Origin of the sequence: Salinicola lusitanus (genome assembly GCF_038648475.1) — a bacterium.
GTDB lineage: Bacteria > Pseudomonadota > Gammaproteobacteria > Pseudomonadales > Halomonadaceae > Salinicola > Salinicola lusitanus.
On record NZ_CP151919.1, the window covers coordinates 3,880,558 to 3,936,361 of the forward strand.

Below are 55,804 nucleotides of genomic sequence, written 5' to 3' on the forward strand. Positions count from 1 at the left end.
GGGTGTCGGCGTGCGGCTGGTGCCGGAGCAGGAGCAGCGCCAGTTGGGCCTGTTCGACGGCGACCAACCGGCGACGCCTTGAACGTCAGGTGGCGCGGATCAGGAGAACACCACCGTCTTGTTGCCGTGAATGAGCACGCGATCCTGTAGATGCCATCGCAATCCACGCGCGAGCACGGCCTTTTCCACATCGCGCCCCAGCCGCACCAGGTCCTGGGGTGTATGGCAATGCGACACGCGCTGGATGTCCTGTTCGATGATCGGCCCCGCGTCGAGCTCCTCGGTGACGTAGTGGCAGCTGGCACCGATCAGCTTGACGCCACGCTCGAAGGCTTGGTGGTAAGGCTTGGCCCCGGCGAACGACGGCAGGAAGCTGTGGTGGATATTGATGACTCGCCCGGCGTACCGCTGGCAGAGATCGGGTGGCAGAATCTGCATGTATCGCGCCAGTACCACGCTGTCGGCTTCGGCCGCCGCTATCAGACGCTCGGTCTGGGCAAAGGCCGACGCCTTGTCGCCGGGCTCCACCGGAACGTGATGGAACGGAATCCCGTACCAGGCGACCATGGCGCGCAGATCGTCATGGTTGGAGATCACGCACGGGATGTCGCACTCGAGCTCTCCGGCCGACCAGCGATAGAGCAGATCGGCCAGACAGTGCGACTCCTTGGAAACCATGATCACCAGCCGCTGGCGTCGGTCGGAGTCGCTGAGGCGCCAGCTCATCTCGAACTCTTCGGCGATGGGCGCGAAGGCGATTCGAAACTCCTGGGCGCTCAGCGCATTGGCCTGAATGTCGTAGCGCATGAAGAAGCGCCCGGTAGCCAGGTCGGAATGCTGGTTGGCTTCGATGATCGAGCCTTCCTGGGAGGCGATGAAGCCCGACACCCGCGAGACGATACCGACGCGGTCGGGACAGGAAACGATGAGACGATAGTTGTGCGACATAACTCTGAGGACACTCTGTTAACGCATAAGCGCTTTAGGAAAGAGCTCGGGGTGTAAAAGCGCTCAAACCGACCATTCGGCCCGGTTGCGAAACCGAACCCGGCGCGGCGGCATCACCTCGGCAGCAACGACACATCGATGACCCGCCGCCCTGGCGACCCGCACGAGGAGCCGCCGACGGCAACACCAGCCCCGATCCCAGGTGACGCCGCTTCCCGACGAACGGCGCATTGTACCCTACTCGTCAGCGTCGACCAGCGTCTGCGCCCGTTTGAGCGGGTCGAGACGCATGACTTATAGTGGAACGAGATTTCCTCCTTCAAGGATGACGATGTTCCGTCCGCGCGCACAGATCCGCCCCCGTACTTATCCGCCGCTGCTATTCCATCCCCTGGGGGGATGCGGTGAAATCGGCATGAATCTGTCGCTCTATGGCTATGACGGCCACTGGATTGCCGTGGATTGCGGCATGACGATTCGCCAGGACCTCCCCGATCAGCCCCTGCAGATTCCCGATGTCGACCATCTGGCGGCGCATGCGATGGTCCCCTCCGCGGTGTTCATCACCCATGGTCATGAGGATCATCTCGGCGCCCTGGCCTGGATATGGCCTCGCTGGAACTGCCCGGTCTACGCCACGCCTCTGGCCATCGAGATGTTGCGGGCCAAATTCTCGGAGCAGGGCCTGAGAGTCGATGCACTGAAGCCCATCCAGCCCGGCGCTCGGGTGGCTGCCGGCCCTTTCGGCGTGACCTTCCTGCCAGTGACCCACTCGATCCCGGAGAGCTGCGCCCTCTCCATCATCACGCCGCGCCACAAGGTGCTGCATACCGGTGACTGGAAACTGGATGAACGCCCGCTCATCGGTGCGCCATTCTCCGCCGCCCAGTTCCAGGCGCTGGCACCGGTGGACCTCGTCGTGGCCGACTCGACCAATGCCGACGTCGAGGGGCACTCCCGAAGTGAAGCGGAAGCGGCCGAGGCGCTGGAGTCGGTCATCCGGGAGTGCCGGGGACGCGTCGTGGTCAGCTGTTTCGCCAGCAATATCGCTCGCATCAAGGCGCTGGGCGCGATTGCCGAGCGCACCAATCGTCGCGTGGCGCTGCTGGGACGCTCGATGGAACGCATGGTTTCCATCGCCACCCAACTGGGCTATCTCGACGATTTCCCACCACGGGTCCCGGCGAATGACCTGGGTTACCTTTATGCCGAGGAGGTTCTCATCATCGCCACCGGGAGCCAGGGCGAACCTCGCTCCGCACTGTCTCGCCTGTCCCAGGGACGACACCCGGCTCTCGATCTGCTGGCCGACGACGATGTCATCTTCTCGGCTCGCGCCATCCCCGGTAACGAGCGCCCCATCGCGCGTCTCAAGGCCGGCTTCAAGCGTCTTGGCGTCAATGTCCATGACGAGCACACCGATCCCGCGCTTCACGCCTCGGGGCATCCGGCTCGTGAAGAGCTGCGCCAGCTCTACCGGTGGCTTAGACCGAAAATGCTGTTACCGGTCCATGGAGAGGCTTCCCACCAGCAAGCGCACCGCGAGTTGGCTTCGACCATGGACATTCATGTTCCTCAACTGGCCAAGAATGGTGTCGTGCTATCTCTGGATGCAGAGACCCTGGTCCCCAGCGGCACCCACCATCTCAGACCTCGGTTGATTGCCTCAAGAATGCGCCCCGGGGAGCGCACCAATCCGGTGTCGGCCCGGCGCCATGACAAGTCACTGTCGATTGCGTTGAATGTCCTGCCGACGGCCACCGGATGGACCCGCATCGGGCAGATGATATGGGACAGCGAGATATCCCTTCCGCTGGATGAAGATGCGCTGGCCGACTGGCTGGATGAGCGCATAGACGCGATCACGGCGGAGACGCTGCTCCAGCTCCGCCAGCAACTCTTCGGCCCATTGCGAGAGTGGCTCCACGAACGCCTGCCTGTCTCGCTGGAGATCCATCTACAACTGATGCCCGCCGATCCGCAGCCGGAGTATGAAGTGCGCACGGCCCCCTAGTGCAATGGAGGCCGGTCGAGGAGAAAGACGCGTCGCAAATGCGTCGATTTCCCCGAGCCACGACACGCTTCGCGAAGCACAAGACGAGGGAGCCAGAAACGAAAAAGCGCGTCCTGCCATTTGGCAGACGCGCTTTTCAGGGAGTACCCGGGCGGAATGAATCCAGGTAGAGCCGTCCGGAGACCTTGACCTTGTCTCAGTTCTTGCTGGCGTTCTTGGGCGGCCGACCGCGACGCTTGCGGGGCTGCTCGCCAACCAGATCGTCCATCGACAGTCCGGCGTTGTTCATCGCCTCTCGAATCTCGGCCAACTTCTTCTGCTTGTCGGCTTCCTCTTTCTGGCGCTCATGATCTTCCTGCTGCTTCTGCTCGATCACTTCCCCGATGACTTCCGACAGTTTGTGCAGTTGCTCCATGCTCAACTGACGCGCGGCGGCACGAGCCACATTCTTATTGCGAGCGATGCGTTCCAATGACTCGGTGGACATCGTCCTCTCCTTGCTGGATTCCAATACGGCATTACACCGGTTGTTTTGATGAAAGTATATTCTCACCCCCCTTGTTGGCAAGAAATTAAATCAAAAAGGCACGCATAATTTGCGTGCCTTTATTCCCACAAATGACTCAAGGACCGATGCGAAAGCGTGTTAACCGCCCGTCATATTCATGAAGCGAACGACCTGTACATCGCCATCCGTGGAGAAATGATGCCGCTCCGGCTTCAAATCCATGGCCGCTACAATCTGCTCCTTGAGCGGCTGCAGTTGACCTGGATAGCGCCGCAGGGTTTCGCGTAGATCCACGGAATGCTCGTTTCCCAGACACAGTAACAATCGGCCTTCGACGGTGACACGAACCCGGTTACAGGTACTGCAGAAGTTGTGGCTATGGGGCGATATGAAGCCGACTCGACAATCGCTGTCGGCCATGCGGAAATAGCGTGAAGGACCCAGCGTCGTCTCGGGTGATGGCATGAGGGGATATCGGGATTCGATTCGCGCCTGAACCTCATCACTCGAATAGAAAGTTTCTCCCCGCGAGTGATCCGACACATCGCCTAACGGCATCTCCTCGATAAAGCTGATATCCAGCTTTTCATCCCGGGCGAACGCCACCAAGTCGAGGACTTCGTCGTCGTTACGGCCACGCAGCACCACCGCGTTGAGCTTGATTTTGTCGAAGCCGGCGTCCTGAGCCGCGTGAATCCCGTCGATGACCTTTTCCAGATCTCCGGTTCGCGTCAGTCGCTTGAATCTTTCGGGATCGAGGGAATCCAGGCTGACGTTCAGGCGGGTCATGCCCCCGCCATGAAGTGCCTGGGCGTGGCGGCGCAGTCCGGCGCCGTTGGTCGTCATGGCGAAATCCTTCAGTCCCGGCAAGCTGCCGATCTGGGCTACCAGCTCGTCGATGCCTTTTCGCACCAACGGTTCGCCCCCGGTCAACCGGACCTTCTCCACCCCGAGTTCGGTGAAGGCACGCGCTACCTGATAGAGCTCCTCCAGCGATAGCACTTGGTCACGGGGCAGGAACGTCATCTCTTCGCTCATGCAGTAGACGCATCGAAAATCGCACCGATCCGTTACCGAGATTCGGACATAACGGACGGGACGTGAAAACTTGTCGATCAAATCGGTCATGAGAGCTCCCAGCGATCCGCGGCCTCGTGATCGCTTTGCCGCTCGGACACCCAGTAAGAGCCACTGTCGGTGTGCTCTTTTTTCCAGAAAGGGGCCCGAGTTTTCAAATAATCCATGATGAAATCACACGCTTCGAAGGCGGCGCGACGATGCGGACTGGCCGTCATGACCAGCACGATGGCGTCCCCGGGTTGGAGACATCCGACGCGATGAATGATGGTGACAGCCTGAAGCGTCCAGCGCTCCCCGGCCTCGAGTGCGATTTCATGGAGCGACTTTTCCGTCATGCCAGGGAAGTGTTCCAGCGTCAGGGCGGTGACGCCGGGTCTCTCGTTGGTGTCCCTGACCCGACCCGTGAAACTGACGATGGCACCGATATCGAGACGCCCCGCCGTCAACCGACGCTGCTCCGCTTCGGTGTCGAACGTCGCCTTCTGCACGCTGATCGCAATCTTCATGGCGAACTCTCCAGCCTCAGCCACCGGTGACCGGCGGGAAGAAAGCGATCTCGTCTCCCGGGGAGATGGCGGTTCCGTCCTGACTCATGGCTTCGTTGCGAGCGCAAAGAACGCGCTGGCCCAGCAGGGCCTTGAACTTGCCGTCCCGCTCGATCAGCGCCAGCTTGACGCCGGCGATATCGGCCGAGGGGAGCTGCTCCCACGCCAACGTGTACTCGGCGGTCTCGAAACGCTCTCTGAGCTCTGCCAGGAACTGCACCTTCAATGTTTTGGCTGGCGAGATGGCGTCCTCATCCCCGGTCGCTGCCGGCGACGTTTCGGATGCAGCCTGTCGCGACCACTCTCCCGAGCGGCCGCCGCGCTTCTGCTCGAGGCGGACTCCATCGATGATCATCCCCCTGTCGACTGCCTTGCACATGTCATAGAGCGTCAGGCAGGCCACGGAAACCGCCGTCAGCGCCTCCATCTCCACGCCGGTGCGCCCATTGAGGCGGCAGAATGCCTCGACATGCACGCAGCTTTCCTCAGTGTCCAGGGTGAACTCGAGGCTGACTTTGGACAAGGCCAACGCGTGGCAAAGCGGAATCAACTCGTGGGTCCGCTTCGCCGCCTGAATGCCGGCGATTCTCGCCGTGGCCAGCACGTCGCCCTTGGGCAGATCGCCGTCGGCCAGCAGCGCCAGGGTCGAAGCCTGCATGCGAACCGCGCCTCGGGCTCGGGCCTCACGCCGCGTCTCCTGCTTGTCGGCAACATCGACCATGTGGGCTTCGCCACGCGCATTGAGATGCGTGAGTGTCATGCTGAACTCGCCTCGTTTTTCCATCATTGAATCAGATATCAAGTGTAGCGTGATCGCCGCCACGGTGCCTGCCGCACCGCCGACACCGGACACCGGCGGTGCAACGATAAGCGCGGTGACGACGTCGGTCGGTCAGGGTCGTGCCCTGGGCTGCCAGGCAGCGGCCCAATCGATGATCCAGGCCAGAATCGCCTCCGGATCGTCCAGATCCAGACGGGGCAGCCTCGACGGCAGGCGGGCGAGGGTTTCGGAGGAGATCAGGCCCGGCTTGTAAGCCACGGCCTGTATCCAGGGATCCTGTTCAGCCGCCCACGCTTGACCGGATTCGCCGCGATACAGTTCCAGCTTCGGAATCGGCCAGGTCTTGAAACCTTCGACCAGAATCAGCTTCGGCTTCAAGCCGGCGACCTGCGCCACCAGCGCCGGCAAGTCCGGCTCCTGCTGCCCGGGCGTTTCCATCATCAGCGCGAAACGCCGACCGGAGGCCACCACCATGGGGGTCGCTCCCGCCGCGCGCAGGCGATGACTGTCCTTACCGGGTTTGTCGATGTCGAAGTCGTGATGGGCATGCTTGATCACGGCTGCCGGCCAGCCCCGCGCTCGAAGCCGGGGCAACAGGGTCTCCAGCAGCGTGGTCTTGCCGGTTCCGCTCCAGGCGGCAATGCCCAGCAGGGGAATGTCGCAGGCGAGCGCGTCGACGGTCTCATTCATGGCAGCTATCCGGCGAGCTGGCGTGACCGGCCTGGACGCGCTCCGCCAGCGCCACCTCGTGGGGGGTGTTGAGGTTGGCGAACTGCGCCTCCAGACCGGGGAAATCGACCTGAACCCAGCGGTGCCGATCGTACCAGGTGACGACCCGGCCGCCGCCGGCCGCCAGCCACTCCGACAGGTCAGCGCCCAGGGAGCTGCGTATCAGTGCCACCAGGGGCTGCAATCGTCCGCCATCGTGGGCGACCGCGATATCCGCCTCGCCGATTCCGTCGGCAAGCCTGGCCAGGGTGTCGACGGGGAGCCAAGGCATATCCACCGGGATCAGCAGCATCCATGGCGTGGAAACCACCCGCAGCGCGCCCAGCGCCCCGGCCAGTGGCCCCGGATAGCCGGGGAGCGTATCCGTGACGACGGCGTGACCCAGTCGGCGATAGCGATCGAGATGGCGATTGGCGCTGATGACGATGCGATCGACCTGAGGCGATAGCCGCTGCACCGCCTGCGCGACCAGCGGCCGGCCATCGAGGTCTACCCACCCCTTGTCCACGCCACCCATACGCTGACCGCGGCCACCGGCCAGCAGCACCCCCGTCACATCGGCGCGTTCGATCACCGGGTACCGAAGATCTTGTCGCCGGCATCGCCCAGCCCCGGCACGATGTAGCCATTCTCGTCGAGCCGTTCATCGATGGACGCCGTATAGATCTCGATATCGGGATACGCCTTCTCGACCCGCTCGATGCCCTCCGGCGCCGCGACCAGCACGATGACCTTGATCTGCTGGCAGCCCCGCTCCTTGAGCATGTCCAGTGTGGCCACCATCGAGCCGCCCGTGGCCAGCATGGGATCGATCACGATCGCCAGGCGTTCGTCCAGAGCACTGACGAACTTCTCGAAATAGGGCACCGGCTCCAGTGTCTCCTCGTTGCGGTAGAGACCCACGACACTGATGCGCGCGCTGGGGATCAGATCGGTGACGCCATCCAGCATTCCCAGCCCCGCGCGCAGGATGGGGACGATGGTGACCTTCTTGCCCTTGATCTGTTCGACCTCGATCGGGGAACCGTTCCAGCCCTCGATCGTCGCCGGCTCCATCTCCAGATTCTGGGTCGCTTCGTAGGTCAGCAGCTTGGCCACCTCGCAGGCCAGCTCGCGAAAGCTCTTGGTGCTGATGTCGGCCGCCCGCATCAGTCCAAGCTTGTGTTTGACCAGGGGGTGGGAGATGGGGTGCACACTCATGATCGGCGCCTTCGTCAGAATGGGATAACCGCGATATTGTACGCGACCTGCCGGGGGTCAGGCGACGCTGGCGGGCAACTGCCAGTCGATGGGCGCGATGCCACGCTCGGCGAGGAAGGCATTGGCCTGAGAGAAGTGGCGTGTGCCGAAGAAGCCGCGATGGGCGGAGAGCGGCGACGGGTGCGGCGCGTGAAGCACGAGATGCTTGCCGCGATCGACGAAGCTCGCCTTCTTCTGGGCGTAGCTGCCCCAGAGTAGAAACACCACGCCATCGCAGTGCTCGTTGATGGTCTGGATCGCCCGGTCGGTAAACGTCTCCCAGCCCCGATTGCGGTGGGAGCCGGCATTGCCCTGCTCGACCGTCAGCACACTGTTCAGCAGCATCACACCCTGTTGCGCCCAGCTCTCGAGAAACCCGTGGTTCACGGGCGTGGTGCCAACGTCGGTGGCCAGCTCCTTGTAGATGTTCTGCAACGACGGCGGTGTCGGCACCCCGGGACGTACCGAGAAACAGAGCCCGTGGGCCTGACGGGGCCCGTGGTACGGATCCTGACCGAGGATCACTACCTTGACCCGCTCCAGCGGTGTCAGCTCGAAGGCGCGAAACCAGTGGGATGAATGAGGATAGATGACCTTGTGGGCCGCCTTCTCCTGGGCGAGAAACTCACGCAGCGCCTGCATGTACGGGGCGCGAAATTCGTCGCCAAGATGGGCGTTCCAGCTTTCGGGTAACGGCGACTGGGCCATGGATGCACTCTGCAGCGGTCAGGTTTTGGGTGGACGGACCTGATCGACCAGCGGCTCGACGTAGGCGTGCCCCAGATCCCACGGGAACTGGATCCAGCAATCCTGTGCCACCTCGGTCAGATACTGATCGACCATCGGTCGCCCCTCGGGCTTGGCGTAGACGGTGACGAAATGAGACTTCGGAAGCATGTCGCGCACGGCACGCGCCGTCTTGCCGGTATCGACCAGATCATCGACCAGCAGCCAGCCGTCGCCATCGTGCTCGACGCCCTTCATCACGTCCAGCTTCCCCTGCGACTGCTCGTCGTAGCTCTTGATGCAGACGGTATCGATCAGGCGGATGTTGAGCTCGCGGGCGATCAACGCCGCCGGGATCAGACCGCCGCGCGTGATCGCAACGATCCCCACGAAGTCGCGCTCGACGAGTCGATGGCAGAGCGCCCTGACGTCGCGGTGGATCTGGTCCCAGGAGACGGTGAAATGATGCTGGTAACGATTGGCGGTCATGGCGGGTCCAGTCAATGGGTCAGGCCGCCATCGGGCGATGACGGCGTCGTGGCTCGCGTTGGGTGACGAGCGGCCTATTCGTCCTCGGTGAAGCTGCACACCGCAAAGACGCTGTAGCCCGCTTCGCGAATCTTGGCCGAGCCACCCAGCTCCGGCAGATCGAGAATGGTCGCGGTCTCGACGACATGGCCACCGCTGCGCTGGATCAGCGATGCGGCCGCCAGCATGGTACCGCCGGTGGCGATGATGTCGTCGATCAGCACGATACGATCCTGCTCGCGAAAGGCATCGGCATGCAGTTCGACCGTCGATTCGCCGTACTCCAGCGTGTAGGTTTCGCTGATGGTCCGGAATGGCAGCTTGCCCTTCTTGCGCACCGGCACGAAGCTGCAGCCCAGCTCATAGGCCAGCGGCGCACCGACGATGAACCCTCGCGCATCGATCGCCGCGATCGCATCGACCTCGAGTTCCTGGTAACGGTGCACGAAACTGTCGATCAGCTTGCGGAAGGCCGCGCTGTTCTGGAGCAGTGGCGTGATGTCTCGAAAATTGACGCCTGGCTGTGGCCAGTCGGGCACGGTGCGAATGACCGACTTGATATAGTCGCCGTAGATGCTGCTGCTCATCGAAGAAACTCCATTGACCGAACACGGCGCGCCCGAGGGTGCCCCTCGCGGAACGGTAAATCCTGGCGCAAAGGCGCCCATGTTACCCAAGCCAACGCCGCGGCGCGACCTACTCGGGGCCAGCGACGGCATCGGCGCCGGGGGGAGTCGCCGTCAGCCAGGCCGGCCATTCAACGACGGCTGGCCAGCACTCGCTCCACCGTCTCCACGATCGCCTGGGTCTGGGGGTCGATCTCGATATTGACCCGGTCCCCGGGCAAGCGCTCGCCGATCGTGGTCCTCGCCAGGGTCTCCGGAATCAGATTGACGCAGAAGCGCCCGGCCTCGACCGCGCCGACCGTCAGGCTGATCCCGTCGATCCCGATATACCCCTTGTCGAACACGAATCGTGCCAGGTCGGGCGACAGCTCGAACCACAACCGGCGATTGTTCGGCGCCTCGTCGATCTCCACCAACCGGGCCATCGCCATGACGTGACCGGACATGGAGTGACCCCCGATCTCGTCGCCGAAACGCGCCGCCCGCTCGAGATTGACCCGATCCCCGGGAGCCAGCTCCCCCAGGTTGGTCAAGCGCAGCGTCTCGCGCATCAGATCGAAACTGACATTGTCGCCCTCGATCGCCGTCACGCTGAGACAGCATCCGTTGTGGGAGACCGACGCACCCAGCATCAGCCCCTCGCGCATCGCCGGCGACATCGACACCACGTGCGTGTGCAGCTGCTCACGCGTCTCGATCGCCACCACGGTTCCCACATCCTGCACGATCCCGGTAAACATGCCCCCTCCTGGCCTCAACGGATGACACGCCGACGGCGACAGATGCCTTCGCCCTCGGCGACAGAGATCGGGAATTCTAGCACGCCGTCCATGCCAGCCATGAAACTGACCACTCCCTAACGGGCTCCGGGTCACCCCGACCTGCATCGCACCGATCGGTTCCAGGCCGCAGACGGGCCGGTGGTCGCGCAGTATCACCAACAGGGTACGTTCAGCGTCGATGGCCACCCGAACGGGTGGCCTGGTTTGGCGCATGGTCCTCTCGACCGGAGGCCCCAGCCGCGCTAGCCCAGCGAGGCTCGATCCGCGGGCGGCGCCCCATATCCCACGTCGGGAGTCCTGTCCAACGCCCTGCCCGCCACGTAATAGACGAGCGCGCCCAGCGCCGAGCCGGTAAACCAGCCGTAGTCGTAGAACCACTGCCAGAGGCCGGTGGTCAACGAGACCAGGGTCAATGTCACGGGGATGCCGAAGGCGATGAAGCCGGCGATATTGATCGCGGGATAGCGACCGCCATCACGATAGAGACTGATCAGGTCCAACCGCTGGCGCTTGATCAGAAAATAGTCCACTGCCATGATCCCGGCGATCGGCCCCAGCAGGCTCGAATAGCCCAGCAGCCAGTTGGAGTAGAGGCTTTCGAGCGTCACCTCCGAGGTGATCACCCCGGCCTTCTGCAGCAGGTCGTAACCCATCAACAGCGTGCCGACCAGGCCCGTCAGCAGCACGCCGCCGGTGCGATTGATCAGCTTGGGCGCAATGTTCTGGAAATCGTTGGTCGGCGAGACGATGTTGCCCGCCGTGTTGGTCGAGATCGTGGCGATCACGATCAGCACCATCGCGATCGATACCCACACTGGACTATCGATATGGCCGATCAGCGTGACCGGGTCGGAAACCGTCTCCCCCACCAGCGTCGCGGAGGCGGCGGTCATCACCACGCCCAGCGCGGCGAAGAAGAACATGGTCAACGGCAGCCCGATCACCTGGCCGACGATCTGATCCTTCTGGCTCCTGGCGAAACGGCTGAAGTCGGGGATGTTCAGCGACAGGGTCGCCCAGAACCCGACCATCGCCGTCAGGCCGGACAGGAAATAGGTCGTGACCGACGCCCCCTCCGGCCGTGACGGCGGCTGCGCCATCAGCTCGCCGAGAGAGACGTGAGGCAGCGCCCAGACCATCAACCCCACCGCGACCAGCAGCAACAGCGGCGCCGACAGGGTCTCCAGCCACTTGATCGACTCCGCCCCGCGGATCACCACCCAGAGATTCATCGCCCCGAAGACGAAAAAGCCGACGACCTGGCCCCATCCGCCCAGCGCCTGCCACGGTGGCACGACCGTCGACAGCAGCAGATGAATCGCCAGACCGCCGAACAGGGTCTGGATGCCGAACCAGCCGCAACCCACCAGGGCCCGAATCAGGCACGGCACGTTGGAGCCGCGAATCCCGAACGACGAGCGCAGGAGTACCGGAAAAGGAATGCCGTAGCGCGTGCCGGGAAAGGCATTGAGCGTCAACGGGACCAACAGGATCGCGTTGGCGAGCAGAATGGTGACCAGCGCCTCGCCGACGCCGAGGCCGAAGTAAGCCGTCAACACGCCGCCTAGCGTGTAGGTCGGCACGCAGATCGAGAGGCCGACCCAGAGCGCCGCGATATTCCACTTCGACCAGGTACGCTCGCCCGCCGCCGTCGGCGCGATATCATGATTGAAACAGGCACTGTCGCGGACGTCGTCGCCGAGCATGAGCTCGACCTTGCCGTCACGTTCGACCATGCGAGAAACGGATGTCGTCATTGTTGTTCTCCCGATTCCGTTGGACTCTTTCACCGCTTGCGCTCGGCCCGGGACCGAGTCGCGACCGTCGAGGCGGCAGCGCCGTGTTCGATGCCGCCGCTCGAGCGATGGCCCGATGGCGCTACCGAGTCGGCAGCCGATGGTATTGGCGATCGAAGTAGAGCAGGCACTCGCGGCCATCGCAGCTCGCCATCGCCTCGATCTCGCAGAACAGCACCTCGTGGGTGCCGACCGCCACGCGCTGGCTGATCCGGCACTAGAAGTGAGCCAGCGCGTCGACCAGCACCGGCGCGCCGGTGGCTCGCGTGGTCCACTCCGCCCGCGCGAAGCGCTCCGCCATCGGCGTCTTGCCGCCGAAGGCGTTGGAGACCGCCTCATGCTCGGCACCCAGCACGTTGACGCAGAGCAGGGCATTGTCGGCGAAGACGGCGTAGGCCGAGGCGCGACGATTGATGCAGACCAGCAGTGTCGGTGGATCGTCGGTGACGCTGCACACCGCCGAGGCCGTGAACCCGGCCCGACCGCCCGGTCCGTCCGTGGTGACCAGGTTGACCGCGGTGGGCAGGCGGGACATCGCCTGGCGAAACGCAGCCGCCGAGACGGGCGGCGCCTTCTCCGAGTCGACATCGCGACGCTCGGCTTCCGTTGCGTGGGTCGATACGTGTTGCTGTCGTAATGCCATGGGCCTATCTCCGCTGGGCCGCCTGTCGCCGTGGCGGCAGAGTCACGCCGCCAGAAAACGCGTCATGGCGGCATTGAAGGCTTCCGGCACGGTCACCGTCAGACCGTGTCCGCCGTAGTCGAACATCTCCAGACGCGCATGAGGCAGCGCCCGAGCGAGACGTTCGGAGCGCAGGTACGGCACCAGCAGATCGTCCCGCGCGGCGATCACCAGCGTCGGCGCCTGGATTTCACCCAGTCGCGCGTCGATATCGAAGCGCGACAGCGCGCCGATACGCGCCAGCACGTTGTTCTCCCCCGGAAAATGCTTTAGCGCATGGGCCTCTTCCGCCAGCAGTCGATCATGGTTCGCCGAGAGCCAGTCCGCCGGGTAGAGAAACAGCGGCTGCGCGTGCAGATAAGGTTGCACGCCGCACTTCTCGAGCAGCGCGATACGCACGCGGAAACAGCGCTCGCTCTGCACGTCGACTCGGCCCCAGCCATTGATCACGATCAGCCGATGGAGACGAGCGGGCGCCAGCAGGGCCATCTGGAGCCCCACCAGGCCGCCCAGCGCGTGCCCCATGAAATCGACCCGTTCGATACCCAGACCGTCCAGCAGCGCCAGCGCCTCCCGCGCCATGTCGTCGATGGCGTAGCCGGCCGGCAGCTCGGCGGCGCTGTTGCCGGTACCCAGATGGTCGTAGATCACCACCCGGTGGGTGGCCTCGAGCGCGGCCAGCTGCGGCTCCCAGAAACGGCCGGCGCCACCCAGTCCGGCGGAGAGCAGAATCGTCGGCGCGTCGGAATCATCGCGTCCCAGAATTTCGTGGTGCATGGTCAGGCCTATGGTCAGCGCGGCAGTGGAGAGTGACTTCGCTTCATCGGGGCAGATGGGCCACCGAGGCGATCTCGATCAGTGCGTCCGGCTTCACCAGACCGCACTGAATGCAGTAGCGCGCCGGCTTTTCACCGGGAAAGAACTCCGCGTAGACCGCGTTGATCGCCGCATAGTCGTCCCAGTCGCGCAGGAAGATCGAGTTGAAGGTGATGTCGTCCATACTGCCGCCGGCGGTCTCGACCACGCTTCGGATCAGCTCCAGCACGTGACGGGTCTGGGCCCCGGCGTCACCGACGTGAACCACGTTGTTGTCCTTGTCGAACGGCAGCGTGCCGGAGACGTACAGAATGTTGTCGGCCTGACTGCCTGGCACGAATGGCGCCAGCGGTACACCGGAGCCGACGGGAATCACACTGGTCTTGGGCATGGTTACGATCCTGTTGTCGAAAGGGAGGGAGCGGGAGTCGTGCCAATCGGTTGCGTCGAGGCATGGTTGGCGCAAGCAGCTTCGAAGGCGTCCACGGAGGAAACCCAGCCGAAGAAAGTCTCGATGTTGAAGATGGCGGCGCTCTGCGCCGCCGGTGGGCCGGCCTGATAGGTGGCGTCCTCCAGCACGGTGCCGAAGTACTCGAGGAAGAAGCCATCCCGCAGCGTCGACTCGACGCAGACGTTGGTCGCGATACCGGTGAACAGCAGATGGTGAATGCCCCGCGAACGCAGGATGCTGTCCAGCGGCGTGTTGAAGAAGCCGCTGTAGCGGGGTTTGGGCAGCACGATGTCGCCGGCCTTGGGCTTCAGTGCGTCCACCAGCGCATAATCCCAGCCCCCCTTGGCCAGCAGCTTGCCGTGAAGTTCCGGGCGCTGGCGCATGGTCTTGAGCGCGTTGGACTTGTGCCAGTTGGGAGAGCCCGGCCCGCCCGCTTCGACATAGGCCGCGTCCCAGCCGTTCTGGAAGAAGATCACCGTGATTCCCGCGGCCCGGGCGATGCGAATCGCGCTGGCGATACGCTCGATCACCGGCCCGGTCGCCGAGACGTCGAAGCCGGCCAGATCGAGATAACCGCCCGGCGTGGCATAGGCGTTCTGCATGTCGACGACGATCAGCGCGGCTTCGGCGCGGGGCATGGCGATCGCCTCGGGGCGGCCGGCCAGCACGATCTCGTCGGCGGCGGCCACGCTGCCGCGCCGGACGACAGACGGGGAAGCGACAGTAGACTCGAGTTCGCTCATGCCAGCGCCTCCGGTACCGGCGCCGACGCACCGGCCACGCCCACCCGCGTCTTCATCAGCGGCTGCACCCGCTCACCAAATGTATCGAGCCCCTGGAGGAAGTCGTCGAACGTCAACATCACGCCGCCGACCCCCTCCACCGTGTCGATCTCGTCGAGCATGCGCGCCACGTTCTCGTAGGAACCGACCAGCGTGCCCATATTGAAATTGACCGCCGAGGTCGGATCGGTCATCTGGCGCACGTTGGTATCCTTGCCGGAGCTCTTGTCCTGGCTGCCCTGGTCGGCCATCCAGTCCAGCGCCTCCCGATCGGCACCCGCCTTGTAGTGCTCCCAGCGCGCCATGGCAGCGGCGTCGGTCTCGTCGGCGATCACCATGAACAGCACATAGCAGGCGACCTGACGACCCGTCTCTTTGCCGGCAGCCGCGAGACGCTCGGCCGTTGGCGCGAACGCGGTCGGGGTATTCAGCCCCTTGCCGAAGCAGAAGCTGTAGTCGGCGTGCTTGGCGGTGAACGCCATCCCGGCACTCGACTGCCCGGCGCAGACCATCTTCACCCCCTGCTCCGGACGCGGGCTCAGCCGGCAGTCCTCCATCTGGAAGAACTCGCCGTCGAGATCGCTGTGCCCCGTTTCCAGCAGCTCCCGCAGTACCGTGGCGTACTCATCGAGATAGGTGTAGCGCTTGGCGAAATAGTCATCGCCCGGCCATAGCCCCATCTGACTGTATTCCGGCTTCTGCCAGCCGGTCACCAGGTTGATGCCGAAACGCCCCGGCGCGATCGAGTCGATGGTCGCCGCCATCCGCGCGGTGATGGCCGGAGGCATCACCAGCGTCGCCGCGGTGGCGTAGAGATCGATCTTCGAGGTGACCGCAGCGAGCCCCGCCATGAGGGTGAAGGATTCCAGGGCATGCTCCCAGAACTCGGTCTTGCCGCCGAAACCGCGCAGCTTGATCATCGACAGCGCAAACTCGAAGCCGTAACCCTCGGCCTTCTGCGTCACCGCCTTGTTGAGCTCGAAGGTCGGCAGGTACTGCGGCGCGGTTTCGGAAATCAGCCAGCCGTTGTTGCCGATGGGAATGAAGACGCCTAGTTGCATGAGCCACCTCGTCGTCGTATCGGAGCGAGTTGTCGGCCATCGCGGCACTGCGATGCTGCCGACGCCTGACCAATCCTTTACAACCGACGTGCCAACCCGAGCTTATCCATCCGCTTTCAAGAGCTTGCCGGCCACAGACGACAAGCCACCGGACCAATTGGTCTGGAAAGGATCTCGGAATGCGCGACCATGATGCGGGACGCGTGGCGCCCGCGCCGTTTCAGTGCACGTGAAGAGGCCATTTCGCGCGTGAACCGGGAACATCGGGTAGATGACGCTAGCGACCTGGGGCGTGATAAAATCCCGGTCCCTTACGACCGCTCTCACATACGCAGCCGCGACATGCCAGCGAAATCCCGATGGCCGGTCGCGGGATTCACGAAGGTTGATCATGACGTCCATCACCCCCGCAGCCCCGACCGGCCATCGCGCCGCCGCCAGCGAAGCCCGCAAGCAACGGATTCGGGATGCGGCCCTGGCGCTGTTCTCGCAGTTCGGCCTGCGCGGCGCGAGCCTGGACGCCATTGCCGATCAGGCCGGCGTCTCCAAGACCAACCTGCTCTACTATTTTCCATCCAAGGAGAAGCTCTACGTCGCCGTCCTTCAACAGATCCTGGACACCTGGCTGGAGCCGATACGCGCCATCGATGCCGAGCAGTCTCCCGAGACCGCCATCGGCGACTACATCCGAATCAAGGTCGAACTGTCGCGGGATCACGCCCAGGCATCCCGGCTGTTCTGTCTGGAGATGATCCAGGGCGCGCCGCTGCTGCGGGAAGATCTGCAGAGCAAGCTGCGCCTGCTGGTGGAGGAAAAATCGAGAGTGATCGAGGGCTGGATCGCCCGGGGAAGCCTGCTGCCGGTCGATCCACACCACCTGATATACCTGCTGTGGGGAACCACCCAGCACTATGCCGACTTCGCCGTCCAGATCGAGGCAATTTCCGGCAGAACGCTCGCCGATCCGGCCTTCTTCGACGCGACGGTGGAGAACATCACGCGCATCGTGCTGGGCGGTCTACTCCCCCGGACGAATGCCGACGGCTGACTTGCGGCCCCCGTCCGGCGGTCGGCTTCAAGCCAGTTGGCACGCCTCCTCGAATGCCAGCCGTGGCAAGCGTGGCTTGAGACCCGCCTCATCTCCGTAGCCCAGGTTGACCAGCATGTTGGCGGTCCAGTCGGTGCCGGCGAAGAACGCCTGGTCCACCGCCTCGGAATCGAAGCCCGACATCGGCCCGGTATCCAGCCCCATCGCCCGCGCCGCCAGGATCAGATACCCGGCCTGCAGCGAACTGTTGCGCAGCGCCGTCTGCTCGGCAAACGCCTCGCTACCGGTGAACCAGCTACGGGCGTCGGTGTGGGGGAAGAGCGTCGGCAGCTGATCGTAGAAGCGCTTGTCGTAGGCGACGATGACCGTGCAGGGCGCCGTCGCCGTCTTGTCGGCGTTGCCGGCGGAAACGCACGGCAACAGCTTGTCCTTGCCCGCCGTGGAGCGTACGAAGACAAACCGCGCCGGACAGCAGTTGGCCGAGGTCGGCCCCATCCTGACCATGTCGTAGAGCCTGCGCAGGGTCTCCTCGGTAACGTCGCGAGGCTGCCACGCACTGTGCGTGCGCGCTGTCCTGAACAACTGATCCAGTGCCTGATCGTCCAATGTCTGCATCATCTGTCATCTCCCGGTGGCCATGCATGAAGGGGTGCCAATAGAAGCTTCGCGCGAGCGACGCTCGCGAGTGCGCCGCGCCCCACCGATACAAGCAATGCCCTGACGGAATGGCAACCTTTAACTGCACGGGGCGTCACGCCGGTCCGCTCTCCCGCCCTGGCCGTCGCCAGGTTTGCATGACGGCGGCTGCCATCGGCTCCGCCGCAGTGAGGTACGCTCCACGGCCGCGGTCGCTCCGGCGCCGCGAGATCCGTATACTATCGCGCTCATCGACGCGGGGCCGTTGCCGATGGCGCACTGCAGTCGCGCCGAACTGCCCCGCTGCCCCGACACCCCGACAGACGCTTTCGACACGCCCAATGATCACACTGGACAACGTTTCCAAAACCTACGGCAGCGAACCCGGGGCCGTGCAGGCGCTGAAAGAGATCGACCTGCAGGTTCCCAAGGGCACGATTCACGGCGTCATCGGCCTCTCGGGCGCCGGCAAGTCGACGCTGATCCGCTGCGTCAACCTGCTGGAGCGCCCGACCGCCGGCCGCGTCGTCATCGACGGGCAGGAGCTGACGGCGATGGATGCCGCCGCGCTGCGCCAGGCACGGCACCAATGCGGCATGATCTTCCAGCATTTCAATCTGCTGACCAATCGCACCGTCTACGACAATGTGGCTCTGCCGCTGGAGCTGATGGGCCAGTCGCGCCAGGCCATCCGCGAACGCGTGCTGCCGCTGCTGGACATGACAGGGCTGGCGGACAAGGCAAAGCAGTATCCCGCTCAGCTCTCCGGCGGCCAGAAACAGCGCGTGGCCATCGCCCGCGCCCTCGCCAGCCGGCCCAAGGTGCTGCTGTGCGACGAGGCGACCTCGGCGCTCGATCCGCAGACGACGGCATCGATCCTCTCGCTGCTGCAGGAGATCAACCAGCAGCTTGGGCTGACCATCCTACTGATCACCCACGAGATGGAGGTGGTGAAGACCATCTGTCATCGCGTGGGGTTGATCTCCGACGGACGTCTGGTCGAGGACGCCGACGTGGGTGACTTCTTCACCGCGCCCGCCACCCAGCTGGGACGGGAGTTCCTCAACGACTTTCTCAAGCTGGAAGCGCCGCAGGCCCTGATCGAGCGTCTCGAGCCGGAAGCCGGAACGAACACGCACCCGGTGGTGCGGCTGACGTTCTCGGGCGACAGCGTCGCCACCCCGCTGATCTCGCGGCTGGCGCGGGAACACGGCATCGACGTCAGCATTCTGCAGGCCAAGGTCGAGTCCATTCAGGGGCGCACGCTGGGCCTGATGATCGCCGAGCTGATGGGAAGCGACGTGCAGACCCGTGAGGCCCTGACGACCCTGGAATCCTTTGATCTGCATGTGGAGGTACTGGGCCATGTCCAGCGCACTGATTGATCTCGTCTGGCAGTCCACGCTCGAGACGCTTTACATGGTGGCCGTCGCCGGCATTCTGTCGGCGCTGGCCGGGGTCCCGCTCGGCGTGCTGCTCTACGTGACGCGCCCGCGCCAGATCCTGGCGCAGCCGGTGGTCAACACGGTGCTCGGGGTGGTCACCAATGTCGGTCGCTCGGTCCCGTTCATCATCCTGCTGGTGGCGATCATCCCCTTCACCCGGATGATCGTCGGCAGCTCCATCGGCACCAACGCCGCTGCCGTGCCGCTGACCATCGCCGCCATCCCGTTCGTCGCCCGCCTGGTCGAGGGTGCCCTGAACGAGGTTTCGCCCGGCCTGGTCGAAGCGGCCCAGTCGATGGGCGCCACGCCGATGCAGATCATCCTGAAGGTGCTGTTGCCGGAGGCCCGTGGCGGCATCATCAACGGCCTGACGATCACCATCGTCGCCCTGGTCAGCTACTCCGCCATGGCCGGTGCCGTGGGCGGCGGGGGTCTGGGCGACCTGGGCATTCGCTATGGCTACAACCGCTTCAACCCGACGGTGATGCTGATCACCGTGGTGGTACTGGTGGTCATGGTCCAGCTGTTTCAGAGCCTCGGGGATTATCTGGTGCGCAAGAGCGATCACAAGTGATCGTCGCGCCCCACTACTCTAATAACCAGAATGAATTACCGTGATTGCCTTTATTCCGTTATATTCCGGCATCACCGGGCGCAGGAGCCGCGCCCACGTCTCACTCAACAGGGGGAATTTCGCCAAATGCCGATTTCACTGACACGCACGCTGAGCGTCGCCGCACTCGGTCTCGGACTGGCCGCCGGTGCTGAACACGCCGCCGCCGATACCATCAAGGTCGGTACCATGGCCGGACCCGAGACCGACGTGATGCAAGTGGCCAAACAGGTCGCCAAGGAGAAGTACGGCCTCGACGTCGAGATCGTCGAGTTCACCGACTATGTGACGCCCAACGCCGCGCTGGCCGACGGCAGCCTCGATGCCAACGCCTACCAGCACGAACCCTACATGCAGTCGATGGTCAACGATCGCGGCTACGACTTCGCCATCGCCGGCAAGACGTTCGTCTACCCGATCGGTGCCTACTCCGCCAAGTACGACAGCATCGACGACCTGCCCGACGGTGCGACGATCGCCGTACCCAACGATCCGACCAACGAAGGACGGTCGCTGATCCTGCTCGACAAGCATGGACTGATCACGCTCGACGATGCCGAGAATCTGGAAGCGACGCCGATCGACATCACCGAAAACCCGCACGACTACTCGTTCAAGGAGATCGAGGCCGCCCAGATGCCGCGGGTACTCCAGGACGTCGACATGGCCTTCATCAACAGCACCTTCACCCAGCCGGCCGGTTTGACGCTGGATGACGCGCTGATCAAGGAAGGACCGGACTCCCCCTACGTCAACCTGATCGTGGTACGCGGTGGCGATCAGGATCGCGAGGCGATCCAGGATCTGGTCAAGGCCTATCAATCCGACGCCGTCGCCGACAAGGCCCAGGAACTGTTCCAGGGTGGCGCCGTTCCCGGCTGGAAGTGACCACGTCATTGTCACGCGCATGACGAGACCCGGTCATGACCACCAAGAAAACCAGCGCCGAGGCGCTGGTTTTCGTTTCCGCTCCGCCCTCGCCGCGCCTCTTCCCGCAGGAGACCCACGATGACCGATTACGCCTCCCTGGAACGTCAACTGACAGCGCTTCTGGACACCCGCGACTGGTTGACCAATGCCGCCCAGACCAGCGCCTTTCTGATGCAAGCGCTGGACGACCTGAACTGGGTCGGCTTCTATCTCCAGCGTCAGCCCGAGACGCTGATCCTCGGCCCCTTCCAGGGCCTGCCCGCCTGCAACCCGATTCCGTTCTCGAAAGGCGTCTGTGGTGCCGCGGCACGCTCGCGCCAGACCCAGCGCGTCGACGACGTCCACGCTGTCCCGGACCATATCGCCTGCGACGCCGCCTCACGTTCCGAACTGGTGGTGCCGATTGTCGTCGGCGAACACCTCTGGGGGGTGCTGGATATCGACAGCCCGCTGCCCGCGCGCTTCAGCCGCGAGGACCAGGCCGGCATCGAACGCCTATGTCGAGTGTTCGGCGCCGCCAGCGACCTGGCGAACAGCCCGGCTACCTGAGATCGCTCGCCGCCCTCGTGACTGGCACGAGAGCCGGTCTCAATCCAGGAAGACGCCCAATTCGTCGTCCGAGCGCACCAGCTGCAGGATATCCTCGTAGAGCGCCAACAGGTCCAGTGCCAAGGGCCGGCGAACCTCTCGCGGCATCTCGCCCAGGGCGTGCTCCTCCCGGCGCCCACTGGCGATGTTCTGGTAGAGTCCGATCGCCAGGTGCACGGCAGCGGCATACGGCGAGAAAGGCACGGCATCCAGCGGCTTGTCCTGGTAGGTCAGCGCGTTGCAGATGGTCTCCGGGAAGCGCCAGCGGCGGCCCAGCTCGGCCCCCACTTCACTGAACGTATAACCGAATCGATTGGCTTCCAGCTCGGTGCGGGGGGCCCCCTGGGCAACCAGCGCATCGATGCGCTGCATGACATCCGGATGGGCGATATGCATCAAGGCGGACCCCACGTGATGGAGGATGCCGCAGGTAAATGCCGTTTCCGGTGCCAGATCGCCCAACTGGCTATGACGAACGATCGTGCGACTGAGGTTGGCGACCATGAATGACTCGCGCCAGAATGCCTTGCGATCGAGCCCGGGCACTTCCTTGAGCATGCCGACCATGCCAGAGGCGATGACGAGCGTGCGCACGCGGTCGAAACCCAGCAACAGCAAGGCGTCGTCGATCGTCGCCACATTGCGCCCCACGCCGTATCTCACCGAGTTGGCAGAGCGCAGCAGCTTGAGGCTCAGGCTGGGATCCTTGTGGATGGTGGCCGACACCCGATGAATGCTGATCCTGTCGTTATCAAGGCTGGCGATCAGTTCGCCGACCACGGCGGGTACGCTAGGTAACTGATGGATGTGTTCGAAAAGCGAATTCAGTGACATGTTCCACTCCTGCTGTCCCCCCATGTTATCTATCGCCCGGCCAAAAGTCGTGAGGCCGGGCTCAGAATAGGCTTGCCACAGTTCGCAGCGACAAAAAATCCCGCCGGAGAACCGGCGGGAAGGTCGCCGCCCAGGCGACAGCAATCATCACTACGAGATATCGACCTCCACCCTCAGCTCTTCTGCCAGGATTTCACCATCTCGTCGTAGGGTACGGTCTTGCCTTGCGGCTTTTCGTTGTCGAGCTTGGGCTTGGGCGCGCCGGGCTGATCCAGCCAGTACTGCGCATCGCGCGGCTCGTTCAGCTTGGGCCCGCATTTTGGCTGGACATTGGCCCGCTCGAGACGCTCCATCATCCGGTCCTGAGCATCCGCCAGTCCATCCAGGGCTTGCTGCGCGCTGGTCTCGCCACTGACCGCCTGGGAAATATACTGCCACCACAGCTGGGCCAGCTTGGGATAGTCCGGCACGTTGGTGCCGGTCGGTGACCACTGCAGACGCGCCGGGCTGCGGTAGAACTCGACCAGACCACCCAGTTTCGGTGCGGCATCGGTCATCGCCTGGGAGCGAATGTCGGACTCGCGGATCGGCGTCAGTCCCACCAGCGTCTTCTGCAGCGAGACCGTCTTCGAGGTCACGAACTGGGCATAGAGCCAGGCGGCGAGTCGATTCTTCTCAGGGGTCGAATTCATGAAGGTCCAGGAACCCACGTCCTGGTAGCCCTTCTTCATGCCATCCTCCCAGTACGGACCCACCGGTGACGGCGCCATCCGCCACTTGGGCGTGCCGTCCTCGTTGACCACCGGCAGACCCGGCTGGGTCATGTCGGCGGTAAACGCCGTGTACCAGAAGATCTGCTGGGCGACATTGCCCTGCGCCGGTACCGGCCCCGCTTCCGAGAACGTCATGCCCTGGGCTTCCGGTGGCGCATAGGCGTGCAGCCAGTCGATGTACTTCTGGGTCGCGAAGACTGCGGCCGGGCCATTGGTGGCGCCGCCGCGGGTGATATTCGAGCCCACCGGCCGACAATCCTCGACCCGAATCCCCCACTCGTCCACTGGCAGGCCGTTGGGAATTCCCTTGTCGCCGGCCCCGGCCATGGAGAACCAGGCGTCGGTAAAGCGCCAGCCCAGCGAGGGATCCTTCTTGCCGTAATCCATGTGGCCATAGACACGCTGGCCGTCGATGTCGTGGACGTCGTTGGTGAAGAAGTCGGCGATATCCTCGTAGGCCGACCAGTTCACCGGCACGCCCAGTTCGTAACCGTATTTTTCCTTGAATCGCGCCTTGAGGTCGGGATCGTCGAACCAGTCCGCGCGGAACCAGTAGAGATTGGCGAACTGCTGGTCGGGCAGTTGATAGACCTTGCCATCCGGTCCGGTGGTGAAGGAGAGCCCGATGAAATCATCCAGATCCAGCGTCGGCGAGGTCACCTCGGCGGCATCCCCGGCAATCATGTCGGAAATCGGCACCACCTTGCCGTAGCGGAAATGGGTACCGATCAGGTCGGAATCGTTGACGTATGCATCGTAGATGTTGCGGCCGGACTGCATCTGGGTCTGCAGTTTCTCGATCACGTCCCCTTCCTGAATCAGGTCGTGCTTCAGCTGGATGCCGGTGATCTCGCTGAAGGCGCGGGCCAGGACCTCGGATTCGTACTTGTGGGTGGTGAGCGTCTCCGAAACGACGTTGATCTGCATGCCACGGAACGGTTTGGCGGCGTCGATGTACCACTGCATCTCGGCCATCTGCTGCTCGGGCGTGAGCGTCGAGGTCTTGAACTCGTCACTCAGCCAGCGTTTGGCGGCATCCTGATACTGGTCGGCGATCGCGGTTCCCGAGACGGCCATCAGCCCTGCAAGGCCGACTCCGATGCCGATGCCCAGTGGCGTCCGGCGTCGCGATCTGGCGTGCTTGATATCGAACATAGCGTTAACCCTCGTTGTTATGCTGCATTTGCTGTCTTGGCGCTATCCGAAGAGCAATGATCCCTGGTCGATGCGTTACCCCCATTTCATGATGATTGCCATGCCTGCCACGCAGATCGCCGTCGCGATCCAGAGCGGCCAATCGGTCAATGCCAGGACCAGCAAATGGCCATATGCCGCCGCCAGCAGACCAATGAACAGCCGATCGCCGCGGGACGTGGAGATCGGCAGGAAGCCCCTGCGATCCCGCCCGGGCGACACGGTCTGCCAGACCGTCATCGCGACCAGCAGCGCCGCGATTCCGGCGAAGAACAGCGCCGTCGGTAGTGTCCACGCCATCCAGCCCATGGTGACTCTCCCTCTCTCTGGACTAACGGATCAGACGCGCCCCAGGGCGAAGCCCTTGGCCACGTGATTGCGCACGAAGTAGATCACCGCGATACCGGGCAACAACGCGACCACCCCGGCCGCCGCCAGCACCCCCCAATCGATACCCGAGGCCGAGACCGTGCGGGTCATCTGCGCCACGATCGGCTTGGCATCGACCGAGGTCAGCGTCCGCGCCAGCAACAGTTCCACCCACGAGAACATGAAGCAGAAGAACGCCGTGACACCGATGCCGGGCCGGATCATCGGCAGGAAGATCCGGATGAAGAACTTGGGAAAGGTGTAACCGTCGATGTAGGCGGTCTCGTCGATCTCCTTGGGCACCGACGACATGAAGCCCTCGAGAATCCAGACCGCCAGCGGCACGTTGAACAGGCAGTGGGCCAGCGCCACCGCGATCGGCGTGTCGAACAATCCCACCGCCGAGTAGAGCTGGAAGAACGGCAGCAGGAACACCGCCGGTGGTGCCATCCGGTTGGTCAGCAGCCAGAAGAACATGTGCCTGTCGCCCAGGAAGCGATAGCGCGAGAACGCATAGGCCGCCGGCAACGCCACCAGCAGCGAAATCAGCATGTTCATCGAGACATAGCTGAGGGAGTTCAGGTAGCTCATGTACCAGGTCGGCTCGGTGAAGATGACCCGGTAGTTGTCCAGCGTCGGCGCCGTGGGCCAGAGCGACAGCCCGCCGAGAATTTCCCGGTTCGACTTGAACGACATGTTGACGAGCCAGTAGATCGGCACCAGCACGAACAGCAGATAGACCAGCATCACCAGGCTCTTGCGCAATCTCATGGCGGCGTCATCCCTTGTCGTCGTTGTGGGTCATGGCGGTGTAGAACACCCAGGTCACCAGCAGAATGATCAGGAAGTAGATCAGCGAGAAGGCCGCGGCCCGGCCCAGATCGAACTGGCCCAGTGCCATCTGGGTCAGCGTCTGGCTGAGGAAGGTCGTGGCGGTGCCCGGCCCGCCACCGGTGAGCACGAACGGCTCGGTGTAGATCATGAAACTGTCCATGAAGCGCAGCATCACCGCGATCAACAGCACGTTCTTGAGCTTGGGCAATTGAATGAATCGAAACACCGCCCAGTGCGAGGCACGGTCGATCCTCGCCGCCTGGTAGTAGACGTCAGGGATCGAGCGCAGGCCGGAGTAGCACAGCAGTGCCACCAGCGACGTCCAGTGCCAGACATCCATCACCAGCACGGTGATCCAGGCGTCCCGCGGGTTGGAGGCGTAGTTGTAGTCGAGCCCCAGGCTGTTGAGGATCCAGCCATACAGCCCGATGTCCTCCCGTCCGATGATCTGCCAGATCGTCCCCACCACATTCCACGGCACCAGCAACGGCAGTGACAGCAGAATCAGACTGAACGGCACGCCCAGCCCCCGCCGGGGCATCGATAGCGCCACGACGATGCCCAGCGGTACCTCGATGGCCAGGACGCAGAAGGAGTAGATGAACTGTCGCACCAGCGAGTCGTGCAATCTCGGATCCGCCAGGATCTCCCGATACCACTCGGTGCCCACGAAATAGCGCGTGCTCGGGTCGAAGATGTCCTGCACCGAATAGTTGACCACCGTCATCATCGGGATGATGGCGCTGAAGGCCACCAGCACGAATACCGGCAGGACCAGCCACCAGGCCTTGTTGTTATAGGTCTTCATCAGCCGCCTCCACCAGATGATCATCGATATAGAAGCGCTGCCAGGCTTCGGGGAAATGGAGGCCGATACGTCCATCCGGCACGGCCGCCTCCTCCTCCAGCCGAACCTTGATCACCGGCGCCGACGGCGTATCGAGTCGCACGTCGACGATCTTGAAGGTGCCCTGATCCTGGATCAGGTCGACGTAGCCGTGCAGGTCGGCGTCCTCCGGCGCCACGAGCTGCACGAACTCCGGCCGGATGCCCAACTGCAGGCGCCCCTCCGGGCGCTGCCGAAGCCGGGCGACGGCCGCCTCGGGTACCGCCAGCGCACGGCCTTCGAACTCTACGCCCGACGTGCCCAGCGCAATATCGAGCAGGTTCATGCCGGGGCTACCAATGAAGTAACCGACGAAGGTGTGTTGCGGGTTCTCGAACAGCTCCCGCGGGGTGCCGAACTGCACGATCTGGCCTTCGTACATCACCGCGATCTTGTCGGCGAAGGTGGACGCCTCCAACTGGTCATGGGTGACATAGACCATCGTCACGTTGAAGCGCTGATGGATCTCCTTGAGCTTGCGCCGCAGGCGCCACTTGAGCTGCGGATCGATCACCGTCAACGGCTCGTCGAACAGGATCGCCGCCACGTCGTCGCGCACCAGGCCGCGCCCCATCGACACCTTCTGCTTCTCGTCCGCCGTCAGATTCTGCGCCTTGCGATTCAATAGCGGCTCGATCTCCAGCGCCTCGGCCACCTCTCTCACCCGGGCATCGATGCGCTCCCGGGGCTGTCCCTGGTTACGCAGCGGGAACGCCAGATTGTCGTGAACGGTCATGGTGTCGTAGACCACCGGAAACTGAAAAACCTGGGCGATATTGCGCTGCTGCGGGGTGAGATCGTTGACCGACTTGCCGTCGTAGAGCACCCGCCCCTCCGAGGGCACCAGCAGGCCGGATATGATGTTGAGCAGCGTACTCTTGCCGCACCCCGAGGGCCCCAGCAGCGCGTAGGCGCCGCCCTGCTCCCAGACGTGGTCCATCGGCCGGAGTGCGTAGTCGGCCGGATTCGAGGGCGCGCCGTGATAGCTGTGGGCCAGTTGTTCCAGACGGATCTCGGCCATCTAGCGGTCTCCTCGCCCGTCGGGCACTGTCGATCGCGGTGAAGGAGGTGACAACACCAGGTCGCCTCCCGGCTCGAACACGAAGAGCTGGCGAAAAGAGGCGTGAACCTCCAGCGCCTGATCCACGCCGAATTCATGAATCCCGATCAGGTGCGCAACCAGATCGATTCGCTCGTGCGACAGGTGCAGAAAGGTTTCGGAGCCGCTGATCTCCGCCACCCGCAAGATCGTCGGCAAGCGCAAGGCCGGCTCCGTGAGCGGCTCCAGCGACCAGTGATGGGGGCGGATGCCGATCTGGTAATCACCTTCGGATAGCGACTTCCAGACCTCGGGCAGTGGTTGGCGCTGATCGGCGATCCGGCACTCACCGGCCTGGATCGTCATCGGCATCAGGTTGATGGGAGGCTCGCCGAACAGCGTCGCCGCCTCACGATTACGGGGATGGCGATAGACTTCGTCGCCGGGGCCACTCTGGACGATCCGGCCCTGGTGGAGCAGCGTCGTCGTGCCTCCCAGCGCCAGCGCCTCGGCCGGTTCGGTGGTGGCGTAGACCGCGATGGTATTGCGGGATTCGAACAGCTTGCGCATCTCCACCCGCAGCGCCTCCCGCAGCTTGTAGTCGAGATTGACCAGAGGCTCGTCGAACAGCACCAGGTCCGCTTCCTTGACCAGTGCCCTGGCCATCGCCGTGCGCTGCTGCTGGCCGCCGGAGAGTTCCTGCGGATAGCGTCCCAGCAGTTGCTGGATTCCCAGCATCGCCGCGGTCTCCTCGACCCGACGGGTAATCTCCTGCCGCGATACCCTGGCCTGCTTGAGTGGCGAGGCGATGTTGTCGAACACCGTGAGCGTCGGATAGTTGATGAACTGCTGATAGACCATCGAGACATTGCGCTGGCGAACCGGCAAGTGGGTCACGTCACGGCCGTCGAGATAGACCCTGCCGTGGTCGGGCCTGTCCAGCCCGGCCATCAGCCGCATCAATGTGGTCTTGCCCGCCAGCGTGTGCCCCAGCAGCACGTTGAATGACCCCGGTTCCAACGTCAGGCTGGCATCGCTGATATAGGTCTCGCCTCGCACCGACAGTGTCACGTTGTCGAGTTGTAATGACATAAGTGGCACCGTTCCCTTTTTTCTCTTTCGAGCATCGTAGAACACTCGTTCCATAAAGCTATACGACGAAAAAAGCAGACGGTATCGCTGTCAAAGAGGCATGCTCAAACACATGATTTTAAAATGTTTTATGATATTAGAACCTTAGTCTTAACCACTAATGTCCAACACTCCGGACAGGTTTCGAGATGGTAATGCGACTAAAAAAGGTGTTTTTTCGGCAGGTTTTGTTCGAAAACCAACATGGCTTGCGGTGAGAAGACGGGGATGCCGATGGTGGAACACGCCCGATATCGCGGAAACAACAAACCGCCGGGAGCGGTCTTCGACGACTCGGGCGTCCCGAAGGGTGCCCGCCAGGGATGGCAGGCCACAACAAACCGTCGGGAGCGGATTGGGACGCCTCGGGCGGCCTGAAGGTTGGCCGCCAGGGATGGCAGGCCACAACAGACCGTCGGGAGCGGTTTTTGACGCCTCGGGCGGCCCGAAGGGTGGCCGCCAGGGATGGCAGGCCACAACAAACCGCCGGGAGCGGTTTGGGACGCCTCGGGCGGCCCGAAGGGTGGCCGCCAGGGATGGCTGGCCACAACAAACCACCGGGAGCAGTTTGGGACGCCTCGGGCGGCCCGAAGGGTGGCCGCCAGGGATGGCTGGCCACAAAAAACCCGAGCCGAGGCTCGGGTTTCGAATCTGGTAGGACCAAGCGGATTTGAACCGCTGACCTCCACGATGTCAACGTGGCGCTCTAACCAACTGAGCTATGGTCCTGGATGGCGTTGGCACGATGCTGGAAACAGACTGGTAGGACCGAGCGGATTTGAACCGCTGACCTCCACGATGTCAACGTGGCGCTCTAACCAACTGAGCTACGGTCCTGCATCGATGACGGCGGGCTCGCCGTGACAACGGATGCGAATTTTACCCAGGCGGGCGCGGAATGCAACCCTCTGCGCCTAAAAAAATCACGCCAACTGCCTGTCGCGCCGAGACAATTCCTCTGCGATTGTCGCTGGCACGGGGTCTTCCGTCAGGTGAAATCCGCTCTCATATCCAATAACGGGGCGATTTCATCGCCGTTCAGGGCACCGCCCCCGACGCCCCCTTCCCGCTCGCCACGATCACGGCCCCGCCGAGGTCGCTGATTGCCAGCGTTCGAAACGGGACACTTCGCCCCCATGCCGATGCCGATGCCGATGCCGATGCCGATGCCGATGCCGATGCCGATGCCGATGCCGATGCCGATGCCGATGCCGATGCCGATGCCGATGCCGATCAGCATATCTGGCCTCTTGGCCGCTGAAAGAGAACCGGCGCCATCCGGGCGATGCCATTCGCCGAACCTGGCTAGTATCGTCGCGGAGCATCGGACTACTGGCAATGTCGCAGGGTGACGTCGAACCGAAGGTTCCGCCCCAGCCACCTAGACCATGGTCGTAGTCATGAACGGCCCGTTACCGCCTCCCGAGGCAACGGCGAGGCACCCAGCTTTGATAGACTGGGCTCTCGAATCAGTTAAAGAATCGTCAACGGAACGCGGCAGGAAACCACCATGACACAGCAGGAACGTCACGAAGCCATCGTCGAGCTGGTCAAGCGGCAAGGCTATGCCTCGATCGAGCAGCTCGCCAAGGACTTCGACGTCACGCCCCAGACGGTGCGCCGCGATCTCAATCAACTGGCGGAAGAGGGCATCGTCAAGCGCGTCCATGGAGGCGCCGGCCTGGAATCGAGTACCGTCAACACCGCCTATCACACCCGCAAGACGTTGAATCTGGACGCCAAGCGCCGGATAGCCGAAATGCTGGCGAGCCATATTCCCGACTCGTCGTCACTGTTCATCAACATCGGCACCAGCAATGAATTCATCGCCGAGGCGCTGTGCCAGCACAGCGGACTGGAGGTCATCACCAACAACCTCAACGTGGCGGCCATTCTGCAGCACAAGACCGACTTCAACGTCATCGTCGCCGGCGGCCAGGTTCGCTCGCGCGACGGCGGAATCATCGGTGAAGCCACCATCGATTTCATCAATCAGTTCAAGGTCGACTATGGCATCATCGGTATCAGCGGCATCGATGGCGATGGTTCGCTGCTGGAGTTCGACTATCAGGAAGTTCGCGTCGCACAAGCCATCCTGCGCAACTCCCGCCAGGTCTTCCTGGCGGCGGATCATTCGAAATTTCACCGCAATGCCGTGGTACGCCAGGGCAACCTCAGCCAGATCAACGCCTTTTTCACCGACCGGCAGCCCCCCGATGGACTGCGCCGGCTGATGCGGGAGCATGACGTGGCGCTCTACGTCGCCGATCCTTCGATATCCGCGGACATCGAGCCCCTGCCCGCCCACGCGGGCTGAAGTCCTACCGCCCATGCAACGGCCGGCCACGCGCCGGCTCCGCTCCCTCCCGACCACGGACCGCCTCCTCGCCTCCCCTTTGGGTCGATGAAACTCCACCATGGCCATTGATGTTCGGAAATGATTAGTCTATGTTCGCAATCGAACATAGACTAATCATCACCTTCCGGAGAGCGGTATGGCCTCAACGACACAGCGTCACGTCCATGACCTCATCGTCGTCGGTGGCGGCATCAATGGCACCGGCATCGCCAACGACGCCGCCGGCCGGGGGCTGTCCGTGTTGCTGTGCGAACAAGCGGATCTGGCCAGCGCCACCTCCTCCGCCAGCAGCAAGTTGATCCACGGAGGGTTGCGCTATCTCGAGCACCGCGAGTTTCGGCTGGTGCGCGAAGCGCTGAAGGAACGAGAAGTGATGCTGCGCAAGGCACCGCACATCGTCTGGCCATTGCGCTTCATCCTGCCCCATCAACCGCACCTGCGGCCCGGCTGGATGATTCGCGCAGGGCTCTTTCTCTACGATCATCTCAGCCACCGCGACAGCCTGCCCAACGCCAGGCGCCTGCGATTCGGTTCGGAAAGCCCGCTGGTACCGACGATCAAGCGCGGATTCGAGTACTCCGACTGCTGGGTGGACGATGCCCGACTGGTGGTGCTCAACGCGATCCAGGCACGGGATAAAGGCGCCGACATCCGGGTCCGGACCCGTTGCGTCGAGGCTCGCGAGGAGCAGGGAGAGTGGGTGGTGATTCTTGAAGACCTGGACAGCGGGCAGCGCCAGGAACAGCGGAGCAAGGTGCTGGTCAACGCCGCCGGCCCCTGGGTGGAGTCTTTCGTCAAGGGCAATGCCAATCGCGACTCGCGCTACGGTATCCGCATGATCCAGGGCAGCCACCTGGTAGTGCCGCGCCTCAACGATGACGACCGCGCCTACATTCTGCAGAATCGCGACGGCCGTATCGTCTTCGTGCTGCCCTACCAGCAGCACTACAGCCTGATCGGCACCACCGATCGCCGCTATCAGGGCGACCCCGCCCAGGTCACCATCAATGACGAGGAGATCGATTACCTGCTCGACGTGCTCAACGGGCACTTCGTCAAGCAGCTCGGTCGCGAGGATGTGGTCGCGACCTATGCCGGCGTGCGCCCGCTGTGCGACGACGAATCGGAGAACCCCTCGGCAATGACCCGGGACTATACCCTCGACCTCGACAGGCACGGCGCGCCAATGCTGTCGATCTTCGGTGGCAAGATCACCACCTATCGCAAGCTCGCCGAGGCGGCCATGCGTAAACTCGAGCCATTGCTGCCCGCCATGGGCCAGCCGTGGACAGCCGATGCCCGGCTGCCCGGCGGTGACATCGAGTCACGCCAGACATTGACCGATCGACTCGTGGATGAATACCCATTTCTCGGTCGAGAGCGAGCCGAACGATTCGCTTCCAGCTATGGCTCGCTGTGTCTCGGTTTCCTCAATGGCATGCGGCGCCAGGAGGATCTCGGCCAGCATTTCGGTGGAGGCCTCACCCGCGCCGAAGTCGACTATCTGATCGAGCACGAGTGGGCGCGCACCAGCGACGACATCCTGTGGCGTCGCAGCAAGCTGGGGCTTCGCCTGTCCAGCGAAGAGCAGCAGGCGCTGGCGCGCTACCTCAACCAGCATCCAGTCGCCGGTCAGTCGGGCCCACTATCCAAAGTCTCATAGGGAAGTAGCTGCCGCCAGCTCGCCGGGGAGCCATACTGCCGGGGGTACCAACCGTGTTTCTGCTACGCTTGGCCCCGCACGGCGTTCTACCCCGACACAAGGAAACCTCCTTTGCTGCAACTCCTGTTTAGCTGTCTCGGCTGCCTCGTGCTGCTGATCACCCTGGCGCCTTACATGCGGATTCGCCACTGGAGCGTGCGCAGTTTCGATTTCCCGCTTCTCCAGATTGCCATCATCGCCACCGCGCTGGCACTGGTTCAACTCGCGTTCGAACCCGAGCTCTGGTGGCATTGGGCCGGCGTCGCCGCCAGCGTGATCGCGGCGGTCATCCAGTGGGCGCGCATCTATCCATGGACCCCGTTGGCACGCTGTACGGTGGTCAAATCACGCCAGCGCGATGCCAGCCGTGAGATCACGCTGCTGGTCTCCAACGTACTGACGCCCAATCGTCAGGCATCGAAGTTGATCGATCTGGTCCACGAGCATGACCCCGACATCCTGCTGACGCTGGAGTCCGATCAGTGGTGGGGGGATCAACTGGACGCGGCCATCGGCGAGTCGATGCCGGAAGCGGTGCGTATCCCCCTCGACAATCTCTACGGGATGCATCTCTACTCCCGTCTGCCGCTGGAAGATGTCGAGGTCAAGTGGCTGATCCAGGACGATATCCCTTCGATTCATGCCTGGGTGAGGCTGGGGGATGGCAGTCGTATTCGTTTCCACGCCCTGCACCCGCGGCCACCCGCCCCGTCGGAGAGCGAGGAGTCGCTGTGGCGCGACGCGGAACTGCTGCTGGTGGGCCAGGGCATTGCAGAGCGCAGTGATCCCACCGTCGTTGCCGGAGACCTCAACGACGTCGCCTGGTCACCGACGACGAAGCTTTTCTGCAAGGTCAGCGGCATGCTCGATCTTCGCCGCGGCCGCGGCCAGTACAGCACCTTTCATGCCAAGTATCCGATCCTGCGCTGGCCGCTGGATCACGTCTTCGTCACCAAGCACTTCACCCTCGTTCACATGGAGCGGCTACCGGAAGTGGGATCCGATCACTTCCCCATGTTGGTGACGCTGCGCTATAACCCGACCCGGGCGTCCGAGAACGAGCCCGAGAAAGCCGATAGCGACGAGCGGGAAGATGCGGAGGAGACGATCGAGGAAGCGCAGGATCGGCATGGAGAGGAGCCGGTCTGAAACCGCTGCGCCTGGGGCTGTCCACGCCTGACCACGACGCCACCCGATCGGGTGGCGTCGTGGTATCGGCCGCCGACCGGAACCGTTGATCAGAAGCTGGCTCCAGCTGGCGACCGGGTGGGAGAGCGTGCCCTACTCGGGGATCCCTCCCTCGGTCAGCTTGGCCGGATCGAGCAGGCGCTCCAGTTCCTGGCGCGAGAGATCGGTCTCCTCTTCGGCCACGTCGATGATCGGCCGCCCGGCCTGATAGGCCTTCTTGGCGACCGCTGCCGCCGCGTCATAACCGATCACCGAGTTGAGTGCGGTGACCAGAATCGGGTTCTTCGACAGCGGGCGCTCGATGTTGTCGCGACGCACATTGAACGTGGCGATGGCGCGGTCCGCCAGCAGCCGGCTCACGTTGGTCAGCAGCTTGATCGAACCGAGCAGGTTGTGGGCGATCAGCGGCAGCATCACGTTGAGCTGGAAGTTGCCGCTCTGGCCCGCCACGGTGATGGCTGCATCGTTGCCGATGACCTGAGCGGCAACCTGGGCCGCCGACTCCGGGATCACCGGATTGACCTTGCCCGGCATGATCGAACTGCCCGGCTGCAGCGCCTCCAGCTCGATCTCGCCCAGCCCGCCCAGGGGCCCGGAATTCATCCAGCGCAGGTCGTTGGAAATCTTCATCACCGCGACGGCATAGGCCTTGAGATGGCCAGAGAGTTCCACCGCCGTATCCTGGGAAGCCAGACTGGCAAAGAAGCTGTCGTTGGGCCGAAACTCGAGGTGGGTATCGCTGGCAAGCCGCGCTGCCACTTTCTCGGCAAAATCGGGATGGGCATTGACGCCGGTACCGACGGCCGTGCCACCGAGAGCCAGGCGGGTCACCCGCTTGAGCCCGTCCTGCAGGCGCTCCACCGACTGCCCGATCTGGCTCGACCAGCCGCCCAGCTCCTGGCTCAGCCGAACCGGCATCGCATCCATCAGGTGGGTGCGTCCGGTCTTGACCACGTCGTCGACCTCCTTTGCCTTGTCGTCGATGATCGCCCGCAGGTAGTGGAGCGCCGGCAGCAGCCGCTCGCGAACCTGGGTCGCCGCGGCAAGATGAATGGCCGTGGGGATCACGTCGTTGCTCGACTGGCCCATGTTGACGTGATCGTTGGGGCGGACCTCGAGGCCTTCCCGGCTGGCCAGGTGAGAGATCACCTCGTTGACGTTCATATTGGTCGAGGTGCCGGAGCCGGTCTGGAACACATCGATCGGAAACTGATCGACGTGCTTGCCGTCGATGATCTCATTGGCCGCCGCCACGATGGCCTTCGCTCGGTCATCGTCCAGCAACCCCAACTCCCGGTTGACCTCCGCCGCGGCGCGCTTGATATGGGCAACCGCAGCGATGAAAGCCGGAGGCAGCGGTTGGCCGCTGATCGGGAAATTGTTGATGGCACGTTGGGTCTGCGCGCCATAGCGCGCACTGGCGGGCACCTCGAGCTCGCCCATACTGTCACGTTCGATACGCGGTTGGGTCATGACTTCCTCCTGACGATGGCGGATGAACACCGATGAAATGTGGCAACGCCACCGCGTCGCGGCGACGGCGCTGCTAGGGACTCACTCAAGACTAGCAGGCCCTGCGCGGGTTGCTGCCACCACAGCCCCCCGCATGGCCGATGCCAGAGACCCGAGCCCCCACGTGAGACGACACCGCCCGCGCCGAGTGGGCGCGGGCGGTGAGAGGTTCCAACAGAGGGCGTCTGGCCGTGGGTCAATCGAAGTCGATGATCTGGCGAATCGCCTCCCCGCTGGCGAGACGATCGAAACCGAGGTTGATCTCCTCCAGTTTCAGACGGTGGGTCAGCAGCTTCTCTACCGGCAGCCGGCCGGCGCGGTAGAGCGCGATATACTCCGGCACGTCCAGCGACGGCACGTGCCCGCCCAGATAGGAGCCCTTGAGCGTGCGCTCCTCGGCGACCATTCGGGTGGGGCTGATGGCGAAACGCACGTCCGGATGCGGTAGGCCCGAGGTCACCGTGGTGCCGCCGCGGGCGGTGCACTCGTAGGCGAACTCCAGCGCCTTGGAGACACCGGCGAACTCGGCGGCGATATCCACCCCGCCGCCGCTGATCTCGCGCACCTGCTCGATGGCATCGGCATCGCCACTGTTGACCACATGGGTGGCGCCCATCGCCTTGGCGGTCTCCAGCTTGTCGGGGGCGATGTCGGCGGCGATCACATGGCGAGCGCCACCCCCGGCCGCTCCCATCACCGCCGCCAGCCCGACCCCGCCGAGCCCGACCACCAGCACCGACTGCCCCAGACGCAGGCCGGCGGTATGGACCACCGCGCCGACCCCGGTCAGCACGGCGCAGCCGAACAGCGCCGCGATATGGAACGGCAGATCGGCGTCGATCCGCGTCAGCGAACGCCGCGAGGCCACCGCATACTCGGCGAAGCCGGAGACGCCGATATGGTGATAGATCTTCTGCCCGCCCTTGTGGAGGCGCATGCCGCCTCCCAGCAGGTGCCCGGCGCCATTGGCCACCTGCCCCGGCGCGCACAGCGCCGCGCGCCCCGAGAGACACGAGGCGCAGGCACCGCAGCTGGGCGCGAACGAGAACACCACGTGATCGCCGGGCGCCAGATCCTCGACGCCATCGCCGACCTCGACCACCTCGCCGGCGGCCTCGTGCCCCAGCACCATCGGCACTGGCCGCGGCCGATCGCCATTGATGGTGGAGAGATCCGAGTGGCACAGCCCGGCGGCGCGCATCCGTACCAGCACCTCGCCGCGCCCTGGCGGGTCGAGCTCCACCTCCTCGATCGACAGTGGCTGCGACTCCCGGTACGGGCGGGGCTTCTGCATCTCGTGGATCACGGCTGCATGCATTTTCATCGCGACTTCCCTATTCACAGTGGATCGATCCGGCACGCCTCATTGCATCGGATCCGATTGGCATTCGAGTGTCAGGCGCAGTGCTCGGTATTTCAGGCCCGGTACTCAGCGTTTCAGGCCCGGCACTCAGCGTTTCAGGCCCGGCACTCAGCGTTTCAGGCCCGATACTCAGCGTTTAAGGCCCGATACTCAGCGTTTCAGGCGTAGTACTCGGGCGCGTGACGGAAGGTCGGCCACGCTTCCGGGTCGTGCCCGGTGACCACCAGCGCCCCGGTCTTCTCGGCCAGGGCGTGCAGTTTGCGCACGGAGCGCACCGTATCCACGGTCGAGGCGAGAAAGCCCGGCAGCGCCTTCTCCTCCCAGTGATCGGTGGTGTAGGCCGCATCCACCGCCAGCAGCACCGGGCCGGTCTCGGGGAGCTGGAGCAGGAAGCTGGCGTGGCCGGGGGCGTGACCCGGAGTGAAGACGAAGCGGATGCTGCCGTCGCCGAAGACGTCGTAACCGTCGTCGCCATCCTCGAGCAGATGCCACTTCAATCCGGGGCGATCGAAATCGGCGCGGATATAGCCACCGGCGGAGAACCAGTCCGGCGCCATCGCATACTCGTATTCGCATCGCCGCACGATATGCGTGGCGTTGGGGAAGCGCCCGGTCGCCCCGGTGTGATCCAGATGCAGATGGCTGTGCAGGACATAACGAACGTCCTCGGGCTCGATGCCGAACGCCTTGAGCGCCTGGACGCAACCCTCCTCTTCACGCATCACCGGCCAATAGACCGCGGTGATGTCGCCCCAGTGCTTTTCGGGATCGCTGGCGCACTCGACGGCACAGCCACCATCGATGACCACATTCCCCTCCGGGTGCGTAATCAGATACCAGGGCACGGGGATCTCGTACTCATCCAGCCCCGCATTCATCTTGATATTGCACACCCGGCACTTGAGCGTACCGGTCTGGAACATGTAAAGACGTGGGGTAGTCATGACGCACTCCTGGTTTGACCAAATGAAGACGACATTGCCGCTGGCCGCGGTGTAAGCAAGGCGAAAGATTTTGATACCCGCGAGCGGCATCGACGCTCGCAGCCGGACGACCGGACGTGTCAGAGTAGGACAAGGCCGAACGGCGTGACCAGCGGACTTTGGTCCCAGGCAGCCCTGCGATGCATCGGCACCGCACACCAGTCCAGTCCGGCCATGCCCGCTCTCAGCACATTCACCGAGGAGTCCCAGCCATGTGGCACCGTCACTCACTCACGCTCACCGCACGCCCGCGCGGCTTTCATCTGGTCACCGACGAGATCCTGGCGGCCCTGCCGCGGCTGGCCGAGATCCGCACCGGCCTGCTCCATCTGCAGCTGATGCACACCTCGGCCTCGCTGACCCTGAACGAGAACGCCGACCCCGACGTGCGTCATGACATGGCGCTGTTCGCCGCCCGGATCGCCCCCGAGCGGCTCGACGGCCTGCGCCACACCCTCGAGGGCCCCGATGACATGCCCGCCCACGTGCTGGCCAGCCTGTTCGGCACCCAGTTGACCCTGGCCGTGGACAACGGCCGCCTGCTCACCGGCACCTGGCAGGGCATCTGGCTCGGCGAGCACCGCCAGCACGGCGGCGCGCGCCGGATCACCGCTACCCTGACGGGCGAGTGACCTCGACAGCCTCGACCGCGAATCCACCCGGAAAAGCGCTCACCGCCACACTCTGGAGCTATGCATGCCCAACATTCATATTCGCCCCGCCACCCCTGAGGATGTGACGCAGATTCTCGCCTTCGTCCGCGAGCTCGCCATCTACGAGCAGGCCGAGCACGAAGTCGTGGCGACCGAAGAGAGCATCGCACGCTCGATCTTCGCCCCACAGGCCACGGCTCACGCCCTGATCTGCGAGCGCGACGGCCAGGCCATCGGATTCGCGGTGTACTTCTACAACTACTCCACCTGGCTGGCGAAGAACGGGCTCTTCCTGGAAGACCTCTATATCACCCCGGAAGCGCGCGGCACCGGCGCCGGCAAGGCGTTGCTCAAACATCTGGCGCAGATCGCGGTCGAGCGTGACTGCGGCCGCTTCGAATGGAACGTGCTGGACTGGAACGAACCGGCCATCCAGTTCTATGAATCGATCGGCGCCAAACCGCAGAGTGAGTGGATCGGTTATCGCCTGACAGGCCAGGCGCTACAGGATCTCGCGGCATCCTGATCGCCCGTGGCCGGCGGAGCCGAAAGGCTGAACCCTGAAGGTCAGGCTTCCGACTCCGGCGTTCTCCAGATCCAGTCACTCTCCCTACCCACGGCATTCAGTGTGAATGCCGCGGCACCTCGGCGCCGCGACAGCCGCGCAGGAAGTCGAAGTCACAGCCCTCGTCGGCCTGCAGCACCCGCTCGATATAGAGCTGGCGATAGCCGCCGCTGGTGGCGATCTGGCTCGATGCCGCGGTCGGGTCGGCCGCAGCCAGGCGCCGCGCGATCTCGGCGTCGTCGACCTCGAGTTCGAGCTTGCCGTTGTCGCAATCCAGGCTGATCCAGTCGCCGTTCTCGACCGCCGCCAGCGGTCCGCCCGCTGCCGCCTCCGGGGCCACGTGGAGGACCACGGTGCCGTAGGCGGTACCGCTCATGCGGGCGTCCGAGATACGCACCATGTCGGTGATGCCCTGCTCGAGGATCTTGGGCGGCAGACCCATATTGCCGACTTCCGCCATGCCGTGATAACCCCGTGGGCCGCAGTGCTTCAGCACCAGAATGTCGTTGGCCTCGACCTCGAGCTCGGGATCGTTGATGCGCGCCTTGTAGTCGTCGAAGTTCTCGAATACCACCGCGCGACCGCGATGCTTCATCAGCTCGGGGCTGGCCGCAGAAGGCTTGAGCACCGCGCCGTTGGGCGCCAGGTTGCCGCGCAGGATGCAGATGCCACCATCGTCGCGGAGCGGGTTGTCCAGCGGACGAATCACCTCGTCGTTGTAGTGCGGCGCGTCCTGCACGTTTTCCCAGATCGTCCTGCCGTTGGCGGTCAGCGCGTCCTTGTGGGGCAGTCGGTCGGCTTCGCCCAGCCGGCGCAGCACGGCCGGCAGACCGCCGGCGTAATAGAACTCCTCCATCAGGAAGCGCCCGGAGGGCTGCAGGTCGACGATGGTCGGCGTGCCGCGACCGATTCGGGTCCAGTCGTCCAGTGGCAGGTCGACCCCGATACGCCCGGCGATCGCCTTGAGATGGATCACCGCATTGGTCGAGCCGCCAATGGCGGCATTGGTTCGTATCGCGTTCTCGAATGCAGCGCGGGTCAGTATCTTCGACAGTTTCAGGTCCTCGTCGACCATCTCGACGATGCGGTTGCCGGAGAGATGGGCGAGCACGTAGCGCCGGGAATCCACCGCCGGGATCGCAGCGTTGTGCGGCAGCGAGACTCCCAGCGACTCCGCCATGCAGGCCATGGTCGAAGCCGTGCCCATGGTGTTGCAGGTACCGGCCGAACGCGACATGCCGGCTTCGGCGGCCATGAAGTCATGAATCGATATCTTGCCCGCCTTGACCTCTTCGGAGAGTCTCCAGACCACGGTTCCCGACCCGATGTCCTTGCCCTCGTGCTTGCCGTTGAGCATCGGCCCGCCGGTCACCACGATCGTCGGAATGTCGCAGCTCGCCGCGCCCATCAGCAGCGCCGGGGTGGTCTTGTCGCAGCCCACCAGCAGCACCACGCCATCGATGGGATTGCCGCGAATCGCCTCCTCGACGTCCATGCTGGCGAGGTTGCGGGTGAACATCGCCGTGGGGCGCAGGTTGGACTCGCCGTTGGAGAACACCGGGAACTCCACCGGATAGCCGCCGGCTTCGAGCACGCCCTTCTTGACGTGCTCGGCGAGCTTGCGGAAGTGCGCGTTGCAGGGTGTCAGCTCCGACCAGGTATTGCAGATGCCGATGATCGGCTTGCCCTGGAATTCGTGGTCCGGAATCCCCTGGTTCTTCATCCAGCTGCGGTACATGAAACCGTTCTTGTCGGCGGTACCGAACCACTGGGCCGAGCGCAGACGGCGCTTGTTGTGGGGTCTATCCGATGAATCGCTCATCTCTCTCTCCTCGAACCCTAGTCAGTGGATGACGGCCGCGGCAGTCGTCCAGGATGTTGCCAACCGGTCGTCGGGCAGCGTCACAGCAGGGAAAACACAAGCCATGCCAGCCCGAACGACATCAGCGAAATGCCGGTGGAGATCACCGTCCAGGTCTTGAGCATGGTTTTGGTGTCGACACCGAGGAAGCGACCGACCAGCCAGAACCCGGAGTCGTTGACATGGGAATAGCCGATCGCGCCCGCGACGATCGCCACAGTGATGCAGGCGGCGGGCAGCCCGGCCAGGGCCGGATCGCCCAGTACCACCGGTGCCATGATCCCCGCTGCCGTAGTCCCCGCGACCGTTGCCGAGCCCTGGGCGATCCGGATCACCGAGGCGATCACGTAGCCGGCGAGGATCACCGGCAGGCCGAACGCCTGCAGGCTCTCCGCCAACGCATCGCCGATACCGCTCGCCGTCAGCACCCCGCCGAACATGCCGCCGGCGCCGGTGATCAGGATGATGCTGCAGACCGGCGACAACGCCTGCTCGACGATCTCGTTGATCGAGTCCATCGCGCCGCGCTCGCTGGACCGAATGACCAGCAGCCACATCGCGATACAGGTGCTTATCAGCAGCGCGATCGGCGTCTCGCCAATCACCATCAGCGCGGCGACCAACGGGTTGTCGCCATCGATGACGCCCCCTTGGCCCAGCGTCGACAGCCCGGTGTTGAGGAAGATCAGCGCCAGCGGCAGCAGCAGTACCAACAGTACGGTGCCGAAGGCCGGGCGCTTCCCCGGCGGGATCTCCTCGCTCTCCCCGCCCATCAGGTTGGGCACCGGCTGGAACGGCGAGCGATTGGCCAGGAGCAGCGACAGCCGATAACCCATCGCGTACCAGGTCGGCAGCCCCACCAGCAGGGCGATGAACAGCACCTGGCCGATGTCGGCGTGCAGGAACACGGCAGCCGCAACGGGGCCGGGATGCGGCGGCATCAACGCGTGCATGACCAGAAACGCCCCCGCGGCCGGAAGGCCATAGAGCAGCAGCGACGCCTTCAGTTCGCGAGCCACCGAGTAGATCACCGGCAGCATTACCACGAAGGCCGCGTCGAGAAAGATCGGAAAGCCGAACAATAGACAGGCGATCGACAGCCCGAGGGGCGCCCGCCTGCTGCCGAAGAAACGGATCAGCGTGTCGGCCAGAACGCGCGCGCCGCCCGACACGGCGACGAGACGACCCAGTACGGCCCCGAACCCGATCAGCAACGCCACGTTGCCGAGCGTCTTGCCGAATCCTCCCAGCAGCGTCGGCAGCAGGTCGGCGACCGAAATGCCGGTCGCCAGCGCGGTGCCGATACTGACGATGACCAGGGCGAAGAAGGGATGCAGGCGCACCCGGATGATCAAGATCAGCAGAATCGTGATGGCGGCAACGGCAATCCCCAGCAAACCCAAGGTGGGGAGACCGGCCGCCGCTTGTGTCGTGTCTTGCATGGCGTCCTCCTGACTCCTGCCACGGCTCCAGCCTGACACGCTCGCCGTGGGGTGCGGCTACGTTAGCGCCAAGATCCGATAACCATGAAATGCCAAAATTCTGCGATATTGATATGTATATGGTTATCGAAAGGCGCGTCTGAAGCGTGGCGCCCCGGGTTCATCACGCAAGGCGGTTCAGGCGACCCGACCAAAGTTGCAGTTTTCGCTCGACCGCCCCGTCAGCCACCAGCGCGACGCGTCTGCTTCCAGCGGTCGAACATGACCGCCAGCAGCAGAATCGCCCCGCGCACCAGATACTGATAGAAGGTGGGCACGTTGAGCAGCCCCATGGCGTTCTGCACGCAGCCCATGATCAGCACCCCGACCAGTACGCCGGTAATGGAGGCGACGCCGCCGGAGAGCGAGACGCCACCCAGTACACAGGCCGAGATGACGGCCAGTTCCAGACCCTGCGACGTATTGGGATCGCCCAGTCCCATTCGCGAGGTGAGCAGGACGCCGGCGATACCCGCCACCAGCCCCTGGAGCGCAAATACCATGATCTTCAGGCGCCGCACGTTGACGCCCGCCAGGCTGGCCGCTTCCGAATTGCCCCCGGTCGCCAGCGTGTTGCGGCCGAATGCCGTCATGTTCAGAACGACACCGAAGACCAGGAAGCAGCCGATCATCGTCCACACCGGCAGCGTCAGCCCCAGGAACGATGCACTGCCCAGGTCGAAGAACCCCGGCACGGTGATCATTACCGCATCGCCGCCGGAGGTGATGTAGGCCAGGCCGCGCACGAACTCCATCGCCGCCAGGGTGGCGATCAGCGAGTTGATGCCGAAGCGGGCGACCACGAAGCCGTTGAAGGCACCGACGGCGGCGCCCGCCGCGATCCCCACCAGCACGCCGATCGCCACGCTGCCGCTGGTGGATGTCACCATCGCCGCCACGACGCCGGAAAAGGCGACGATGGAGGCGACGGACAGGTCCACCTCCCCCAGCGCCAGCACCATCATCATGGTGGTGGCAATGGTGCCGATCAGCGTCACCGACAGCAGCAGGCCCACGATGTTGCGCCCGGTCAGGAAGTCCGGCACCAGCACCGAGAGGCCGATGAACAGCAGGATGAAGACGGCGATCAGCCCCGACGTGTCCAGCAGCGTTCGCAGCGGTTTGGGAAGACCCCTGCGCCCTGCGACGGGCAGCGTCGACTGGGCGGCAACTTTGTCGTTCATGTTGTCGAATCCTCTTGCGATTCAAGACTCTCGTGGAAATCCGTGGCCACTCTCAGGCCGGTAGCGCCAGGCCCAGCAGACGCTCGGGCGTCGCCTCTTCACGCGGGACGATGTCGATGAGTTCACCGTTACGCATGACCCCGATGCGATCGCAGATGGAGCTGACCTCCGCCAGATCGCTGGAGATGACCAGCACGCCCTTGCCCCGCTCGGCAAGGTCGTAGAGCAGCGAGTAGATGTCCCGGCGCGCGCCGACATCGATCCCGCGGGTCGGCTCGTCCATCACGAACAGGTCGATCTCCTCCGCCAGCCAGCGCGCCAGGATCACCTTCTGCTGGTTGCCGCCGGAGAGGTTGGCGATGGGGGTCTTGGGCCCAGGCGTCTTGATCCGCAGCTGGCGGATGTAGTCCTGGGTGTTGCGGGTCTCGCGCGCAGGGTCGCGAAAGCCTCCCCAGCGCTTGAAGAAGCGCCGGCAGCTGATATTGAGATTGTCGGAGACGCTGGCCACGGGAAAGATGCCCTGGGACTTGCGGTCCTCCGGGCACATCGCAATGCCGGCGCGGATCGCCTGACGGGCCGAGCCGAACCGGCGGCTGGTGCCGTCGAACGAGACCTGGCCGGCCGTGGCACGCTCGACCCCGCAAACCAGTCGCATCAGCTCGCTGCGACCCGCGCCGACCAGTCCGAACAGTCCCAGCACCTCGCCGCGATGCACCTCCAGAGTGACCGGCGCCCTCACGCCTCGCCCCTCGATCCCCTCGAGGCGCATCAATACCTCGCCGCGTTCCCGCGGGCGGTAGCCGTAGACATCCTCGATCTCGCGACCCACCATCTCGCTGACCAGGGTGTCGTGATCGAGCCCTTCGAGGGTGTCGTGGGTGCGGATATGGCGGCCATCGCGAAACACGGTGACCGCATCGCACATCTCGAACACCTCTTCCATGCGGTGGGTCACGTAGAGCACCACGCGCCCCTCGTCGCGCAGCCGTGAGACGATCCGCTTGAGATGCCGGATCTCCTGGACCGAGAGCGAACTGGTCGGCTCGTCGAAGGCGATGATGCGGGCATCGCGCAGCAGCGCCCTGCCGATCTCGATCATCTGCTGCTGGCCGATCGAGAGATCCCGCACCTTGGTCGAGGAGTGAATATTCCCCTCGCCCAACTCCTCCAGGATCGTCATCGCTCGTTCGCGCAGCCGACGCCGGTCGAGAAAGCCGTGCTTGACCGGCAGTTGCCCCAGCAGCAGGTTCTCCGCCACCGAAAGATTGGGCGACAGCGTCAGCTCCTGGTAGATGATCGAGACACCACGGCGCAACGCCTCCCGCGCGTTGGCGAAAACGATCGGCTCACCATCGATCCAGAGCTGCCCGCTGGTGACCCGGTTGACGCCACTCAGCACCTTGAGCAGCGTCGACTTGCCGGCCCCGTTCTCGCCCATCAAGGCATGGACTTCCCCTCCCCGCGCGGCGAAGCTGACACCATCCAGCGCCCGGACGCCGGGGAATTCGACGGTGATGCCGTCGATGCGAAGATAAGCTTCCGCCATTCCAGTCTCCTCAGCGATGGGAACGAGGCCTCGCGAACGGGCCTACAGGCCCAGCTCTTGGCGAACCTGCTGCCAGTTGTCGCGCGTCATCAGCGTGCCCGTGGTCTCGGTGTTGGCCGGCGGCTCCTTGTCTTCGGTAATCCAGGTATAGAGATTCTCGGCGCTCTGGCGACCGTGCATGGTCGAGCTGACGGCAATCGTGCCGTAGAAGCCGGTCGGCTTCTCGCGGGAGAACTCGGCGAAGGCCGCGCCGGAGCCGTTGATGCCGACGCCGATGACCTGGTCGGGAGACAAGCCGTACTGCTCGCTCGCCCTGACGCCACCCAGCACGCTCTCCTCGTTGAGCGCGAAGATCACCCAGTGCTCGAAGCGGCCGTTCTTCGACAGCACCGGAGACGCCGCCGCGAAGGCACTGCTGGTGTCGGTGTTCTGCTGCGGCGCGTCGAAGATGTTGTCCTTGACGAAGCCGGCTTCCAGCAGCGCGTCGGTGGCGCCGTCGGTGCGCTCCTTGGCTGTGGGCAGCTCGTTGTTACTGATGCGCAGGGCAGCCACGCTTTGCGGATCCCAACCCCGCGCCTTCATCTCCTTGGCGATCGTCTCGCCGACCTGCTGGCCGATCTTGTAGCCCGACATCCCCAGATGCGGGACGGAAGCCATGGGTTCGCCATCCGCGCCGAGGAACTGGTCGTCGACGGTCACTACCTTCATGCCGTACTGCTTGGCGCGATTGACGATCGCCGGCCCGAGTCGCACGTCCGGCGGACAGATCACGAACCCCTGCGCGCCCTGGGAGTTCAGGTTGTCGATGGCGCTGAGTACCTGCTGGCCATCCTCGCCGGCCAGCCGCACCACCTCGAAGCCCTCCTCCTGGCCGAGCTTGGTCGCCGCATCCTGCTCGTTGATGAACCACGCCTGTTCGGGCTTCTTGACGATGAACCCGATCTTGACCTCGTCCTGGGCCAGGAGCGGCGCGGAGGCGACCCCCAGGCCGGTCACGCCGAGTACGAAGAGTGACGATTTTAGAAAGCGAATCATTGGCGGCCTCCAGCCCCTCGGGGGACATCGGGTTTGTTGTTGGATGACGTTTGCCACGACATGGCTGTCGTGACACTAAGCCGTTGTTCGATAACCGGCTAATAACGATCCAACGGCAAACCGATATACGATTTGCTATCAGCAAACCGGGAGGACAACAGGCAGGCGGGGCGAACCACGGCGGACGAACCCGCCGAGCCGACTAAAGTCGTTTTTCGACTTTGGTTAAAACAGGCGTTTTAGTCCGACAGAGCCGCCATGACGGCGGCTCTGGCGGGACCCACCGGAGAGTCGCGGCCGACTCTCCGGGCAGGACTCAATCCGTGGCGAGCTGGTTTTCCGATGCAGTCGTCGAAAAGCGATAGATGGTCTGGGAGTGATAGGTCTCGTCGGGCCTCAGGATCGTCGAGGGAAAGTTCGGCTGGTTGGGAGAGTCGGGGAAGTGCTGCGTCTCCAGTGCCAGACCGGAACGGTGGGTGTAGGGACGTCCACTCTTGCCGGTGAGGCTTCCGTCGAGGAAATTGCCCGAGTAGAACTGGAGGCCAGGCTCGGTGGTGGCCACTTCGAGCACCCTGCCACTGCGGGGTTCGAGGACCCTGGCCGCCAGCGTCGGCAGATCGTCCTGTCCGGGATTCTTGCTCAGCACGAAGTTGTGATCGTAACCCTTGGCATAGGCCAACTGGGTATTCTTCTGACCCAGGCGTGCGCCGATGGCGGTCGGCTCGCGAAAATCGAAGGGCGTACCGCTGACATCGGCGATCTCGCCGGTCGGGATCAGGGTTTCATCGACCGGCGTGTAGGCGCTGGCGTTGATCATCAACTGGTGGTCCAGGATGCTGGGGCTGCCCTCGCCCTTCAGGTTGAAATAGCTGTGCTGGGTCAGGTTGACCGGCGTGGCGCGTGTCGTCCTGGCGCGATAATCGATGGCCAGCTCGTCGTCGTTGGTCAACGTGTACCTGACCCGCGTCGAGAGCCGTCCGGGAAAGCCCTGCTCGCCGTCCGCGCTGGTATAGGTCAGCACCAAGCCTCGCCCCTCGGCGGAGGAGAAAGGCTCGGCGTGCCACAGCCGCTGATTGAAACCGACATCGCCGCCATGCAGCGTATTCGGTCCATCGTTGGTCGGCAGATGATAGGTCTCCCCGTCGAGCGTGAAGCGACCGTTGGCGATGCGGTTGCCGTAGCGCCCGATCAAGGCACCAAAGTAGGGGTTGGCCTGACGATAGGTGTCGGAGAGATAATCACCGATCGAATCGAAGCCCAGCACGATGTCATCCATCCGCCCGGCCCGGTCGGGGGTCTTCAGCGATACGATGATGCCGCCGTAGTTGATGACCCGCATCTCGATGCCGTTGTCGTTGGTGATGCGGTAGCAGTCGACCTCGCGGCCATCCGGCAGTTGGCCGAACGAGGAGCGCTCGATCCCCGGCGGCATGGCCGAAGACGAGGTGGTCGACACCGTTTGTGCCTGGGCTTGCAGAAAGGCCGGGCCGATCATCATGCCCAGCAGGCCGATGCCGAGACATCGGTGAACAGCAGAGAGATGGCGAGTCATAGTGAACTCCTGTCTTCCATTTGAGCTTCACGTCCCGATTGTCGTTGCTGACGTTCCGGCCGGCTCCTTTCCGCCGACACGATCGTTTACACCCTAGACCGGGCGCCCCGATCTGACTATGCGAGAACAGCGCAACATGCCTTATAAAAACGTCGAATCCATGCGCGGGATGGCGGCATGAAGTCTCACTCCAGCGAATTGCTGCCACCGGACTGGTTCCTGCGCGTCAGGCTCAAGTTCCGTCATCTCCAGCTGTTCGTCGCCCTCGACGACTGCCGCAACCTGCATCGTGCCGCCGAACGGCTGGGCATGAGCCAACCGGCGGCGTCCAAGCTGCTGGGCGATCTCGAGCACCTGCTCGGCGTCTCGCTGTTCGACCGGCATTCACGGGGGGTGACGCCCAACTGGTACGGGGAGAGCCTGATTCGTCATGCCCGCGGCATGTTGACCTCGCTGGCCCAGGCCAGCGAAGAGATCAATGCGCTCAATGACGGCAACGCCGGGACGGTTTCCATCGGCACGGTTCTCGCGCCGGCCGTGACGCTGCTGGCCAGCGCGGTGGAGCGCGTCCACCGCGACAGCCCGCACCTGGAGGTCAATATCGATGTCGACGTCAGCCGCAACCTGGTACCGCGGTTGCGCGACGGCGAATTCGATTTCGCCATCGCCCGGATCCCCAGCGGAATGCCGGCCGGCGATTTCGTGTTCGAGGAGATCGGGGAGGAAGCGCTGTGTTTCGTGTGCCGGGCGGATCACCCGCTCACCGCCCGTGAGACCTTCGATCTGGCGTCGATGCTGGACTACCCGTGGGTGCTCCAGCCCCCCGGGGCGCTGATGCGCCAGCGCGTCGAGCACCTCTTCCTGCACCACAAGGTGGCTCCCCCCCAGCGCATCATCAATACGCCGGACATCTACATGGCGCTCGCCATGGTCGACAAGTCGGATTCGGTCACCGTCACGACCCGGGAGGTCGCCGATCTGCTGTGCACCCAGCCCCGTTTCGCGATCCTGCCGTCGACGGACGCCATCAGCGTCCAGCCGTTCGGCCTGATCAGCCTGCGCGAACGACGCATGTCACCCGGTGCCGCAAAGCTGATGAGCACGCTTCATCAGTTGATCCGCGAGCGCAAGGCCGCCGCTGGCGAGAGCCAGGCCAGGACGCCGACCCACTACCGGGATGTGACGCTCTGAACGGGGGCCGAACTCGCCTCCGTCAGCCGTCGTTGCCAGCGCAGCGCCACGCTCCTGGCCCGCGGGAGATCCCGGCAGTACGTCAGCGTTCCGGTTCTGCGGATGCCGGCGCGGCGTAGCTTGAGGATGATGCGCGCAGGCAGGCCGACCAGAATGATGGCGACCTGCTGGCGTCTCATCGCTTCGACCAGGGCCTGAAATGCCACGATGGCGGTGCCATCCATGCTCGGAACGCCCCCCATGTCGATGATGACGATGCGCACCTTGGGATCGACGCGATGCAACGAGGTCAGCGCCTTTTCGGCAACCCCGAAGAACAGCGGGCCATCGATGTCATAGACCGCGATCTCGGCCGGCAGGCCCAGGGTTGCGGGATGGTTCTCGACATCGACACGATCGGTGCGCGTCAGCAGCGCCATTCGCCGAATGAACAGCGCCGCCGCCAGGCCGATACCGACCGCCACCGCCAGCACCATGTCGAAGAGGACGGTCAGCGCGAAACAGGTGATCAGGATGGCGACGTCGCCTGGGGGAGACGAACGCAGCACCCGCAGGACGTGTCGGGCCTCGCTCATGTTCCAGGCGATGACGAACAGCAGCGCGGCCAGGGATGCCATCGGCACCAGCCCGAGCAGCCCCGCCAGTGCCATCACCGCGAGCAGGACTACGCCGGCGTGCACTAGCGCGGCAATCGGGGAGCGCGCACCGCTGCGGATGTTGGTGGCCGTTCTCGCGATGGCGGCCGTGGCCGTGATTCCGCCGAACAGCGGTGCCACGATATTGCCCATCCCCTGCCCGATCAGCTCGGCATTGGGGTCATGCTTGCTCCGGGTCAGCCCATCCGCCACCACCGCGCAGAGCAGCGACTCGATCGCGCCGAGCATGGCGATCGCGAGCGCCGGTCCGAGCAGCGAGCGGATCAGGTCGAAGCTCAGGTCGAGGGGTTCGCCATCGGCGCCCGGCAGCAGCCAGGGAAGCGCGAACGAAGGCGCGATGGGCGGGATCCCGCTTCCGCTTGCGCCGTTCGCTGACCAGCTGAAGCGTGAGGCGATGGTCTCGACGTCGGCGCCCGCCCAGCGATTGGCGCAATAGGCCACCAGCGCGCCGGCGACGAGACCGATCAACGGCGCGGGAACGGGGATCCTGGCGCGTGGCCACAGCAGCATGACCGCCAGGGTGAAGATGCCAATCCCCGTCTCCAACGGGTCGAGACTCGGTATCGAGCGGGCAATTCTGCCCACGTTCTCGAGGAAATGTTCACCCAGCCCGGCACCGGAGAGCCCCAGGAAGTCGGGAATCTGCAACACCGCAATCACCACCGCGATGCCCGCCGTGAAGCCCAGCACCACCGGATAGGGGACGAATTCGATCAGCCGCCCCATGCGGAGCGCACCCAGCACCATCAGGATGATGCCCGCCATCATCGAGGCGATCAGCAGGCCGCCCAGGCCATGCTGCTGGACGATCGGGAACAGAATGGCGACGAAGGCGGCGGTGGGTCCGGATACGCTGAAACGGGCGCCCCCGGTCAGGGCAATGACGGCACCGGCGACGATCGCCGTGTAGAGCCCGTGCTGCGGAGCCACGCCGGTGGCGATCGCCAGCGCCATGGACAATGGCACGGCCACCGTGCCGACGGTGATTCCCGCCATCACATCCTTGCGAAGGTCGGCGATGCCGTAGCCTTCACGCCAGACCGCGCGCATGGCGGTGGCGATCCCGGGTGGGTCCAGCGCAAAACGACGACGAGCCATGATGGATCCTTGAGTCGAATACCCGCTACCGGGGCCCGGTATTGGTGTCAGAGGTGGGCGCTACGGGACGCCGGCCGCGCGGGCCGGCTCACCACTCCAGCGCCTGCTTGACGAAAGGAATGGTCAGCTTGCGCTTGGCAGACAGCGACGCGCGGTCGAGCCGCGAGAGAATCTCGAACAGCGGGTCGAGCTGGCGCGGCCCGCGATGGAGGATATACCGCCCCACTTCCGCCGGCAGTTCCATCCCGCGCACCCGGGCCCGGAGCTGGAGAGCGGCCAGCCGCTGGACGTCGTCCAGCGGCTGGACATGGAACACCATCCCCCAACTCAGGCGGGAAGCCAGGTCCGGCAGCTTGACCTCGAGTTGGCGCGGCGAGCGGTCGGCAGCGATCACCAGCCGCTTGCCGGCATCGCGCAAGCGATTGAAGCCGTGGAACAGCGCCTCTTCCCAGCGCTTGCGCCCCACCACCAGTTGCAGGTCATCGATGGCCAGCAGATCGAGCCGTTCCGGCTCTTCGAGAATGTCGGGCGGGAAGTGTCCCAGCGTATCCAGTGGGAGATAGAGCGCGCGCTTGCCCTGGGCATCCGCCTGGTGGCAGGCCGCCTGCAGCAGGTGGCTGCAACCCACGCCCTCGCCGCCCCACAGGTAGAGAAACGACTCCCCACCCTCCTGCAGCTGCCCGGTCAGGTGCGACACCAGCGACGCATTGTCGCCAGGCAGGTAGTTGGCGAGCGTCGCATCATCGCGAAGACCGACCCCCAGCGGGAGTTGTGACGGCCCGACGCTCATGCGGATCCACTCCCCCAGCTCGGGCCCCGGGCGACGTGGACGTTTCTCGCCCGGCCACGAAGCGGCAACGGGCCGCCCATGGCGGCAGCGACGATTCCACCGATCGCACCATCGCACGCCGGCGGGGAGACCGGCTCCGGCAGGGCAGACAGCCAGATCGCCGGTGCGCCCCCGATCACGCTCCAGATTTGCAGTGTTGTCATCGCGCTCTCGTCGCCCTTCGGCTGTTCCCTCAATGAAGCAATGCTACAATGCGCCCCGCCGAACATCATCCCCATTCAGAAAGGTCCTCCCATGACGCGCTCCTCTTCCGACACTCCGAACGCGCCCGGTTCGTCTGGCCGGCATTCCTTGACCTATCGTGACGCCGGCGTCGACATCGATGCCGGCAATGCGCTGGTCGAGAGAATCAAGGGCGTCGCCAAGCGTACCTCGCGTCCGGAAGTCATGGGTGGGCTCGGCGGCTTCGGCGCACTGTGTGAAATTCCCAGCGGCTACCGCCAGCCGGTACTGGTCTCCGGAACCGACGGCGTCGGCACCAAGCTGCGTCTCGCCATGGATCTGGGCCGACACGACACCATCGGTATCGATCTCGTCGCCATGTGCGTCAACGACCTGATCGTCGCCGGTGCCGAACCCCTGCAGTTCCTCGACTACTACGCCACCGGCAAGCTGGACGTCGATATCGCCGCCGATGTCGTCACCGGTATCGGCGAGGGCTGCAGCCAGGCCGGCTGCGCGCTCGTCGGCGGCGAGACCGCCGAGATGCCGGGCATGTACGAAGGCAGCGACTACGACCTGGCCGGCTTCTGCGTGGGCGTGGTCGAGAAGTCCGAGATCCTCGACGGCAGCAAGGTCGGCGAAGGCGACGTGCTGCTGGGGCTGGCCTCGTCGGGACCGCACTCCAACGGCTACTCGCTGATCCGCAAGATCCTCGAGGTCGGTGGCGGCAAGCTCGACGAGACCCTCGACGGCAAGCCGCTGGCCGACCTGCTGATGGCGCCGACCCGCATCTACGTCAAGTCGCTGCTGTCGCTGATCCGTTCCGGCGGCGTCGACGTGCACGCCCTCTCCCACATCACCGGCGGCGGCCTGCTCGAGAACGTGCCACGCGTGCTGCCGGACGATCTGGCGGCCCGGATCGACGTCACCCGCTGGCAGCGTCCGGCCATCTTCGACTGGCTGCAGCAGCAGGGCAACGTGGAAGAGCGTGAGATGTACCGGGTACTCAATTGCGGCATCGGCATGGTCATCGCGGTCGACCGCGACCAGGTCGACCAGGCCATCGCCCATCTCGAAGCCAGCGGGGAAACGGTCTATCGGCTGGGCGATATCGTCGCCCGCGGTGACGGCGCCGAGGCCGTCCAGCTGGAGAACCTGCCGGCATGAGCGGTGACTATCCTTCACAACAGCACGACACGTTGAACGACTTCGAGGCCGCCGCGGCCGAGAAGCCGCGGGTGGTGGTACTGATCTCCGGCAACGGCAGCAACCTGCAGGCGCTGCTGGACGCCCAGCAGCACGAGGAGCTCGGTGGCGGCGAAATCGTCGCCGTGATCGCCAACAAGGCGGACGCCTACGGGCTCAAGCGAGCCAAGGATGCCGGGGTCGACGCGGTTGCTCTGCCCCACCGTGAGTATGACTCCCGCGAAGCCTTCGACGCCGCGCTGATCAAGGTGATCGACCGCCACGAACCGCACCTGGTGGTGCTGGCGGGTTTCATGCGTATTCTCACGCCGGCTTTCGTCGATCACTACCGTGGGCGCATGCTCAACATCCACCCCTCGCTGCTGCCGGCCTACCAGGGCCTGGACACGCACCGGCGCGCGCTGGCGGACGGCGTGTCGGAGCATGGCGTCAGCGTGCACTTCGTCACCGAGGAACTCGATGGCGGGCCGGTGGTGATCCAGGCCGTGGTCGACGTCGCGCCGGATCAGGACATCGACGCGCTGATCGAGAAGGTCCATGCCCGCGAGCACCTGATCTATCCCATCGCGGTACGCTGGTTCCTGGAAGGCCGAATCAAGCTGTCGGCCGACGGCAAGGTGACGCTGGACAACATGCCATTGCCGCCCACCGGTCTACGAATGTCCCATGCCGATGCCGCCGAAGAGCTCGACGAAGACCTCGACGACTGAATCCTCGCGCGCCGGATGCCGGCGCCTGTGAATCATGCCGTCACCACCGGCCTCTCCCCCTGGCTTGCCCTGACGCCAATCTTTGCCAGACTGATACCGTGCAGCGCCCGGCCCACTGCCGGGCGACTCTCATTTCCGTCAGCGCAGCTTTCAGCAACCAAGGAGGAGAAGCGATATGGATTATCGTCCGCTGGGCAATTCAGGTCTGATGGTATCGACGTTGACCCTGGGCACGGTGCCTTTCGGCGGTGCCAACGGTTTCGAAAAGGCAGCGAGCGTCGACGTCAAGGGTGCCAAGAAACTGCTCGACATCGCCTTCGATGCCGGCGTCAACCTGATCGATACCGCCGATCTCTATTCGCTGGGCCTGGCCGAGGAGATCACCGGGAAGGCGCTTGGCAGCAAGCGCAACGACATCATCCTCGCCACCAAGGGGAGGAGCCCGCTGGGCGACGATCCCAACGCCAGCGGCGCCTCGCGTTACCACCTGATTCGCGCCGTCGAAGCCAGCCTCCAACGGCTCGGCACCGACCATATCGATCTCTATCAACTGCACAACTGGGATGGCGTCACCCCCATCGAGGAAACTCTGGAGGCGATGCACCATCTGGTCTCCAGCGGCAAGGTCCGCTACTGGGGCACGTCCAACTATACCGGCTGGCAGATGATGAAGACCCTCGGCAAGGCCGAACTTCACGGCTTCAACAAGCCGATCAGCCAGCAGATCTACTACACGCCGGAATCTCGTGAAGCCGAGTACGAATTGATGCCGCTGGCGCTGGACCAGAACGTTGGTTCGCTGATCTGGGGGCCGCTGGGCGAAGGCTTTCTGACCGGCAAGGTCCGTCGCGGCCAGAAGACGCCGCCGGATACGCGTCAGGGTAACGGCTGGCCGGAGCCCTACATCCACGACATGGAGCGCGCCTACGACATCATCGAGGCGCTGGCCGCCATCGGCGAGGCCCACGACTGCTCGATCCCGCGCGTCTGCCTCGCCTGGCTCAAGGATCGCCCGGGCGTTACCTCACTGATCGTGGGTGCCCGCAGCGAGGAGCACCTGCGCGACAATCTCGCCGCCGCCGATCTCGAGCTGAGCCAGGAGGAGCACCAGCGCCTCGAACGGCTGACCCGCCCGGCACCGCTCTATCCCTACTGGCATCGGGTGGTCTCCGGCATGGATCGCCTCGATCCGGCCGAAAAGCCGTTCCTGGATGGCTTCGGTGAGACCATCAAGAACCGCACCGATGACCGCTCGGCCTCATGATAAGCAACTAACTACCGAAGAACGTGAGCGAGGCAGGCAAGACAAGGAGAAAACGGCCGAAAAAGCGCAGTTTACGAGGTTGTAAATGAGCATTTTAAGGCCGTTTTTGACGCAGTATTGTCAACGCGGGTAGTTCTTTCAGGTGCGCGGTAGCGTTACGCCGCGCTGCCCCATGTACTTGCCGCCACGATCCTTGTAGGAGACGTTGCAGATCTCGTCGGACTCCAGAAACAGCATCTGCGCCACGCCTTCGTTGGCGTAGATCCGGGCCGGCAGATTGGTGGTATTGGAGAATTCCAGGGTGACATGCCCTTCCCACTCCGGCTCCAGCGGCGTCACGTTGACGATGATGCCGCAGCGGGCGTAGGTCGACTTGCCCAGACAGATCGTCAGCACGCTGCGTGGAATACGGAAATACTCCACCGTACGCGCCAGAGCAAACGAGTTGGGGGGAATCACGCAGGCATCGCCCTTGATATCGACGAAACTCTTCTCGTCGAACGCCTTGGGATCGACAATCGCCGAGTGGATATTGGTGAACACCTTGAACTCGTCGGCGCAGCGTACATCGTAGCCGTAGCTGGACGTGCCGTAGGAGATCACTCGCTGGTTGTTCACGTGGCGGACCTGATCGGCCTCGAACGGCTCGATCATGCCCTCCTGCTCCGCCATACGGCGAATCCACTTGTCGGATTTAATGCTCATGCAGGCGTCCTTGAGACAGGGGCAGACGTCGTCACGACGTCATGAAATCATCGGGGAAACTTCTCGGTGGGCGACATGATAGCGGCCCGCTTCCGTGAAGGAAACGACGCGTCCGAAAACAGCATTCAGGCTGGCCGGCCGCGAAAAATGGCGGCAAGACGCGTCTCCGCGGCGCGCGCCAACCCCGTCCGCACGAGGCTGGCGACGGCTCGTGCGCTGGCCGGGATCAGTCGCTGAACGAGATCGAGGGCCCACCGGTATCCTGCCCGGCGACACCGCTGACGACCGCGCGCGCCATGGCACGAAACGTGGCGGCGACCTCACCATCCGGCTCGGCCACCACGCTGGGCTTGCCACCATCGGCCTGCTCTCGGATCGACAGCTGCAGCGGAAGCTGGCCCAGCAGCTGGGTGTCGTACTGCTCGGCAATGCGCTCGCCCCCACCGGCACCGAAGATCGGCTCGCTGTGGCCGCAGTTCGAACAGGTGTGCAGGCTCATGTTCTCGACCACGCCCAGCACCGGCACATTGACCTTGCGAAACATCTCGATGCCCTTGCGGGCGT

At 64.1% G+C, this 55,804-nt stretch carries 58 protein-coding genes and 2 tRNA genes (2 of these 60 running past the window's edge); 16 read left to right on the top strand and 44 right to left on the bottom strand.

Translation table 11 applies throughout. The features are described from left to right. On the top strand, window positions 1-82 hold the 3' portion of the coding sequence (gene dinB, locus AAGT95_RS17520; protein WP_110599313.1) for a DNA polymerase IV. Its footprint begins 986 nt before the window's first position; the window shows 82 of its 1,068 coding nt (coding positions 987-1,068); its start codon lies beyond the left edge, outside the window; it ends in the stop codon at window positions 80-82. Between the two features lie 17 nt (window positions 83-99). Here dinB and purU read toward each other — a convergent pair whose 3' ends face one another. Beyond that, window positions 100-948, bottom strand: coding sequence for a formyltetrahydrofolate deformylase (purU, locus tag AAGT95_RS17525; protein ID WP_342594635.1), 849 nt, complete (start codon window positions 946-948; stop codon window positions 100-102). A gap of 331 nt (window positions 949-1,279) precedes the next feature. On the opposite strand from purU, the gene AAGT95_RS17530 reads away from it, so the two are divergent. Continuing rightward, window positions 1,280-2,962, top strand: coding sequence for a ribonuclease J (locus AAGT95_RS17530; protein WP_342594636.1), 1,683 nt, complete (start codon window positions 1,280-1,282; stop codon window positions 2,960-2,962). 196 nt (window positions 2,963-3,158) lie between these two features. On the opposite strand, the gene AAGT95_RS17535 is transcribed toward AAGT95_RS17530, so the two are convergent. From AAGT95_RS17535 to rutA, 18 genes are all read right to left on the bottom strand, one after another. Continuing rightward, window positions 3,159-3,449, bottom strand: a complete 291-nt coding sequence (locus AAGT95_RS17535; protein ID WP_110599309.1) for an H-NS family nucleoid-associated regulatory protein — start codon at window positions 3,447-3,449, stop codon at window positions 3,159-3,161. A gap of 159 nt (window positions 3,450-3,608) precedes the next feature. Then, entirely contained in the window at window positions 3,609-4,598 is a 990-nt protein-coding gene (moaA, locus tag AAGT95_RS17540; RefSeq protein ID WP_342594637.1) for a GTP 3',8-cyclase MoaA, read from the bottom strand. Beyond that, window positions 4,595-5,056 carry a molybdopterin synthase catalytic subunit MoaE gene (moaE, locus tag AAGT95_RS17545; protein ID WP_110708755.1) on the bottom strand — a complete coding sequence of 154 codons (462 nt, stop codon included), beginning with the start codon at window positions 5,054-5,056 and terminating at the stop codon, window positions 4,595-4,597. Before moaE ends, moaA begins: the two co-directional genes overlap by 4 nt. 16 nt (window positions 5,057-5,072) lie before the next feature. Beyond that, on the bottom strand, window positions 5,073-5,855 hold the full coding sequence (gene moaC, locus AAGT95_RS17550) for a cyclic pyranopterin monophosphate synthase MoaC (protein WP_342594638.1): 783 nt from the start codon (window positions 5,853-5,855) through the stop codon (window positions 5,073-5,075). A gap of 132 nt (window positions 5,856-5,987) precedes the next feature. Continuing rightward, entirely contained in the window at window positions 5,988-6,566 is a 579-nt protein-coding gene (gene mobB / locus AAGT95_RS17555) for a molybdopterin-guanine dinucleotide biosynthesis protein B (protein ID WP_342594639.1), read from the bottom strand. Continuing rightward, window positions 6,559-7,179 (bottom strand): molybdenum cofactor guanylyltransferase MobA, encoded by a 621-nt coding sequence (mobA, locus tag AAGT95_RS17560; RefSeq protein ID WP_342594640.1) that lies wholly within the window; start codon window positions 7,177-7,179, stop codon window positions 6,559-6,561. The genes mobB and mobA overlap by 8 nt, the downstream gene beginning before the upstream one ends. Beyond that, complete coding sequence (upp, locus tag AAGT95_RS17565) at window positions 7,176-7,805, bottom strand: uracil phosphoribosyltransferase (RefSeq protein WP_110599299.1); 630 nt, start codon at window positions 7,803-7,805, stop codon at window positions 7,176-7,178. Before upp ends, mobA begins: the two co-directional genes overlap by 4 nt. 57 nt (window positions 7,806-7,862) lie before the next feature. Continuing rightward, window positions 7,863-8,552 (bottom strand): uracil-DNA glycosylase, encoded by a 690-nt coding sequence (ung, locus tag AAGT95_RS17570; RefSeq protein ID WP_342594641.1) that lies wholly within the window; start codon window positions 8,550-8,552, stop codon window positions 7,863-7,865. Window positions 8,553-8,570: 18 nt separating this feature from the next. After that, window positions 8,571-9,059, bottom strand: a complete 489-nt coding sequence (gene gpt, locus AAGT95_RS17575) for a xanthine phosphoribosyltransferase (RefSeq protein ID WP_342594642.1) — start codon at window positions 9,057-9,059, stop codon at window positions 8,571-8,573. Between the two features lie 74 nt (window positions 9,060-9,133). Next, entirely contained in the window at window positions 9,134-9,685 is a 552-nt protein-coding gene (locus AAGT95_RS17580; RefSeq protein ID WP_110599292.1) for an adenine phosphoribosyltransferase, read from the bottom strand. 170 nt (window positions 9,686-9,855) lie between these two features. Further along, window positions 9,856-10,464, bottom strand: a complete 609-nt coding sequence (locus AAGT95_RS17585; protein WP_110599290.1) for a riboflavin synthase subunit alpha — start codon at window positions 10,462-10,464, stop codon at window positions 9,856-9,858. Window positions 10,465-10,748: 284 nt separating this feature from the next. After that, window positions 10,749-12,263 (bottom strand): NCS1 family nucleobase:cation symporter-1, encoded by a 1,515-nt coding sequence (locus AAGT95_RS17590; RefSeq protein ID WP_342594643.1) that lies wholly within the window; start codon window positions 12,261-12,263, stop codon window positions 10,749-10,751. A gap of 121 nt (window positions 12,264-12,384) precedes the next feature. Beyond that, window positions 12,385-12,501: a flavin reductase family protein gene (locus AAGT95_RS21685; RefSeq protein ID WP_425356031.1), complete on the bottom strand. Its 117-nt coding sequence runs from the start codon at window positions 12,499-12,501 to the stop codon at window positions 12,385-12,387. 18 nt (window positions 12,502-12,519) lie between these two features. Next, a complete protein-coding gene (locus AAGT95_RS17595; protein ID WP_425356032.1) occupies window positions 12,520-12,945 on the bottom strand; it encodes a flavin reductase in 426 nt (141 codons plus the stop codon). 42 nt (window positions 12,946-12,987) lie between these two features. Next, window positions 12,988-13,761, bottom strand: a complete 774-nt coding sequence (gene rutD / locus AAGT95_RS17600) for a pyrimidine utilization protein D (protein ID WP_342594644.1) — start codon at window positions 13,759-13,761, stop codon at window positions 12,988-12,990. Window positions 13,762-13,804: 43 nt separating this feature from the next. Beyond that, the gene (gene rutC / locus AAGT95_RS17605; RefSeq protein WP_110599283.1) at window positions 13,805-14,191 is read right to left on the bottom strand and encodes a pyrimidine utilization protein C; all 387 of its coding nucleotides are present in this window, start codon (window positions 14,189-14,191) and stop codon (window positions 13,805-13,807) included. Between the two features lie 2 nt (window positions 14,192-14,193). Further along, window positions 14,194-14,994 (bottom strand): pyrimidine utilization protein B, encoded by an 801-nt coding sequence (gene rutB / locus AAGT95_RS17610; protein WP_342594645.1) that lies wholly within the window; start codon window positions 14,992-14,994, stop codon window positions 14,194-14,196. Next, complete coding sequence (gene rutA / locus AAGT95_RS17615) at window positions 14,991-16,094, bottom strand: pyrimidine utilization protein A (RefSeq protein ID WP_342594646.1); 1,104 nt, start codon at window positions 16,092-16,094, stop codon at window positions 14,991-14,993. The genes rutB and rutA overlap by 4 nt, the downstream gene beginning before the upstream one ends. 391 nt (window positions 16,095-16,485) lie before the next feature. Between rutA and rutR the strand changes: the two genes are divergently transcribed. Then, window positions 16,486-17,142 (top strand): HTH-type transcriptional regulator RutR, encoded by a 657-nt coding sequence (gene rutR, locus AAGT95_RS17620; protein WP_342594647.1) that lies wholly within the window; start codon window positions 16,486-16,488, stop codon window positions 17,140-17,142. A 27-nt stretch (window positions 17,143-17,169) separates the two neighbouring features. Here the strand turns inward: rutR and AAGT95_RS17625 are convergent, their stop codons facing one another. After that, entirely contained in the window at window positions 17,170-17,760 is a 591-nt protein-coding gene (locus tag AAGT95_RS17625) for a malonic semialdehyde reductase (protein WP_110599275.1), read from the bottom strand. A 359-nt stretch (window positions 17,761-18,119) separates the two neighbouring features. On the opposite strand from AAGT95_RS17625, the gene AAGT95_RS17630 reads away from it, so the two are divergent. The 4 genes from AAGT95_RS17630 (at window position 18,120) to AAGT95_RS17645 (ending at window position 21,315) form a co-directional block, all read left to right on the top strand. Continuing rightward, on the top strand, window positions 18,120-19,163 hold the full coding sequence (locus AAGT95_RS17630; RefSeq protein WP_342594648.1) for a methionine ABC transporter ATP-binding protein: 1,044 nt from the start codon (window positions 18,120-18,122) through the stop codon (window positions 19,161-19,163). Next, window positions 19,144-19,797, top strand: coding sequence for a methionine ABC transporter permease (locus AAGT95_RS17635; protein WP_110599271.1), 654 nt, complete (start codon window positions 19,144-19,146; stop codon window positions 19,795-19,797). Before AAGT95_RS17630 ends, AAGT95_RS17635 begins: the two co-directional genes overlap by 20 nt. Before the next feature lie 126 nt (window positions 19,798-19,923). Then, window positions 19,924-20,724 carry a MetQ/NlpA family ABC transporter substrate-binding protein gene (locus AAGT95_RS17640; RefSeq protein WP_342594649.1) on the top strand — a complete coding sequence of 267 codons (801 nt, stop codon included), beginning with the start codon at window positions 19,924-19,926 and terminating at the stop codon, window positions 20,722-20,724. 120 nt (window positions 20,725-20,844) lie between these two features. Then, the gene (locus AAGT95_RS17645) at window positions 20,845-21,315 is read left to right on the top strand and encodes a GAF domain-containing protein (RefSeq protein ID WP_342594650.1); all 471 of its coding nucleotides are present in this window, start codon (window positions 20,845-20,847) and stop codon (window positions 21,313-21,315) included. A gap of 39 nt (window positions 21,316-21,354) precedes the next feature. Here AAGT95_RS17645 and AAGT95_RS17650 read toward each other — a convergent pair whose 3' ends face one another. The 10 genes from AAGT95_RS17650 to AAGT95_RS17695 form a co-directional block, all read right to left on the bottom strand. Then, complete coding sequence (locus AAGT95_RS17650; protein ID WP_157958370.1) at window positions 21,355-22,188, bottom strand: HDOD domain-containing protein; 834 nt, start codon at window positions 22,186-22,188, stop codon at window positions 21,355-21,357. 173 nt (window positions 22,189-22,361) lie between these two features. Further along, entirely contained in the window at window positions 22,362-24,038 is a 1,677-nt protein-coding gene (locus AAGT95_RS17655) for an ABC transporter substrate-binding protein (RefSeq protein WP_198655764.1), read from the bottom strand. Between the two features lie 153 nt (window positions 24,039-24,191). After that, the gene (locus AAGT95_RS17660; protein WP_110599260.1) at window positions 24,192-24,464 is read right to left on the bottom strand and encodes a DUF2160 domain-containing protein; all 273 of its coding nucleotides are present in this window, start codon (window positions 24,462-24,464) and stop codon (window positions 24,192-24,194) included. 30 nt (window positions 24,465-24,494) lie between these two features. Further along, window positions 24,495-25,295: a carbohydrate ABC transporter permease gene (locus tag AAGT95_RS17665; protein ID WP_110599257.1), complete on the bottom strand. Its 801-nt coding sequence runs from the start codon at window positions 25,293-25,295 to the stop codon at window positions 24,495-24,497. 7 nt (window positions 25,296-25,302) lie between these two features. Beyond that, window positions 25,303-26,169 carry a carbohydrate ABC transporter permease gene (locus AAGT95_RS17670; RefSeq protein ID WP_198655763.1) on the bottom strand — a complete coding sequence of 289 codons (867 nt, stop codon included), beginning with the start codon at window positions 26,167-26,169 and terminating at the stop codon, window positions 25,303-25,305. After that, entirely contained in the window at window positions 26,153-27,265 is a 1,113-nt protein-coding gene (locus tag AAGT95_RS17675) for an ABC transporter ATP-binding protein (protein WP_342594651.1), read from the bottom strand. The genes AAGT95_RS17670 and AAGT95_RS17675 overlap by 17 nt, the downstream gene beginning before the upstream one ends. Continuing rightward, complete coding sequence (locus AAGT95_RS17680; protein ID WP_110599252.1) at window positions 27,266-28,375, bottom strand: ABC transporter ATP-binding protein; 1,110 nt, start codon at window positions 28,373-28,375, stop codon at window positions 27,266-27,268. It lies immediately after the preceding gene. Window positions 28,376-29,066: 691 nt separating this feature from the next. Then, window positions 29,067-29,143 (bottom strand) — tRNA-Val (locus AAGT95_RS17685). Window positions 29,144-29,174: 31 nt separating this feature from the next. Beyond that, window positions 29,175-29,251: transfer RNA gene (locus AAGT95_RS17690), tRNA-Val, on the bottom strand. A 151-nt stretch (window positions 29,252-29,402) separates the two neighbouring features. Beyond that, window positions 29,403-29,654, bottom strand: coding sequence for a hypothetical protein (locus tag AAGT95_RS17695; protein ID WP_342594652.1), 252 nt, complete (start codon window positions 29,652-29,654; stop codon window positions 29,403-29,405). A 270-nt stretch (window positions 29,655-29,924) separates the two neighbouring features. Between AAGT95_RS17695 and AAGT95_RS17700 the strand changes: the two genes are divergently transcribed. The 3 genes from AAGT95_RS17700 (at window position 29,925) to AAGT95_RS17710 (ending at window position 33,624) form a co-directional block, all read left to right on the top strand. Then, on the top strand, window positions 29,925-30,731 hold the full coding sequence (locus tag AAGT95_RS17700; protein ID WP_110599248.1) for a DeoR/GlpR family transcriptional regulator: 807 nt from the start codon (window positions 29,925-29,927) through the stop codon (window positions 30,729-30,731). A gap of 178 nt (window positions 30,732-30,909) precedes the next feature. Beyond that, a complete protein-coding gene (gene glpD / locus AAGT95_RS17705) occupies window positions 30,910-32,436 on the top strand; it encodes a glycerol-3-phosphate dehydrogenase (RefSeq protein ID WP_342594653.1) in 1,527 nt (508 codons plus the stop codon). Between the two features lie 111 nt (window positions 32,437-32,547). Further along, on the top strand, window positions 32,548-33,624 hold the full coding sequence (locus tag AAGT95_RS17710) for an endonuclease/exonuclease/phosphatase family protein (RefSeq protein WP_342594654.1): 1,077 nt from the start codon (window positions 32,548-32,550) through the stop codon (window positions 33,622-33,624). 132 nt (window positions 33,625-33,756) lie between these two features. Here AAGT95_RS17710 and AAGT95_RS17715 read toward each other — a convergent pair whose 3' ends face one another. The 3 genes from AAGT95_RS17715 to attM all read right to left on the bottom strand — a co-directional run bounded on the left by AAGT95_RS17715 (window position 33,757) and on the right by attM (window position 37,482). Further along, a complete protein-coding gene (locus tag AAGT95_RS17715) occupies window positions 33,757-35,136 on the bottom strand; it encodes a class II fumarate hydratase (RefSeq protein ID WP_110599244.1) in 1,380 nt (459 codons plus the stop codon). A gap of 235 nt (window positions 35,137-35,371) precedes the next feature. Continuing rightward, window positions 35,372-36,499 carry a zinc-dependent alcohol dehydrogenase family protein gene (locus AAGT95_RS17720; RefSeq protein ID WP_342594655.1) on the bottom strand — a complete coding sequence of 376 codons (1,128 nt, stop codon included), beginning with the start codon at window positions 36,497-36,499 and terminating at the stop codon, window positions 35,372-35,374. A 197-nt stretch (window positions 36,500-36,696) separates the two neighbouring features. Continuing rightward, complete coding sequence (gene attM, locus AAGT95_RS17725; protein ID WP_110599240.1) at window positions 36,697-37,482, bottom strand: AttM family quorum-quenching N-acyl homoserine lactonase; 786 nt, start codon at window positions 37,480-37,482, stop codon at window positions 36,697-36,699. A gap of 251 nt (window positions 37,483-37,733) precedes the next feature. Here attM and AAGT95_RS17730 point away from each other — a divergent pair, with 251 nt between their 5' ends. After that, complete coding sequence (locus tag AAGT95_RS17730) at window positions 37,734-38,153, top strand: secondary thiamine-phosphate synthase enzyme YjbQ (protein WP_342594656.1); 420 nt, start codon at window positions 37,734-37,736, stop codon at window positions 38,151-38,153. A 64-nt stretch (window positions 38,154-38,217) separates the two neighbouring features. Next, window positions 38,218-38,700, top strand: a complete 483-nt coding sequence (locus AAGT95_RS17735) for a GNAT family N-acetyltransferase (protein WP_342594657.1) — start codon at window positions 38,218-38,220, stop codon at window positions 38,698-38,700. Between the two features lie 97 nt (window positions 38,701-38,797). Here AAGT95_RS17735 and AAGT95_RS17740 read toward each other — a convergent pair whose 3' ends face one another. The 6 genes from AAGT95_RS17740 to AAGT95_RS17765 form a co-directional block, all read right to left on the bottom strand. Next, window positions 38,798-40,561, bottom strand: a complete 1,764-nt coding sequence (locus AAGT95_RS17740) for an IlvD/Edd family dehydratase (RefSeq protein WP_110599233.1) — start codon at window positions 40,559-40,561, stop codon at window positions 38,798-38,800. Window positions 40,562-40,641: 80 nt separating this feature from the next. After that, the gene (locus AAGT95_RS17745; RefSeq protein ID WP_342594658.1) at window positions 40,642-42,042 is read right to left on the bottom strand and encodes a GntP family permease; all 1,401 of its coding nucleotides are present in this window, start codon (window positions 42,040-42,042) and stop codon (window positions 40,642-40,644) included. Window positions 42,043-42,263: 221 nt separating this feature from the next. Then, complete coding sequence (araH, locus tag AAGT95_RS17750) at window positions 42,264-43,265, bottom strand: L-arabinose ABC transporter permease AraH (protein WP_110599229.1); 1,002 nt, start codon at window positions 43,263-43,265, stop codon at window positions 42,264-42,266. A 52-nt stretch (window positions 43,266-43,317) separates the two neighbouring features. Then, on the bottom strand, window positions 43,318-44,811 hold the full coding sequence (gene araG / locus AAGT95_RS17755; protein WP_342594659.1) for an L-arabinose ABC transporter ATP-binding protein AraG: 1,494 nt from the start codon (window positions 44,809-44,811) through the stop codon (window positions 43,318-43,320). A 42-nt stretch (window positions 44,812-44,853) separates the two neighbouring features. Then, entirely contained in the window at window positions 44,854-45,846 is a 993-nt protein-coding gene (locus AAGT95_RS17760; protein ID WP_110708726.1) for an arabinose ABC transporter substrate-binding protein, read from the bottom strand. Window positions 45,847-46,162: 316 nt separating this feature from the next. Continuing rightward, entirely contained in the window at window positions 46,163-47,398 is a 1,236-nt protein-coding gene (locus AAGT95_RS17765) for an aldose epimerase family protein (RefSeq protein ID WP_342594660.1), read from the bottom strand. A gap of 177 nt (window positions 47,399-47,575) precedes the next feature. Between AAGT95_RS17765 and AAGT95_RS17770 the strand changes: the two genes are divergently transcribed. Further along, window positions 47,576-48,589, top strand: coding sequence for a LysR family transcriptional regulator (locus AAGT95_RS17770; RefSeq protein ID WP_342594661.1), 1,014 nt, complete (start codon window positions 47,576-47,578; stop codon window positions 48,587-48,589). Here the strand turns inward: AAGT95_RS17770 and dauA are convergent. From dauA to AAGT95_RS17785, 3 genes are all read right to left on the bottom strand, one after another. Continuing rightward, the gene (gene dauA, locus AAGT95_RS17775) at window positions 48,568-50,343 is read right to left on the bottom strand and encodes a C4-dicarboxylic acid transporter DauA (RefSeq protein WP_342594662.1); all 1,776 of its coding nucleotides are present in this window, start codon (window positions 50,341-50,343) and stop codon (window positions 48,568-48,570) included. The genes AAGT95_RS17770 and dauA overlap by 22 nt on opposite strands. A gap of 88 nt (window positions 50,344-50,431) precedes the next feature. Next, window positions 50,432-51,133: a DnaA regulatory inactivator Hda gene (hda, locus tag AAGT95_RS17780; protein WP_110599217.1), complete on the bottom strand. Its 702-nt coding sequence runs from the start codon at window positions 51,131-51,133 to the stop codon at window positions 50,432-50,434. Further along, on the bottom strand, window positions 51,130-51,336 hold the full coding sequence (locus AAGT95_RS17785) for a hypothetical protein (RefSeq protein WP_157958369.1): 207 nt from the start codon (window positions 51,334-51,336) through the stop codon (window positions 51,130-51,132). The genes hda and AAGT95_RS17785 overlap by 4 nt, the downstream gene beginning before the upstream one ends. A gap of 91 nt (window positions 51,337-51,427) precedes the next feature. On the opposite strand from AAGT95_RS17785, the gene purM reads away from it, so the two are divergent. From purM to AAGT95_RS17800, 3 genes are all read left to right on the top strand, one after another. Next, the gene (gene purM / locus AAGT95_RS17790; protein ID WP_342594663.1) at window positions 51,428-52,522 is read left to right on the top strand and encodes a phosphoribosylformylglycinamidine cyclo-ligase; all 1,095 of its coding nucleotides are present in this window, start codon (window positions 51,428-51,430) and stop codon (window positions 52,520-52,522) included. After that, window positions 52,519-53,271 carry a phosphoribosylglycinamide formyltransferase gene (gene purN, locus AAGT95_RS17795; RefSeq protein ID WP_342594664.1) on the top strand — a complete coding sequence of 251 codons (753 nt, stop codon included), beginning with the start codon at window positions 52,519-52,521 and terminating at the stop codon, window positions 53,269-53,271. The genes purM and purN overlap by 4 nt, the downstream gene beginning before the upstream one ends. Window positions 53,272-53,446: 175 nt before the next feature. Further along, window positions 53,447-54,535 carry an aldo/keto reductase gene (locus AAGT95_RS17800; protein WP_110599213.1) on the top strand — a complete coding sequence of 363 codons (1,089 nt, stop codon included), beginning with the start codon at window positions 53,447-53,449 and terminating at the stop codon, window positions 54,533-54,535. A gap of 138 nt (window positions 54,536-54,673) precedes the next feature. Here AAGT95_RS17800 and dcd read toward each other — a convergent pair whose 3' ends face one another. Then, window positions 54,674-55,240: a dCTP deaminase gene (gene dcd, locus AAGT95_RS17805; protein ID WP_342594665.1), complete on the bottom strand. Its 567-nt coding sequence runs from the start codon at window positions 55,238-55,240 to the stop codon at window positions 54,674-54,676. Window positions 55,241-55,466: 226 nt separating this feature from the next. After that, window positions 55,467-55,804: the final stretch of an iron-sulfur cluster carrier protein ApbC gene (gene apbC / locus AAGT95_RS17810; protein WP_342594666.1), read on the bottom strand. Its footprint extends 466 nt past the window's final position; only the last 338 of its 804 coding nucleotides appear in the window; its start codon lies off the right edge, out of view; its stop codon occupies window positions 55,467-55,469.

Bases quoted from the DNA above. Each gene is read 5' to 3' on its own strand.
- AAGT95_RS17630 (WP_342594648.1), top strand. From the start codon at position 18,120: ATGATCACACTGGACAACGTTTCCAAAACCTACGGCAGCGAACCCGGG.
- rutA (WP_342594646.1), bottom strand. From the start codon at position 16,094: ATGCAACTAGGCGTCTTCATTCCCATCGGCAACAACGGCTGGCTGATT.
- ung (WP_342594641.1), bottom strand. From the start codon at position 8,552: ATGGCCCAGTCGCCGTTACCCGAAAGCTGGAACGCCCATCTTGGCGAC.
- AAGT95_RS17590 (WP_342594643.1), bottom strand. From the start codon at position 12,263: ATGACGACATCCGTTTCTCGCATGGTCGAACGTGACGGCAAGGTCGAG.
- AAGT95_RS17660 (WP_110599260.1), bottom strand. From the start codon at position 24,464: ATGGGCTGGATGGCGTGGACACTACCGACGGCGCTGTTCTTCGCCGGA.
- purU (WP_342594635.1), bottom strand. From the start codon at position 948: ATGTCGCACAACTATCGTCTCATCGTTTCCTGTCCCGACCGCGTCGGT.
- dcd (WP_342594665.1), bottom strand. From the start codon at position 55,240: ATGAGCATTAAATCCGACAAGTGGATTCGCCGTATGGCGGAGCAGGAG.
- AAGT95_RS17760 (WP_110708726.1), bottom strand. From the start codon at position 45,846: ATGATTCGCTTTCTAAAATCGTCACTCTTCGTACTCGGCGTGACCGGC.
- rutC (WP_110599283.1), bottom strand. From the start codon at position 14,191: ATGCCCAAGACCAGTGTGATTCCCGTCGGCTCCGGTGTACCGCTGGCG.
- AAGT95_RS17745 (WP_342594658.1), bottom strand. From the start codon at position 42,042: ATGCAAGACACGACACAAGCGGCGGCCGGTCTCCCCACCTTGGGTTTG.
- AAGT95_RS17675 (WP_342594651.1), bottom strand. From the start codon at position 27,265: ATGGCCGAGATCCGTCTGGAACAACTGGCCCACAGCTATCACGGCGCG.
- AAGT95_RS17700 (WP_110599248.1), top strand. From the start codon at position 29,925: ATGACACAGCAGGAACGTCACGAAGCCATCGTCGAGCTGGTCAAGCGG.
- AAGT95_RS17680 (WP_110599252.1), bottom strand. From the start codon at position 28,375: ATGTCATTACAACTCGACAACGTGACACTGTCGGTGCGAGGCGAGACC.
- attM (WP_110599240.1), bottom strand. From the start codon at position 37,482: ATGACTACCCCACGTCTTTACATGTTCCAGACCGGTACGCTCAAGTGC.
- AAGT95_RS17595 (WP_425356032.1), bottom strand. From the start codon at position 12,945: ATGGCATTACGACAGCAACACGTATCGACCCACGCAACGGAAGCCGAG.
- AAGT95_RS17770 (WP_342594661.1), top strand. From the start codon at position 47,576: ATGAAGTCTCACTCCAGCGAATTGCTGCCACCGGACTGGTTCCTGCGC.
- AAGT95_RS17530 (WP_342594636.1), top strand. From the start codon at position 1,280: ATGTTCCGTCCGCGCGCACAGATCCGCCCCCGTACTTATCCGCCGCTG.
- purM (WP_342594663.1), top strand. From the start codon at position 51,428: ATGACGCGCTCCTCTTCCGACACTCCGAACGCGCCCGGTTCGTCTGGC.
- AAGT95_RS17800 (WP_110599213.1), top strand. From the start codon at position 53,447: ATGGATTATCGTCCGCTGGGCAATTCAGGTCTGATGGTATCGACGTTG.
- AAGT95_RS17695 (WP_342594652.1), bottom strand. From the start codon at position 29,654: ATGCTGATCGGCATCGGCATCGGCATCGGCATCGGCATCGGCATCGGC.
- rutD (WP_342594644.1), bottom strand. From the start codon at position 13,761: ATGCACCACGAAATTCTGGGACGCGATGATTCCGACGCGCCGACGATT.
- AAGT95_RS17765 (WP_342594660.1), bottom strand. From the start codon at position 47,398: ATGACTCGCCATCTCTCTGCTGTTCACCGATGTCTCGGCATCGGCCTG.
- AAGT95_RS17740 (WP_110599233.1), bottom strand. From the start codon at position 40,561: ATGAGCGATTCATCGGATAGACCCCACAACAAGCGCCGTCTGCGCTCG.
- upp (WP_110599299.1), bottom strand. From the start codon at position 7,805: ATGAGTGTGCACCCCATCTCCCACCCCCTGGTCAAACACAAGCTTGGA.
- AAGT95_RS17735 (WP_342594657.1), top strand. From the start codon at position 38,218: ATGCCCAACATTCATATTCGCCCCGCCACCCCTGAGGATGTGACGCAG.
- AAGT95_RS17585 (WP_110599290.1), bottom strand. From the start codon at position 10,464: ATGTTTACCGGGATCGTGCAGGATGTGGGAACCGTGGTGGCGATCGAG.
- rutB (WP_342594645.1), bottom strand. From the start codon at position 14,994: ATGAGCGAACTCGAGTCTACTGTCGCTTCCCCGTCTGTCGTCCGGCGC.
- AAGT95_RS17785 (WP_157958369.1), bottom strand. From the start codon at position 51,336: ATGACAACACTGCAAATCTGGAGCGTGATCGGGGGCGCACCGGCGATC.
- AAGT95_RS17715 (WP_110599244.1), bottom strand. From the start codon at position 35,136: ATGACCCAACCGCGTATCGAACGTGACAGTATGGGCGAGCTCGAGGTG.
- moaA (WP_342594637.1), bottom strand. From the start codon at position 4,598: ATGACCGATTTGATCGACAAGTTTTCACGTCCCGTCCGTTATGTCCGA.
- AAGT95_RS17655 (WP_198655764.1), bottom strand. From the start codon at position 24,038: ATGGCCGTCTCGGGAACCGCGATCGCCGACCAGTATCAGGATGCCGCC.
- moaE (WP_110708755.1), bottom strand. From the start codon at position 5,056: ATGAAGATTGCGATCAGCGTGCAGAAGGCGACGTTCGACACCGAAGCG.
- moaC (WP_342594638.1), bottom strand. From the start codon at position 5,855: ATGACACTCACGCATCTCAATGCGCGTGGCGAAGCCCACATGGTCGAT.
- araG (WP_342594659.1), bottom strand. From the start codon at position 44,811: ATGGCGGAAGCTTATCTTCGCATCGACGGCATCACCGTCGAATTCCCC.
- AAGT95_RS17535 (WP_110599309.1), bottom strand. From the start codon at position 3,449: ATGTCCACCGAGTCATTGGAACGCATCGCTCGCAATAAGAATGTGGCT.
- gpt (WP_342594642.1), bottom strand. From the start codon at position 9,059: ATGACCGCCAATCGTTACCAGCATCATTTCACCGTCTCCTGGGACCAG.
- AAGT95_RS17645 (WP_342594650.1), top strand. From the start codon at position 20,845: ATGACCGATTACGCCTCCCTGGAACGTCAACTGACAGCGCTTCTGGAC.
- hda (WP_110599217.1), bottom strand. From the start codon at position 51,133: ATGAGCGTCGGGCCGTCACAACTCCCGCTGGGGGTCGGTCTTCGCGAT.
- AAGT95_RS17650 (WP_157958370.1), bottom strand. From the start codon at position 22,188: ATGTCACTGAATTCGCTTTTCGAACACATCCATCAGTTACCTAGCGTA.
- mobB (WP_342594639.1), bottom strand. From the start codon at position 6,566: ATGAATGAGACCGTCGACGCGCTCGCCTGCGACATTCCCCTGCTGGGC.
- AAGT95_RS17730 (WP_342594656.1), top strand. From the start codon at position 37,734: ATGTGGCACCGTCACTCACTCACGCTCACCGCACGCCCGCGCGGCTTT.
- AAGT95_RS17635 (WP_110599271.1), top strand. From the start codon at position 19,144: ATGTCCAGCGCACTGATTGATCTCGTCTGGCAGTCCACGCTCGAGACG.
- AAGT95_RS17580 (WP_110599292.1), bottom strand. From the start codon at position 9,685: ATGAGCAGCAGCATCTACGGCGACTATATCAAGTCGGTCATTCGCACC.
- AAGT95_RS17665 (WP_110599257.1), bottom strand. From the start codon at position 25,295: ATGAGATTGCGCAAGAGCCTGGTGATGCTGGTCTATCTGCTGTTCGTG.
- glpD (WP_342594653.1), top strand. From the start codon at position 30,910: ATGGCCTCAACGACACAGCGTCACGTCCATGACCTCATCGTCGTCGGT.
- AAGT95_RS17640 (WP_342594649.1), top strand. From the start codon at position 19,924: ATGCCGATTTCACTGACACGCACGCTGAGCGTCGCCGCACTCGGTCTC.
- purN (WP_342594664.1), top strand. From the start codon at position 52,519: ATGAGCGGTGACTATCCTTCACAACAGCACGACACGTTGAACGACTTC.
- araH (WP_110599229.1), bottom strand. From the start codon at position 43,265: ATGAACGACAAAGTTGCCGCCCAGTCGACGCTGCCCGTCGCAGGGCGC.
- rutR (WP_342594647.1), top strand. From the start codon at position 16,486: ATGACGTCCATCACCCCCGCAGCCCCGACCGGCCATCGCGCCGCCGCC.
- AAGT95_RS17625 (WP_110599275.1), bottom strand. From the start codon at position 17,760: ATGATGCAGACATTGGACGATCAGGCACTGGATCAGTTGTTCAGGACA.
- AAGT95_RS17720 (WP_342594655.1), bottom strand. From the start codon at position 36,499: ATGAAAATGCATGCAGCCGTGATCCACGAGATGCAGAAGCCCCGCCCG.
- dauA (WP_342594662.1), bottom strand. From the start codon at position 50,343: ATGGCTCGTCGTCGTTTTGCGCTGGACCCACCCGGGATCGCCACCGCC.